Source organism: Pseudoalteromonas nanhaiensis (genome assembly GCF_051235485.1).
Classification (GTDB): Bacteria; Pseudomonadota; Gammaproteobacteria; order Enterobacterales; family Alteromonadaceae; genus Pseudoalteromonas; species Pseudoalteromonas lipolytica_C.
Map to the genome: position 1 here is coordinate 352,016 of NZ_JBPNYQ010000001.1, position 57,671 is coordinate 409,686.

Annotated in this window: 54 protein-coding genes and 1 riboswitch (2 of these 55 running past the window's edge); of the genes, 35 read left to right on the forward strand and 19 right to left on the reverse strand. The window is 41.8% G+C overall.

Annotation, left to right across the window (positions count from 1 at the left end; genetic code table 11):
* Positions 1–40 carry the beginning of a pantetheine-phosphate adenylyltransferase gene (gene coaD / locus ACSFVZ_RS01575; RefSeq protein WP_135926050.1) on the reverse strand. It extends 443 nt beyond the left edge of the window, so the window shows 40 of its 483 coding nt (coding positions 1–40); its start codon is at positions 38–40; its stop codon lies beyond the left edge, outside the window.
* Positions 41–266: 226 nt separating this feature from the next.
* On the opposite strand from coaD, the gene ACSFVZ_RS01580 reads away from it, so the two are divergent.
* Positions 267–920 carry a TetR/AcrR family transcriptional regulator gene (locus tag ACSFVZ_RS01580; RefSeq protein ID WP_135926049.1) on the forward strand — a complete coding sequence of 218 codons (654 nt, stop codon included), beginning with the start codon at positions 267–269 and terminating at the stop codon, positions 918–920.
* Positions 921–1,029: 109 nt separating this feature from the next.
* On the forward strand, positions 1,030–2,487 hold the full coding sequence (thiI, locus tag ACSFVZ_RS01585) for a tRNA uracil 4-sulfurtransferase ThiI (protein ID WP_135926048.1): 1,458 nt from the start codon (positions 1,030–1,032) through the stop codon (positions 2,485–2,487).
* Positions 2,488–2,577: 90 nt separating this feature from the next.
* On the opposite strand, the gene ACSFVZ_RS01590 is transcribed toward thiI, so the two are convergent.
* Complete coding sequence (locus tag ACSFVZ_RS01590; RefSeq protein ID WP_138557244.1) at positions 2,578–3,471, reverse strand: ketopantoate reductase family protein; 894 nt, start codon at positions 3,469–3,471, stop codon at positions 2,578–2,580.
* Positions 3,464–3,814, reverse strand: a complete 351-nt coding sequence (locus ACSFVZ_RS01595; protein ID WP_138557245.1) for a VanZ family protein — start codon at positions 3,812–3,814, stop codon at positions 3,464–3,466. Before ACSFVZ_RS01595 ends, ACSFVZ_RS01590 begins: the two co-directional genes overlap by 8 nt.
* Before the next feature lie 157 nt (positions 3,815–3,971).
* On the opposite strand from ACSFVZ_RS01595, the gene ACSFVZ_RS01600 reads away from it, so the two are divergent.
* The 3 genes from ACSFVZ_RS01600 (at position 3,972) to ACSFVZ_RS01610 (ending at position 7,038) form a co-directional block, all read left to right on the forward strand.
* Positions 3,972–4,454: a YajQ family cyclic di-GMP-binding protein gene (locus tag ACSFVZ_RS01600; RefSeq protein ID WP_063703177.1), complete on the forward strand. Its 483-nt coding sequence runs from the start codon at positions 3,972–3,974 to the stop codon at positions 4,452–4,454.
* Positions 4,455–4,590: 136 nt separating this feature from the next.
* Complete coding sequence (locus ACSFVZ_RS01605) at positions 4,591–4,830, forward strand: hypothetical protein (protein ID WP_135926045.1); 240 nt, start codon at positions 4,591–4,593, stop codon at positions 4,828–4,830.
* Positions 4,831–4,994: 164 nt separating this feature from the next.
* Positions 4,995–5,150: riboswitch (cobalamin riboswitch) on the forward strand.
* Between the two features lie 34 nt (positions 5,151–5,184).
* Positions 5,185–7,038: a TonB-dependent receptor domain-containing protein gene (locus ACSFVZ_RS01610; protein ID WP_435557961.1), complete on the forward strand. Its 1,854-nt coding sequence runs from the start codon at positions 5,185–5,187 to the stop codon at positions 7,036–7,038.
* 60 nt (positions 7,039–7,098) lie between these two features.
* On the opposite strand, the gene msrA is transcribed toward ACSFVZ_RS01610, so the two are convergent.
* From msrA to ACSFVZ_RS01625, 3 genes are all read right to left on the reverse strand, one after another.
* The gene (msrA, locus tag ACSFVZ_RS01615) at positions 7,099–7,632 is read right to left on the reverse strand and encodes a peptide-methionine (S)-S-oxide reductase MsrA (RefSeq protein ID WP_435557962.1); all 534 of its coding nucleotides are present in this window, start codon (positions 7,630–7,632) and stop codon (positions 7,099–7,101) included.
* 86 nt (positions 7,633–7,718) lie between these two features.
* On the reverse strand, positions 7,719–10,817 hold the full coding sequence (locus ACSFVZ_RS01620) for an efflux RND transporter permease subunit (protein ID WP_138557248.1): 3,099 nt from the start codon (positions 10,815–10,817) through the stop codon (positions 7,719–7,721).
* Between the two features lie 3 nt (positions 10,818–10,820).
* Positions 10,821–11,873: an efflux RND transporter periplasmic adaptor subunit gene (locus tag ACSFVZ_RS01625; protein WP_135926312.1), complete on the reverse strand. Its 1,053-nt coding sequence runs from the start codon at positions 11,871–11,873 to the stop codon at positions 10,821–10,823.
* A gap of 241 nt (positions 11,874–12,114) precedes the next feature.
* Here ACSFVZ_RS01625 and ACSFVZ_RS01630 point away from each other — a divergent pair, with 241 nt between their 5' ends.
* From ACSFVZ_RS01630 to ACSFVZ_RS01645, 4 genes are all read left to right on the forward strand, one after another.
* Positions 12,115–12,825 (forward strand): DUF2982 domain-containing protein, encoded by a 711-nt coding sequence (locus ACSFVZ_RS01630; protein ID WP_435557963.1) that lies wholly within the window; start codon positions 12,115–12,117, stop codon positions 12,823–12,825.
* Positions 12,826–12,848: 23 nt separating this feature from the next.
* Positions 12,849–13,181, forward strand: a complete 333-nt coding sequence (locus tag ACSFVZ_RS01635) for a hypothetical protein (RefSeq protein WP_135926040.1) — start codon at positions 12,849–12,851, stop codon at positions 13,179–13,181.
* A gap of 85 nt (positions 13,182–13,266) precedes the next feature.
* Positions 13,267–14,943: an Lcl C-terminal domain-containing protein gene (locus ACSFVZ_RS01640; RefSeq protein WP_435557964.1), complete on the forward strand. Its 1,677-nt coding sequence runs from the start codon at positions 13,267–13,269 to the stop codon at positions 14,941–14,943.
* 4 nt (positions 14,944–14,947) lie between these two features.
* Positions 14,948–15,463, forward strand: coding sequence for an Lcl C-terminal domain-containing protein (locus ACSFVZ_RS01645; protein WP_135926311.1), 516 nt, complete (start codon positions 14,948–14,950; stop codon positions 15,461–15,463).
* On the opposite strand, the gene ACSFVZ_RS01650 is transcribed toward ACSFVZ_RS01645, so the two are convergent.
* On the reverse strand, positions 15,451–16,560 hold the full coding sequence (locus ACSFVZ_RS01650) for a tRNA nucleotidyltransferase/poly(A) polymerase-related protein (RefSeq protein WP_435557965.1): 1,110 nt from the start codon (positions 16,558–16,560) through the stop codon (positions 15,451–15,453). The genes ACSFVZ_RS01645 and ACSFVZ_RS01650 overlap by 13 nt on opposite strands.
* A gap of 125 nt (positions 16,561–16,685) precedes the next feature.
* On the opposite strand from ACSFVZ_RS01650, the gene ACSFVZ_RS01655 reads away from it, so the two are divergent.
* Positions 16,686–17,606, forward strand: a complete 921-nt coding sequence (locus tag ACSFVZ_RS01655; RefSeq protein WP_135926037.1) for an ExeA family protein — start codon at positions 16,686–16,688, stop codon at positions 17,604–17,606.
* Positions 17,607–17,619: 13 nt separating this feature from the next.
* The gene (locus tag ACSFVZ_RS01660) at positions 17,620–18,654 is read left to right on the forward strand and encodes a general secretion pathway protein GspB (RefSeq protein WP_435557966.1); all 1,035 of its coding nucleotides are present in this window, start codon (positions 17,620–17,622) and stop codon (positions 18,652–18,654) included.
* Between the two features lie 20 nt (positions 18,655–18,674).
* On the opposite strand, the gene ACSFVZ_RS01665 is transcribed toward ACSFVZ_RS01660, so the two are convergent.
* Entirely contained in the window at positions 18,675–19,883 is a 1,209-nt protein-coding gene (locus tag ACSFVZ_RS01665) for a cyclic di-GMP phosphodiesterase (RefSeq protein ID WP_253038284.1), read from the reverse strand.
* A gap of 181 nt (positions 19,884–20,064) precedes the next feature.
* Positions 20,065–23,868 carry a bifunctional proline dehydrogenase/L-glutamate gamma-semialdehyde dehydrogenase PutA gene (putA, locus tag ACSFVZ_RS01670; protein WP_135926034.1) on the reverse strand — a complete coding sequence of 1,268 codons (3,804 nt, stop codon included), beginning with the start codon at positions 23,866–23,868 and terminating at the stop codon, positions 20,065–20,067.
* 166 nt (positions 23,869–24,034) lie between these two features.
* Between putA and ACSFVZ_RS01675 the strand changes: the two genes are divergently transcribed.
* The gene (locus tag ACSFVZ_RS01675) at positions 24,035–24,517 is read left to right on the forward strand and encodes a winged helix-turn-helix transcriptional regulator (RefSeq protein ID WP_135926033.1); all 483 of its coding nucleotides are present in this window, start codon (positions 24,035–24,037) and stop codon (positions 24,515–24,517) included.
* Positions 24,518–24,569: 52 nt separating this feature from the next.
* Here the strand turns inward: ACSFVZ_RS01675 and ACSFVZ_RS01680 are convergent, their stop codons facing one another.
* A complete protein-coding gene (locus tag ACSFVZ_RS01680; protein WP_135926032.1) occupies positions 24,570–25,166 on the reverse strand; it encodes a TIGR04211 family SH3 domain-containing protein in 597 nt (198 codons plus the stop codon).
* 214 nt (positions 25,167–25,380) lie between these two features.
* Here ACSFVZ_RS01680 and ACSFVZ_RS01685 point away from each other — a divergent pair, with 214 nt between their 5' ends.
* From ACSFVZ_RS01685 to ACSFVZ_RS01695, 3 genes are all read left to right on the forward strand, one after another.
* On the forward strand, positions 25,381–26,901 hold the full coding sequence (locus ACSFVZ_RS01685; RefSeq protein WP_281546411.1) for a CYTH and CHAD domain-containing protein: 1,521 nt from the start codon (positions 25,381–25,383) through the stop codon (positions 26,899–26,901).
* A 5-nt stretch (positions 26,902–26,906) separates the two neighbouring features.
* On the forward strand, positions 26,907–27,548 hold the full coding sequence (locus ACSFVZ_RS01690; RefSeq protein WP_281546410.1) for an START domain-containing protein: 642 nt from the start codon (positions 26,907–26,909) through the stop codon (positions 27,546–27,548).
* Positions 27,549–27,628: 80 nt separating this feature from the next.
* Positions 27,629–28,033 carry a diacylglycerol kinase gene (locus tag ACSFVZ_RS01695; protein WP_281546409.1) on the forward strand — a complete coding sequence of 135 codons (405 nt, stop codon included), beginning with the start codon at positions 27,629–27,631 and terminating at the stop codon, positions 28,031–28,033.
* A 52-nt stretch (positions 28,034–28,085) separates the two neighbouring features.
* Here ACSFVZ_RS01695 and metK read toward each other — a convergent pair whose 3' ends face one another.
* On the reverse strand, positions 28,086–29,237 hold the full coding sequence (gene metK / locus ACSFVZ_RS01700) for a methionine adenosyltransferase (protein ID WP_135926028.1): 1,152 nt from the start codon (positions 29,235–29,237) through the stop codon (positions 28,086–28,088).
* 266 nt (positions 29,238–29,503) lie between these two features.
* On the opposite strand from metK, the gene tkt reads away from it, so the two are divergent.
* Positions 29,504–31,495, forward strand: coding sequence for a transketolase (gene tkt / locus ACSFVZ_RS01705; RefSeq protein WP_281546408.1), 1,992 nt, complete (start codon positions 29,504–29,506; stop codon positions 31,493–31,495).
* 251 nt (positions 31,496–31,746) lie between these two features.
* Here tkt and ACSFVZ_RS01710 read toward each other — a convergent pair whose 3' ends face one another.
* Entirely contained in the window at positions 31,747–32,172 is a 426-nt protein-coding gene (locus ACSFVZ_RS01710) for a hypothetical protein (protein WP_281546407.1), read from the reverse strand.
* 344 nt (positions 32,173–32,516) lie between these two features.
* Here ACSFVZ_RS01710 and ppnP point away from each other — a divergent pair, with 344 nt between their 5' ends.
* The 3 genes from ppnP to ACSFVZ_RS01725 all read left to right on the forward strand — a co-directional run bounded on the left by ppnP (position 32,517) and on the right by ACSFVZ_RS01725 (position 34,840).
* On the forward strand, positions 32,517–32,828 hold the full coding sequence (gene ppnP, locus ACSFVZ_RS01715) for a pyrimidine/purine nucleoside phosphorylase (RefSeq protein ID WP_135926026.1): 312 nt from the start codon (positions 32,517–32,519) through the stop codon (positions 32,826–32,828).
* Between the two features lie 182 nt (positions 32,829–33,010).
* Positions 33,011–33,367 carry a ribosome hibernation-promoting factor, HPF/YfiA family gene (gene hpf / locus ACSFVZ_RS01720; protein WP_135926025.1) on the forward strand — a complete coding sequence of 119 codons (357 nt, stop codon included), beginning with the start codon at positions 33,011–33,013 and terminating at the stop codon, positions 33,365–33,367.
* 300 nt (positions 33,368–33,667) lie between these two features.
* Positions 33,668–34,840 carry an NRAMP family divalent metal transporter gene (locus ACSFVZ_RS01725; protein ID WP_435557991.1) on the forward strand — a complete coding sequence of 391 codons (1,173 nt, stop codon included), beginning with the start codon at positions 33,668–33,670 and terminating at the stop codon, positions 34,838–34,840.
* Between the two features lie 93 nt (positions 34,841–34,933).
* Here the strand turns inward: ACSFVZ_RS01725 and ACSFVZ_RS01730 are convergent, their stop codons facing one another.
* The 3 genes from ACSFVZ_RS01730 to ACSFVZ_RS01740 are packed head-to-tail and all read right to left on the reverse strand — an operon-like array spanning position 34,934 to position 37,257.
* Entirely contained in the window at positions 34,934–36,121 is a 1,188-nt protein-coding gene (locus ACSFVZ_RS01730) for a vWA domain-containing protein (RefSeq protein ID WP_281546405.1), read from the reverse strand.
* A gap of 1 nt (position 36,122) precedes the next feature.
* Entirely contained in the window at positions 36,123–36,971 is an 849-nt protein-coding gene (locus tag ACSFVZ_RS01735; RefSeq protein ID WP_135926022.1) for an AAA family ATPase, read from the reverse strand.
* Positions 36,972–37,023: 52 nt separating this feature from the next.
* Positions 37,024–37,257 carry a DUF1653 domain-containing protein gene (locus ACSFVZ_RS01740; protein WP_421966814.1) on the reverse strand — a complete coding sequence of 78 codons (234 nt, stop codon included), beginning with the start codon at positions 37,255–37,257 and terminating at the stop codon, positions 37,024–37,026.
* A gap of 63 nt (positions 37,258–37,320) precedes the next feature.
* Between ACSFVZ_RS01740 and ACSFVZ_RS01745 the strand changes: the two genes are divergently transcribed.
* From ACSFVZ_RS01745 to rpoS, 11 genes are read left to right on the forward strand one after another with little or no spacing between them, the layout of a single operon-like run.
* The gene (locus ACSFVZ_RS01745; protein WP_135926021.1) at positions 37,321–37,803 is read left to right on the forward strand and encodes a DUF2947 domain-containing protein; all 483 of its coding nucleotides are present in this window, start codon (positions 37,321–37,323) and stop codon (positions 37,801–37,803) included.
* Between the two features lie 59 nt (positions 37,804–37,862).
* On the forward strand, positions 37,863–38,495 hold the full coding sequence (locus ACSFVZ_RS01750; protein WP_435557967.1) for a hypothetical protein: 633 nt from the start codon (positions 37,863–37,865) through the stop codon (positions 38,493–38,495).
* Positions 38,496–38,517: 22 nt separating this feature from the next.
* Positions 38,518–38,808, forward strand: a complete 291-nt coding sequence (gene ftsB / locus ACSFVZ_RS01755) for a cell division protein FtsB (protein ID WP_135926019.1) — start codon at positions 38,518–38,520, stop codon at positions 38,806–38,808.
* The gene (gene ispD, locus ACSFVZ_RS01760; RefSeq protein WP_281546404.1) at positions 38,798–39,499 is read left to right on the forward strand and encodes a 2-C-methyl-D-erythritol 4-phosphate cytidylyltransferase; all 702 of its coding nucleotides are present in this window, start codon (positions 38,798–38,800) and stop codon (positions 39,497–39,499) included. The genes ftsB and ispD overlap by 11 nt, the downstream gene beginning before the upstream one ends.
* On the forward strand, positions 39,496–39,975 hold the full coding sequence (gene ispF / locus ACSFVZ_RS01765) for a 2-C-methyl-D-erythritol 2,4-cyclodiphosphate synthase (protein WP_135926017.1): 480 nt from the start codon (positions 39,496–39,498) through the stop codon (positions 39,973–39,975). The genes ispD and ispF overlap by 4 nt, the downstream gene beginning before the upstream one ends.
* The gene (gene truD, locus ACSFVZ_RS01770; RefSeq protein ID WP_135926016.1) at positions 39,975–41,003 is read left to right on the forward strand and encodes a tRNA pseudouridine(13) synthase TruD; all 1,029 of its coding nucleotides are present in this window, start codon (positions 39,975–39,977) and stop codon (positions 41,001–41,003) included. Before ispF ends, truD begins: the two co-directional genes overlap by 1 nt.
* Positions 41,004–41,768, forward strand: coding sequence for a 5'/3'-nucleotidase SurE (gene surE / locus ACSFVZ_RS01775; protein WP_199526305.1), 765 nt, complete (start codon positions 41,004–41,006; stop codon positions 41,766–41,768).
* The gene (locus ACSFVZ_RS01780; RefSeq protein WP_135926014.1) at positions 41,758–42,396 is read left to right on the forward strand and encodes a protein-L-isoaspartate(D-aspartate) O-methyltransferase; all 639 of its coding nucleotides are present in this window, start codon (positions 41,758–41,760) and stop codon (positions 42,394–42,396) included. Before surE ends, ACSFVZ_RS01780 begins: the two co-directional genes overlap by 11 nt.
* A gap of 11 nt (positions 42,397–42,407) precedes the next feature.
* Positions 42,408–42,986 carry a YqaA family protein gene (locus ACSFVZ_RS01785; RefSeq protein ID WP_281546403.1) on the forward strand — a complete coding sequence of 193 codons (579 nt, stop codon included), beginning with the start codon at positions 42,408–42,410 and terminating at the stop codon, positions 42,984–42,986.
* A 41-nt stretch (positions 42,987–43,027) separates the two neighbouring features.
* Complete coding sequence (locus ACSFVZ_RS01790) at positions 43,028–43,852, forward strand: peptidoglycan DD-metalloendopeptidase family protein (RefSeq protein WP_138558393.1); 825 nt, start codon at positions 43,028–43,030, stop codon at positions 43,850–43,852.
* A gap of 60 nt (positions 43,853–43,912) precedes the next feature.
* Positions 43,913–44,896: an RNA polymerase sigma factor RpoS gene (gene rpoS, locus ACSFVZ_RS01795; protein ID WP_435557968.1), complete on the forward strand. Its 984-nt coding sequence runs from the start codon at positions 43,913–43,915 to the stop codon at positions 44,894–44,896.
* Between the two features lie 95 nt (positions 44,897–44,991).
* Here the strand turns inward: rpoS and mutS are convergent, their stop codons facing one another.
* Positions 44,992–47,565 carry a DNA mismatch repair protein MutS gene (gene mutS, locus ACSFVZ_RS01800; protein ID WP_135926010.1) on the reverse strand — a complete coding sequence of 858 codons (2,574 nt, stop codon included), beginning with the start codon at positions 47,563–47,565 and terminating at the stop codon, positions 44,992–44,994.
* A gap of 21 nt (positions 47,566–47,586) precedes the next feature.
* Between mutS and ACSFVZ_RS01805 the strand changes: the two genes are divergently transcribed.
* Positions 47,587–48,084, forward strand: a complete 498-nt coding sequence (locus tag ACSFVZ_RS01805) for a CinA family protein (RefSeq protein ID WP_138558391.1) — start codon at positions 47,587–47,589, stop codon at positions 48,082–48,084.
* A 58-nt stretch (positions 48,085–48,142) separates the two neighbouring features.
* On the forward strand, positions 48,143–49,189 hold the full coding sequence (gene recA, locus ACSFVZ_RS01810) for a recombinase RecA (protein ID WP_135926008.1): 1,047 nt from the start codon (positions 48,143–48,145) through the stop codon (positions 49,187–49,189).
* 282 nt (positions 49,190–49,471) lie between these two features.
* Here recA and ACSFVZ_RS01815 read toward each other — a convergent pair whose 3' ends face one another.
* The gene (locus tag ACSFVZ_RS01815) at positions 49,472–51,595 is read right to left on the reverse strand and encodes a TonB-dependent siderophore receptor (RefSeq protein WP_281546401.1); all 2,124 of its coding nucleotides are present in this window, start codon (positions 51,593–51,595) and stop codon (positions 49,472–49,474) included.
* A gap of 181 nt (positions 51,596–51,776) precedes the next feature.
* A complete protein-coding gene (locus ACSFVZ_RS01820) occupies positions 51,777–52,943 on the reverse strand; it encodes a DcaP family trimeric outer membrane transporter (RefSeq protein ID WP_135926006.1) in 1,167 nt (388 codons plus the stop codon).
* Between the two features lie 282 nt (positions 52,944–53,225).
* Between ACSFVZ_RS01820 and acs the strand changes: the two genes are divergently transcribed.
* Positions 53,226–55,166 (forward strand): acetate--CoA ligase, encoded by a 1,941-nt coding sequence (gene acs, locus ACSFVZ_RS01825; RefSeq protein WP_435557969.1) that lies wholly within the window; start codon positions 53,226–53,228, stop codon positions 55,164–55,166.
* A gap of 96 nt (positions 55,167–55,262) precedes the next feature.
* Positions 55,263–55,913, forward strand: a complete 651-nt coding sequence (locus ACSFVZ_RS01830) for a response regulator transcription factor (RefSeq protein WP_135926004.1) — start codon at positions 55,263–55,265, stop codon at positions 55,911–55,913.
* 52 nt (positions 55,914–55,965) lie between these two features.
* Here ACSFVZ_RS01830 and purU read toward each other — a convergent pair whose 3' ends face one another.
* Positions 55,966–56,796, reverse strand: coding sequence for a formyltetrahydrofolate deformylase (gene purU, locus ACSFVZ_RS01835; RefSeq protein ID WP_055021009.1), 831 nt, complete (start codon positions 56,794–56,796; stop codon positions 55,966–55,968).
* A gap of 339 nt (positions 56,797–57,135) precedes the next feature.
* Between purU and ACSFVZ_RS01840 the strand changes: the two genes are divergently transcribed.
* On the forward strand, positions 57,136–57,671 hold the beginning of the coding sequence (locus tag ACSFVZ_RS01840; protein WP_138558388.1) for a hypothetical protein. Its footprint extends 826 nt past the window's final position; 536 of the gene's 1,362 nt are visible here — the first part of the coding sequence; its start codon is at positions 57,136–57,138; its stop codon lies off the right edge, out of view.

Genomic DNA, 57,671 nt, shown 5'->3' on the forward strand with positions numbered 1-57,671 from the left:
GTGGGTCAAATGTACCCGGGTATATTGCAGTAACGTTCATAACTATCAGCGATTTAGAAATTTGCCTGCTATATTAACAGTGTTTTAGCCTGTCTGCAGCTTAGAAAATACGCGTATCTTATTAGATTGTAAAACCCATCTAAGGTACTGCACCGATTGAGGTTATTATTTTTCAAGGTAGTATTTAATTGTCACGCATTTGTTTATACTGCTTGGCTTAGCAGGGCAATAGAATGCAATAACCACAACAACAGAGTAAACAGCATATGAGTACAAAGGATAAAATCATACACACCAGCATCGAGTTATTTAATCGCCACGGTGAGCGTGCTATTACAACCAACCATATTGCTGCACATATGGGCATTAGCCCTGGTAACTTGTATTACCATTTTAAAAATAAAGAAGACATTATCCGTCATATCTTTGCTTTGTATAGTGAACATTTACATACGCATTTTAAACCCTTGTCTCCTGATGATGATGCACTTGAAAACCTAGCAGGTTACCTTGATTCGCTGTTTGAACTGATGTGGCGTTATCAATTTTTTTATGACAATTTGGGTGATATTTTATCTCGCGATGAAGTATTAAAAAAAGATTACATTGATTTTCAAGCGGCGTTGCTAGAGCAAGTGAAAGAAGTTTTATTAGCACTTCGTGCTGGCGGTATCATCTGTATTGAAGATGATGATGTCACAGAGCTTGCACACATGTTAAAAATGACGGTTAGCTTTTGGACCCCGTATATAAAGGCGCGTCGCTTAAGTGGTGAGTTAGCAAGGGAAGATATCTACAATGGTATTTTAAAAGTGCTATTGCTGTTAAAAGCGCATTGCACAGAGCAGCATTTACCACAGGTAAATCAGCTAAGGGCAAAATATTTAGCGCTCAGCGAAGCCTCAGATCCTGAACAATAACCCCAGACAAGCAGTTTATTTCCTAGACGCTATAATTTTTGTTATAATCGCGCGCCCTTGAGGTTGGTATGCCTCGGGGCGTGTGAATCCCACAGTCTAAGAGTGAACTATGCTTAAATTTATCGTCAAATTACACCCTGAAATCGCTATCAAGAGTAAATCTGTTCGTAAGCGTTTTACCAAGTTATTAGAAAATAACATTAAGATCGTCTTACGTCGTGTTGACGAAAAAGTACAAGTTAGAAACAACTGGGATAATATTTCGGTTGTGAGCCTTTTAGATTCTGAGCAAGTTCGCCTAGATATCATCGATGGCTTAAAACGCATTCCGGGTATTGTGCAATTTATCGAAGTTACAGAAACAGACTTTGATTCGTTAGACGATATTTATCAAAAAGCCCTTGAGCTAATTGGCCACACTATCGAAGGTAAAACATTCTGTGTGCGCTGTAAGCGTTCGGGTAAACACGATTTCACTTCTAGCGATGTAGAGCGTTATGTTGGTGGTGGCTTAAACCAGCATGTTGCAGGTGCAAGCGTAAAACTATCCCATCCTGAAGTAACCATTCGTTTAGAAGTGCGAGATGATAAAGCGTATATCGTTACTGAAACTCACTTAGGTATGGCAGGCTTCCCGTTACCAACACAAGAAGATGTACTGTCACTTATGTCGGGTGGCTTTGACTCAGGTGTAGCAAGCTACCAGATGATCCGCAAAGGCGCGCGAACTCACTTCTTATTCTTTAACCTAGGTGGGGCAGCTCACGAAATCGGTGTTAAACAAGCCAGTTATTATATCTGGAAACAGTTTAGCTCTACCCATAAGGTAAAGTTTGTCACTGTAGATTTTGAACCTGTTGTAGCTGAAATCTTAGAAAATGTAGAAAACAGTCAAATGGGTGTGGTGCTTAAGCGTATGATGATGCGTGCAGGTAGCCAAGTTGCAGAAAAGTTAGGTGTGCAAGCATTAGTAACAGGTGAAAGTATTGGCCAAGTATCAAGCCAAACACTGGCTAATCTAAGCGTGATTGACCGTGTAACTGAAACTTTAATCATTCGCCCGTTAATCCAACACGACAAGCAAGATATTATTAATATTGCTCGTAAAATTGGTACCGCAGAAATGGCAGAAAGCATGCCTGAATACTGTGGTGTGATTTCTAAAAAGCCAACGGTTAAAGCCAAAATTAAAACGATTCTTGCCGAAGAAGCTAAATTTGATTTTGACGTGTTAAATACGGTTGTTGAAAATGCCCGTGTGATGGATATCCGCGATATCGACACCGAAGCTAAGCAAGAAGTAAAAGAAGCCGAGTCTGTATCTGATTTACCAAAGGGAGCGGTTGTTGTTGATATTCGCTCACCTGAAGAAGAAGACGCAAATCCACTTGAACTTGAAGGTATTGAAGTTGTGCATTTACCTTTCTTCCGCTTAGCGACTAAATTTGGTGACTTACCAAAAGATAAAGAATATTACTTATACTGTGCTAAAGGTGTGATGAGTCAGCTTCAAGCGCTGATCTTACACGAAGAAGGCTTCAGCAACGTAAAAGTGTATCGTCCGTAAGGGATGGTGATAAAAGCGCGACATGTTCGCGCTTTTTTAATGCCTGAAATAATTGTCAGAAGCTAGTAACTTTACTCTTTCCTCTAGTAGCTAGCTTTTTATTTTTATCATACTCAGCATGGCTTGGTTATACGGTGTTTTTACACCTAGCTTAGCGCCTTGTTCACACACATAACCACAAATTGCATCTATTTCTGATTGTCGGTTATGGCTTATATCTTGCTGCATAGAAGAAAAGTTTTCTGCAGTTGCAGTCATCACCGAGTAGGCTTGATCAAGTGCCTCACAAAGCTTTACATCAACACCTTGTTTATTGGCTACCAGACACGCTTCACTCAGTAAATTAATGATGCGAGTGCTAAATTGCGGTGCACGGAGTTGGCCATTTTTAACGTTATGGATTGCTGTTAACGGGTTAATGGCAATATTGACTAACAGTTTTTGCCAGCGCAATGAGTGAATATCATCACTCACTGAAAAGTGTGGCAGGCTGCTAAATAGATGGTCAAGTTCATTGAGCTTTTCAGTTGCTGCTGCATTACATGCGCCAAGCACACTTTCGCCATTTCCTGTGTGGTTTACACTATAGGGCGTTGCTTTAAAGCCAGCTAAACGAGTTGTTAGAAACGATAACCCTTGAGTGTCTAATAGTTGGGCATTAAGTTCATCGACATTACCCATACCATTGTGAGAAATAACAAGTTGGCAGTTTTTAGTAAGGTAAGGTTTTATTTGCTTAAAAGCAGCTTGCACCTGAAATGCTTTAACAGTAATTAACACCAAGTCAAAGGGTGGCGATTGATTTAATTCTGCATAATTAATAAGGCGCGCTTTAATAGGATGTGATTTGCCATTACTTGCTTGATAAAAACGCGTGGTCAGGGTTGGCTTACGAGTCAGTAATGTGATGTCATGTTGTGCAGATAAAAAATGGCTAAATAGCAGGCCTATTGCGCCATCACCCACTACTAATAAATTAGCCATTACGTTGCTTACTACCTAAATGAAAGCCAAGCTTTATAGCAAAATAGCTTACAGCACCAATAAAGTCAGCGATAAAGTCACCAACTGAGGCTTGGCGATAAGGCAGCATATCTTGCATAAATTCAATGGCGGCTCCGTAGCCCGCTAACAGTAAAATTTGTACCATTAGAGGTAACTTAAATGCCTTGTCCATCACCAAAGCGAGTATGAAGAAGATACCAAAGTGCGCTACTTTATCGACGTGAGGAAACAGGTTGCCAACCCCTTTAATTTCTTTGGCAAATAAAATCGTAAAGCCAATAATGCTGGCTAAAAAGATAACTTGGTAAACACGCCTTGTCACAATAACCCCTAAAAATGCCGAAATTGAATGGCCAGTATATCAAACAATTTTTGCATCGCACCTGAACAAATCGGATAAAAATAGAAAGAATCGACAAATAAGCGTTATAATTGCCAACCATAAACGAATTTAAAAAAGACTATGTTAGGAGAACCCCATGCCTTCATTTGATATTGTTTCTGAAGTAGAAATGAACGAAGCGCAGAATGCAGTAGATAATGCAAAGCGTGAACTAGAGACGCGTTTTGATTTTCGTGGTGTTGATGCATCAATCGAACTAAGTGACAAAGTAATTAAGTTAAAAGCTGAAGCACCACAGCAAGTGATGCAACTTTTTGACATTCTTGCAGCAAAAATTTCAAAGCGTGGTTTGGATGTATCTAGCCTTGAATTAAGAGACGAGTCACGTAGCGGCAAATACGTAATGCGTGACGTTGCACTTAAGCAAGGTATCGAAAAAGACGTAGCGAAGAAAATCGTTAAGTTAATTAAAGACTCAAAAATCAAAGTACAAGCCGCGATTCAAGGTGAAGAATTACGTGTAACTGGTAAAAAACGTGATGATTTACAAGAAGCAATGCAAGTTGTTCGTACTGCTGATTTAGGTCAACCATTCCAGTTCAAAAACTTCCGCGATTAAAACTTATAGCTTTAAGCTGTAAGTTTTAAGCTATAAGCCAGTAAGTTTCTGAGCTTTACAAGGAGCGTATCATGAGACGAATATTAGGTTACAGAGAAAAAGATATCTTCTAGCTATTTTCAGCTAGAGGATATTTATGTCAGTAAAAAACAAAACAATTGACCGTAATAAATACGGTAAAATAAACAGAAAATACACAGGTCCACACAGTACTTATTTTTATCAACAAACACCAAGTTGGTGGGTAAAAATGACGATGACTAAGCCAAGAAGACGCTTAAATAAAGCACTTTGCAAGCGTGTGATGAATGGTGCTGACCCAGAAGGAATTGTTTTTCCGTTAGGAAACTCAAAACCTCATGAGTATTTCTGGTAATTATTTGTTTGATAAAAGCCAATCACCGTGTGATTGGCTTTTTTACTTTCGGCTTACGGCTTACAGCTTAAAACTTGTCTTTAGCGGTATAGCCGTCCATTGACATTCTTTCCTAAAATCATCACAATAGCAGCCTATTTTCAAGGTGCTTGCTGTATCTACAAAGATACGTGTTATTTCAAAGGGTGAAATAGTCGCAAGATAATCGGGAAGTTGGTGCGTTTTCAGGGAGAAAACAATGCCAACACTGCCCCCGCAACGGTAATGTGTATGCCATACATACGCAGAGTCCGGAGACCGGCCTTGAAGTAACTTACTATTTGCGTGTGCGGTGGGCACAGGCTAGGGGATATCATGCTAAATAAATCTGCGTTAGGCGTAGCGATTGCTGCTGCGTTGTCTTTTTCTGTATCTGCTGACGAGCAATCAATCGAGCACATCACAGTTACTGCCAATAAATTCGAACAATCAATTAATGATGTATTAGCCAGTGTTACAGTTATTGACCGTGCTGATATTGAGGCAAGTTATGTTCGTGACTTACCAAGCTTACTGGCAACTCAAGCTGGCTTTCAAATTAATGCCAATGGTGGTTTTGGGCAAAGCTCAGGTGTTTCATTACGTGGTGCAAGCTCTCGTCATACGCTTATTTTAATTGATGGTGTACGTACAGGATCAGCAACACTTGGCTATAAAAGTATTAGCAATATTCCTTTAAACAGTATTGAACGTGTTGAAGTAGTAAAAGGCTCACGTGCTGCAGTATATGGTTCTGATGCGCTAGCGGGTGTGATCAATATCATTACGCGTAAAGCACAAAATACGACTTTAGATGTCACTTTTGGCTCAGATGCTTATCAAGAGTATCAAGTGGCGACAGGCGGTCAGTTTGCGGGCGTTGATGTTGCTGTTAATGCCGGCTATGAAAAAACAGATGGCTTTGATGTGCTGCAAGGTTTAGCGCCAGATGAAGACGGCTACGAGAACAAAAACCTTGGCTTTACTCTAGGTTATCAAAATGAGCAACTAGGTGAGTTTTTAGCGCAAGCACAATACTCAGAAGGCGAAGCACAATACGATAGTGCCTATAGCCCAGCAGACAGTACGGTAGAAAAAGGCGAGTTCGAAAATTACCAAGCTTCACTAGGTTGGAAAAAAGCTTTCGACAAACAAAGCCATGCCATTGATATTGCCATATCAAGTGATAGTTCAGATGACTCACGTATTGATTACACAGGCGCAACGGTGGTCGATAAGTTTGAAACTGAGCGTGAGCAAATTGATTACAATGGCCAATACTTTTTCAATCAAGCGCTGACTCTTAGTGGCGGTTTGAATTGGTATAAAGATGAAGTGAACACTAACTCTGGTACTTACTTAAAAGACAGCCGTGAAGTATTCGCTGCGTTTGTTGGCGCTTATTATGACGACGAACAAGTACTGGCAAACCTGACCGTTCGCCAAGATGATGATCAGCAGTTTGGTGATGAAACAACTTACACAGCCGCTGTTGGCTATCACTTAAATGACATCGCCACATTCCGTGTAAGTCAAAGTACTGGTTTTAAATCTCCAACTTTTAATGACCTATATTATCCAGGCTCGGGTAATCCAGAGTTAAACCCTGAAACATCAGATAACCAAGAGCTAGGCCTATCACTCAATGTGAATGATATTAGCCTTGATATTGCGATTTTCCGCAGCGAAATCGACAACAAAATCGCCTGGGCGCCAAATGCATCAGGGCAGTGGATCCCAACTAATATAAACGAAGCTCGCCACGAAGGTGTTGAGTTTAGCTTTAAAAACCAAGTGTTTGGCTTTGATCACAGTTTTAACTTTACCTACCTTTCAGCGGAAGATACTGAGACAGGTCAGTCTCTAACCTATGTGTCAAACCACACTGTGAATTGGTCATTAAACAAAGCATGGGGTGATTTTGATGCCGGTATTGATATGCAATACCGTGGTGACCGTGATGGCAAGCTAACTCACTTACCTTCGTATACGTTATGGAATTTAGTTGGTCACTACCAAGCGACTGACAACTTAACTGTGTCACTACGTGTAGAAAACCTATTCGATAAAGAGTACAACGCCGTTGACGCCTATGGCACTGACTTAGATGGTGACTTTATCAACGACGAGTTTTATTACTACAACACGGCCGAGCGCCGCTTGTTTGTAGGTGCCCGTTATCAGTTCTAATAATAAGGAAAATTATTAGTTCTGCGTCTAAAAGCTCGCTACCTACTTAGCGAGCTTTTTTCATTTTAGTTTATCAGCGAAGTATTGACCGAATTTCTCAAGTTTAGGCGCTATAAGGATACTGCAATAACCTTGATTCGGGTTTTCATTGTAATAGTCTTGGTGATATTGCTCTGCTGGGTAAAAGTTCGATATTGGGCTAAGCTCAGTGACAATTGGCTCACGAATTTGCTTCTGTAAAGCTGCTAACATCGTTTGCGCTTCAGCTTTTTGTTGCTCAGTATGATAATAAATAACACTACGATACTGTGTGCCTACATCGTTGCCTTGTCGATTTAATTGTGTGGCATCGTGTAAAGTAAAGAACATTTCAAGAAGGGTATTATAGCTCACAATACTGCTGTCAAAATCGAGCTGAACAACCTCAGCATGACCCGTTAAGCCAGTACATATTTGCTGATAACTTGGGTTTTCAATTTCACCGCCTGCATAGCCAGAGCTGACATTAAGCACGCCTTTCACTCGTCTAAATGCGGCATCAATACACCAAAAGCAGCCACCGCCAAAAGTAGCTATTTGTATGTTGTTATCCATCGTTTATTCCCTCACTGTTTTGCTGACTATAGCTGAAAAAACAAAACGCCGTAAAGACGGCGTTTTATTGTTGCTTAAAGACAGTTCTAAATTTCTTCCAACGGTTTGTCTTTAGCTTGTTGTTCTAACTTGCTTTGTAAATACTCAGGCGACTGAGTATTACGGGCTAGGGCAGTATATGCTGCTGGCACAACAAATAGAGTTAGTAAGGTTGCCACTATTACACCTGTAAATACCACCACACCAATTACCATACGGCTCTCTGCACCCGGGCCACTTGCAAGTACCAGTGGTACCGAGCTCATAACTGTGGTCAGTGAGGTCATAATAATCGGGCGTAAACGCTGCGTTGCCGCTTGGGTAATCGCTTCGTTAAATTCAACGCCTTTATCACGCAGTTGGTTGGCAAACTCAACGATTAAGATACCGTTTTTCGCACTTAAACCAATCAGCATTACGATACCAATTTGGCTGTAAATGTTCAGAGTGAGATCTGTGTACCAAAGGCCAAATAATGCGCCGACTAAGCCAAGCGGAACAGTCAACATAATCACAAATGGGTGAATAAAGCTTTCAAACTGTGCAGCAAGAACTAAGAAAGTTACTGTGAGCGCAAGAATAAACACATAGGTCATTGCTGATGCGCCTTCATAGAACAGTTGCGACTCACCTTTATAGTCAATTGCACCATCGATGTCGTTTTCTTCAGCGGCAACTTGATTTAAGAAATTAAGCGCTTCTTCTAGGGTATAACCATCGGCTAAGTTTGCACTTAACGTAATTGCGCGCATACGGTTATAACGATTTAAACGCGATGCGGTGGCTTCTTCTTTTAAACTAATTAAGCTATCTAGCGGCACTAATTCGCCACTGCGTGATTTTAAGTAGATATTTGAGATATCGGTCGGGTTCGCAAAGTCTTCTTTAGTACCTTTAAGTATCACATCGTATTCTTCACCACGGTCAATAAAGGTTGTTACGCGGCGCTGCCCCAACATGGTCTCGAGAGTGCGGCCTACATCAGACACCGAAACCCCTAAGTCCGCTGCTTTGTTTTTATCAATGTTGATTAAAAACTGCGGGAATGTTTCTTTATAATCATGGTCGATTCTTACCAAGCCTGGGTTTTTCTCTGCACGCTTAATAATGCGGTCTCGCCAATCGGCTAGTTGGTCGTAATCATTACCTTGCAGTACAAACTCAATAGGACGTGATGAGCCACCGCCGCCAATACCACGGCGCATAATTGCAAACGCACGCACATCAGTTACTTCGGTCATTTTACTGCTTATCTCGTCCATTACTTCCCAGGTTGAGCGCTTACGCTTATCCCAGTCAGCCATGCCAATGATAGCAACACCACCTTGACCACCCCAGCCAGGCACACGAACAAGCACTCGGCTTAATTCACCAGACTCAGAGTAAGGCATTAAACGTTCTTCAATTTTCGCCATGTTGGCTGCGTTATTTTCATAACTTGCACCCTCAGGCCCACTCATCATGATAAAGAAAGTACCCCGGTCTTCTTTTGGCGTAAGCTCTGATGGTACTTTTTGAAATAGCATAAAGCTGGCAACACCGGCCAAAATCATGGTTAGTAGTAAGCTCCACTTACGGCCCATATTAGAAGTAAGTGAGTTACGATAAGCATTTTCGATTTTGGCGAAGGTTTTATCCATCCACTGGCTAAATTTACTCTCTTTTTCAGAAGCCTTGAGTACTTTTGAACACAGTGCCGGAGAAAGTGTTAATGCCGTAATACTAGAAAAGAACACAGCAGCACTAACAGCCATCGCAAACTCGGTAAATAAAGCACCAATACGGCCATCCATAAACACCAGCGGTACGAACACAGAGATGAGGACGAGGGTAGTGGCAATAATCGCAAAACCAACTTCACGAGCACCACGAAACGCAGCCAATAAAGGTGGCTCGCCTAACTCAATGCGGCGGTGAATATTTTCTAGCATAACAATCGCGTCATCTACCACTAAACCGATAGCCAATACCAGTGCTAGCAGAGTTAATAAGTTGATTGAGTAGCCCATAGCAAGCAAGAACATAAAGCTACCCACTAACGCAACAGGTACTGTCACAGCAGGGATAAGCGTTGCGCGAATATTACCTAAAAATAAGTAGATAACTAACACTACCAGCGCCATTGAAATCGCAAGCGTTCTATATACTTCGTCAATTGATTCTTTGATGAAAATTGATGAGTCGTAGCTGTCTTGAATAGTGGTGCCTTCTGGCAAGTTACGCTTAATTTTTTCGAGCTCAGCGCGGGCGTTATCAACCACGGTAAGCGTGTTCGCTTTGGCTTGTTTTACAATACCCAAACCAATCATGTTACGGCCATTACCACGGAACAGGCTTTCGTCGTCAGCGGCTTCTAAATGAACATCAGCTACTTCACCTAAACGCACCAAATAGCCATCTTCACCACGTTTAATTACTAAATTTCTAAAATCTCGCTGATCTTTATAACTACGCGCGGTACGTACTGTAAAGTCACGGTCGATAGATTCAATTTCACCGGCGGGTAATTCAACGTTTTCTGTACGTAATGTATTTTCAATATCGCTACTGGTAATGCCGCGTGCAGCCATCGCTTTACGGTTTAGCCAGATTTTCATAGCGTATTTACGCTCACCACCAACGCGCACGTTAGAGACACCATCAACAACGGCTAATCGATCAACAATAAAGCGTTGTGCGTAATCAGATAACTGCAATGAATCCATGGTGGTACTGTTTAGTACGAACCACGCGATTGGGCTTTCATCACTGTTTGATTTAGAGACCTCAGGCGGGCGAACCTGCTCTGGTAAGCTATCAAGAGCACGGGCTACACGTTCGCGTACATCGTTAGATGCGGCATCAATGTCGCGGCTGATATTAAACTCAATGGTGATGTTAGAGCGACCATTACGGCTTGATGAGTTAATGCTTTTGATGCCCTCAATACCCGAAATGCGATTTTCGAGTACTTGGGTGATTTTAGTTTCGATAATTTCTGCACTGGCACCGGTATAGTCAGTGCTTACACTAACTATTGGCGTTTCAATATCAGGGTATTCACGCAGTGGTAGCATTGAAAATGCCACCAAACCAAAGGTGAGTAATAACAGGTTTATTACGATCGCAAAAACCGGGCGTTTAACGCTAGTATCTGTAATTTTCATGGTTTATCCCTTGATACTAACTTTACTGCCGGTACGAATTTTAATAATGCCCTCGGTCACAACTTGTTGACCATTTTCAAGACCTTTATCAATAGCAACCCAACCATCATGACGACCAGCAACATGTACTTCTACTTTGTTTGCTACACCGTCTTCAATTTGGAATACGTAGTGTTTGTCTTGTTGAGGGATTACGGCTTTTTCTGGCACCATTAATGCCTGACTTGAGCTTAGCTCCAATGCGGTGTTTAACAGCATACCAGGTCGTAATAAACCGCTTTCGTTAATAAAGCTTGCGGTGACTTCAACGCTGCGAGTAACAGAATCTATGCGCGAGCTGATGTGGGTCACTTTGCCTGTGAAGGTTTTATCAGGATAAGCATCATTTTGCGTCATCACTTTCATACCCAGTTGTAATTGCGCTAAGTACTTTTCAGGTACTTTAAAATCAACTTTAATGATGCTGATATCATCAAGGGTGGTGATGTTGGTAGTGTTGTTAACGTATGTACCGATAGAAATTTCTCGCTTGCCGAGTAATCCTGTGAAGGGCGCTTTGATGGTCATTTCAGCAAGCTTTGTTTTTGCACTTTCAAGTTGTGCTTCGGTTGCGTCTACGCGTGAAAGTTGCTCTTCTAATAACGATTTAGCGGTTGCTTGCGAGCGTGAAAGCTCGGTTAGACGGTCTAATTGGCGTTTTTCTTCGCGTAGGTTGATACTTAACTCTTTAACGGCGAGTTCTTCTTCTTGTGCTTGTAATTGTACGAGTTTTTGACCTTTACTTACTAAGTCGCCATCATTGAAAAAGATGTCAGTAACATAATCGTTTTGAGCGCTTCGTATGTAAATAGCCTGATTGGCACGTGCGCTACCTATTGCTTCAATAAGCACTGCGTTTTCTTCAGCGGTGACTGTGTGTGCTTTTACTTGCGTTGTGCGATCGCCAAAATTTGATTGCTCGCCTTGACTTGAAGGTAAGTACAAATAAATACATAACCCTAGCAATAGTGTGATAATAAAAGGAAAAAGAGCTTTACCGGATTGTGTAGAATACATCATCGTGTTACCAGAAAATTAGTTGAGAGTAGTGTACAAAATTAGTACGTGCCACGTATGTCAGATATCTCGTTTATTTGTGAATTTGGCGTAAAAGTTAAAAGTTCGGCAAATTTGTTCCTTTTATGAGATGAAAAGAGAGGTTTTGGTGTGAGTAAAGAACCAAAGTGTAATTATTGTTTAACGATCCGAAAGATAGTTTTGGTCACTATTGTTATGTTTATTTTTTATTTTTCGTTTTATGGATAAGCAAGCCCCTATTTTGCGAGTGCGAGCCCAAGCATCTCGACATGGTATTGAATGTTTACTTGTTGGGGGCATTGGGTTGGTGTTTATTATGTTGATTAACCTGCTTAGGCCTGGTGAGATCAGCATTATCGAAATATTTTTAGCAACAAGTTGTATTGCCGCTATTTTCATTGGCTTTTTAAAGACTCAAGAACCATATTATAGTTTTACTTTTTCTGGGAAATTACTTATTTTTCATCATAAAGCTGGCAATTGGCAGCTGAATCGCGATAATTTTTACCAAAGTGGTATACCAAAAGTGCATCTAGACCTCCAATACCTTGAGTTAAACGCAGTTGGTATTAAACTCAATAATATAGATGAATTTTTAACGCAGCTCCCTCCCAGAATTGCCGGGCGATTATTGATAGAGCAACGTCATTTATTTATGCAAGTTATTAAAAATCATTGCAAAAATGGCGATTGCCCATCAGAATGGCTTATAGAAGACACGGAATACACTGCCCCAAGTGGTCAGCTTTACAAAGGATTGATTGCTATGTTTGCTAATCGCACGCAGCATTTAAGGCAATTGACTGGATATGATTTATTATTGCCTGCCAATGTTCTTGATACTGACATTTGGCAATTTAGTGCAGATTTAAATCGTTGGAAGTTAAACCCAAACAAGTTTATTAATACTCGCTTAAATAATGAGCAGTAGGTGGTAGTAAGTAGGAACAGGCTATGAGTCAAGAACGTGCTTTTATTAAAAGCGGTCGCAACACGATTATTCATAAAGATAAGAAGCTCGACTTGGTGATCGTCAATGGCGAAACTCACCCACGAATTAAAGTGACCCAAAATGGCCTAGAGCCGTTCAAAGATGAACTGCCAAAAAACCGCCGTGAAGCCAAAGAACGTTATTTAGAAATGGTTTATATTTCAAGCACTGATGTGTTTGCAGAAGAAAAGCGACTACTGTTTATTCAAGCCCTTGATGGCAGAGAGTACAAAGTAGACTACAGTAAAGTCGGTACTAAATTGTTTGTCCGTATCCACCAAGAAAGTTACCTATAACCCTTAGCTTGGCACTTAATTTGCTTATTACTTCCTTATTTGTCAGTTCCTAATAAATTGGCGTGGTTAATTTAAGGTGGTAAATATGAGATTAGTGCTTCTTACCTTTGTTGCATTAACGGCACTATCGGCCTGTGGCGGAGGAGGTGGTTCAACTGAAACCCCACTTGCAGCGACTGTTAATGCAGGTCTTGATCAGCAAATTATCGAAAAAAGTGAGTTTACTGTTTCTGCGAAAGGCTCTCCCGCTGATGGTACGTTTACATGGCAACGCGTCAGTGGTCCTGTTATTGAAGGCTTTCCAGAACAAGGAGCTGAGCAAACACTGACTGCTCCTGATATTAAATTAGACTCAGAGCTTATTCTGAGAGTTAATTATCAAACGACGGATGGGCAACTGGTTTCTGACGAGGTGAGTATTTTTATCACCTCTAATAATCAATTGCCGGTCGCTGTAATCACTCAAATTGCCCCTGAAGAGCTGCCATCACAGTATAACGACACAATCGTACTCAGTGGTGCAGAGTCAATCGATATTGACGAAAATGGCTCCGTTGACAGCTATCTTTGGAATAAACTCGATGGCCCAGAGCTCATCGTTGATAGCTTTGAAAATCAAACAATCAGTTTTACCCACCCATTACTTGAATCAAATACGCCAATTACTTGGCGACTCACGGTGACTGATGACGAAGGCGGTTCAGCCAGTACCGAGCAAACATTTACCTTAAACAAAACTCTTGAAGTGATTATTGCCAATGCCGGTGAAGATCAACAAGTAATTGAGTTTGATACGGTCACTCTTGATGCCAGTGGTAGCGAAATTGTCACCGCAACGAAAGAGTGTTTTTGGCAGCAAATGAGTGGCGAAACGGTCACCCTTGCTAATCAAAATCAGTGTATTACCACTTTTGTTGCCCCTGATGTTGATACCGATACCGAGCTTAGCTTTGAAGTTACAGTAACAGACAGTAAATCGCGTAGTGACACCGACACGGTGACTATCGATATTAGCCCAAAACCGCTTGGTTTAATTAACGATACTGGCATGAGTGATTGCTATAACAATTCACAAAAAATAAACTGTAAGAGCGGTGATTTTCCAGATCAAGATGCGGATCTTGGTCGCGATAGCGTTGCAAACCAACTGGATAAAATTGGTCAGGGCGATTTAGCATTCGATTTCACAAAAATGAATGAATTTGCTGATGAACTACCTGATGATGCGACCACATTTAGTTGTGTTCGAGATAACGTTACAGGATTAATTTGGGAAGTAAAATCCCCAAGCACAGCACTGCCTCCAGCCACAACAACTCGCGCTGCGACTAACCACTATACTTGGTATTTAACGACTTCAAACGGCATTCAAGCAGGCAGTGTTCAAGGTGCTGCAAATTCAACTTGCCCAAGTGCAACATCGTGTGGTTTACAAACTTATGTAAATGAAGTGAATGCCACTGACTTCTGCGGCGGAACGAATTGGCGTGTTCCTACTTATACTGAGTTACTCGGGTTACTCGATTATGCTAAACAAGGTGGTACAAGTTTACTATCAACTGAATTTTTCCCCAATCAGCCAAATGCAATGCAATTAAGTACTGATGGCAGTGCATTCATGCCGTACTGGACTTCACAAACTGCAGCGGATGGTACCAGTTTGTCGCAAGCGTATATCATAAATATGAGTAACGCGAATGACTTAGCTTATCCAAAAGGCAACACGGCTTTTGTGCGTTTAGTAAGAACTCCGGGAGAGTAAAATGATGAAATATCTATCTGCAGCCGTTACTTTACTGGTTAGTGTACCGAGCATTGTCAGTGCTCAGGTCTGTTATGATGCAGCAACCGAAACAACCCCAACAAGCCGCTTTGTCACGCATATCGATGGTACTGTTAGCGATATTAAAACGGGTTTGATGTGGCAGCGTTGTACTTTTGGGCAAAGCTATAATAGCGATATTGATGCATGTGAAGGCACCAGCCAGCAATTAACATGGGGTGAAGCTCTACGTGGTGCTAAAAATGCTACATTCGCTGGTTATTCTGATTGGCATGTTCCTAATATTAAAGAACTTGCAAGCATCTTAGAGCATAGTTGTGTGCAGCCTAGCATTAACGAAACAGTATTTTTATCAACTAAGCTGCAAAACTACTGGAGTAGCACATCCGGTATAACTCGCAGTGATTTAGCTTGGGTGTATCAGTTTGATAAAGGTATCAACAGTTTACATGCTAAAACATCGGATATTTATTTACGCCTTGTACGTTACGAGAAGTAACGACTAATGGCGCTGAGCCGCGCTTGTTCGAGCGCGGTTTTTATATCGGCCCCTTTAATACCTTGTGCGATAAATTGCTGAGGGTTAACAGCCTTTGCTTGGTTTGCTGCAAGTGTTAACGACTCATGGCATGGTACGGGGTGCTGTAAACTGATTTCTAACACTTTAAGTACCTGTTGAAAACGCTCTGGGCGTCGCCATAAATCAAGCTGGTTAAAGCAGTTAAAAACCTCGTCGCAACTAGGCTGTTCGCTAGCTAAAACTGCTTGATGGGTTTGCGCGTTAATAGCCAGATCGCGTACTTCATTCGGTAAGCGAATTGTATTTGCGATACTGTTAATTTCCTGACTAGATAAACTTAGCGTTACTTGGCTGAATAAGAGTGCAGTATCATGCAACTGATGGTTATTAGCATACTCGAACCGAGCTTTGAGTGTTTTATAAGTATCCTCATTCCACTGTTTTTCAAGCTCTGCACTGATCACACTCAGGCCACCAATACTTGCAAGAACATTTAAAAAATCGCTAAATGCACCATCGCTTAATGACTTTTCACACTCTAACCACACTCGCTCTGCAGTGAGAGTTGTAAGCTCACCCGCTTTAACCATAGCAATGAGTAACTGTTTAGTTTCGGGGGCAATGGTAAAGCCCAAGTAATGATACCGAGCAGCAAAACGCGCTACACGCAATATCCGTAATGGGTCTTCGCTAAATGCATCGGATACATGACGCAATACACGCTTTTTGATGTCATCTTGACCACCGAATGGGTCAACTAAGCTGCCATCTTCGGCTTGAGCAATGGCATTGACGGTTAAATCACGGCGAATTAAATCTTGCTCTAGAGTTACGTCTGGAGTGAAATCACAGATGAACCCTGTATAGCCTTGCCCTTGTTTGCGCTCGGTGCGAGCAAGTGCATATTCTTCTTTGGTTTTTGGGTGCAAAAACACCGGAAAATCTTTGCCAACTTGTTGGAAACCTTGGTTTATTAGCTGTTCAGGTGTGGCGCCGACAACCACATAATCGCGTTCTTTAATTTCACGACCAAGTAGAGCGTCTCTGACTGCTCCACCGACTAAATAAACCTGCATAGATCACCTTCAATTTTGTGTTTTCAGTATTTTACGTTATTTGTTCAATAAAATGCGAACAAGGTTTTAAGTAGCGCTGTTTTTTGCCATTATAGGCGGTGATTTTAAACGCAAGGAATATCACGGTGTATTTAAGCTATTTCGGCTTGTCAGAAAAACCTTTTTCGATTGCCCCCAATCCTGAGTATTTATTTCTGAGTGAACGCCATAAAGAGGCGTTGGCACACCTTACTTATGGACTCGGTGAAGCGGGTGGCTTTGTGCTATTAACAGGTGAAGTCGGTACAGGTAAAACAACATTAATAAGAAGCCTGCACGAGCAGTTGCCTGAAAACACCCAAGTAGCGCAAATCCATAATCCAGCTTTGTCGCAGCTAGAGTTGCTTGCCAGTATTTGCGACGAACTGAAAATTGATTACGACAGTGACAATGCCACATTAAAAACCCTCACTGATGTGATTAAAAAGCACCTTGAGGCAAATAACCAAGCTGGTGGCCATACCATCTTAATTATTGATGAAGCGCAATTACTCGCACCAGATGTGCTTGAGCAGTTGCGCTTACTGACCAACATCGAAACCGATCACAAAAAGCTGCTGCAAATTGTATTAGTAGGGCAGCCAGAGCTACAGGAGCTTTTAAAACGTACTGAACTTCGACAACTTGCCCAGCGTATTACGGCACGTTACCACCTACTGCCACTGACTGAAGGGCAAGTATTTGCCTATGTAAAGCACCGCTTGTTTAAAGCGGGCACTGAGCAAGCCTTGTTCTCAGGTGATGCGTTAAAAGCGATTTATCAAGTTACTCAAGGCGTACCTAGATTAATCAATTTATTGTGTGAGCGTTGTTTGGTGGGGGCTTTTTCGCAGCAAAAACTTACCATAGACAGTGAGCTTGTGATGCGTTCAGCCGAAGAGGCATTGCCGCCGACGAGCACTGAGGTTATACCTAAAGGTGCTCGAGAGCCGAGCTATGTATGGCTTTATCCTGTTTCATTTTTAGCCGTATTAGGAATGGGTATTGGTTTATCCTACCTAATTTAACGAGTGATCAATTATGTCATTACTTTTAGATGCAATAAAACAATCGGCTCAACATGAGCAAACAGCCGTTGATCACGATCAGGCTGCTTTACAGCTTAAACAGCAGCAAGAGTTAACACGCTATAAGCGTTTAGCCTTTTCATTTGGGTTATTACTGGCTGCAATTTTAACGCTAATGGCTGGTTTTTCGATTGGTAAGTGGTTACAGCAAAGTAAGCCATTTGCTGAGCAGCCAGCACTTACAAATGAGAATGAAAAAGTACCCAGTGCGACAGCTGAAAATGTGTCGGGTTCTAAAGATCAAGAGCAACTTCAAACAGATAACTCTGTAGCTAAAGTACCGTCTGGTTCGCAACCTGTGGTGGCACAACAGCAAATGATGCAACAACCCCCTCAGCAACAAACCATGATGCAGCAAGTTCCTGTGCAAGGTGCTCAGCAGTACCAGTGGGTACAAGTACCTGTAAATACAGTGCCAGTTTATGCAAATCAAGCACAGCCGCAATATGCTCAGCCAGTGTATCAAAATCAAGCTGCTTATCAGCCGCAGCCACAGTTTTCGCAACCGATGCAAATGCAGCAAGCTGCACCACGGCCGACAAATAGTAATGGCATTGATTACAGTAAATACAAGGTACTTGGTAAGCCCCTTGATGAGAACGCCAATAATCAAACTAAGCAAGCTGAGCCAGATGATGAGTTAAACGAAGTGTCGGATTCGTTAAAAAAAGCTTTTGCGCAAGCGGTTCAGGATGTTGACCAACAACGTTCTTCGCAGGTAACGCATAGTACTAAAAATTCGTCTTATGCTGATCCGATAGAGCTGCTCCCTGAGTCTATTCAAAATGCAATCCCAACTCTGAAATACCAAGCGCACATCTACGCATCTGAGCCATCAAAGCGTTGGATAAAACTCAATGGTCGTGAGCTTTATGAAGGTGATAATATCGGTGTGTTATCGTTAATCGAAATCACGCCAGAGCAGAGTTTACTTAGCTATGATGGCTATGAATTCACTTTAAAAGCACTGCAAGACTGGCCTGAGTAGTCAGTCATGACGAGTCAAGCTTAAGGTAGAATAGAGCTTTTGAAAAAACGGATTAGATCGATGTTAAATTCACTCGGTCTGACCGCTGCTTCAAGGCTGTCGTGGCAGCGACTGTTTGCTAAATCGATATCTTGTACTTCTGTATATCGGGTATGTTTAGCGTGATAAAAGACTTTCACTTGTGGTTTAAGTGGGCTTGTTGGGTTACTGCGAGTAACCACACCAAGTTTTTGGCTTTCTAGCCTTACCAATGTGCCAACTGGGTGAATACCAATGCATTGAATAAATTTAGTGACCAAATCACCATCGAAACTATCTGGGCAGCCATCTTTTAATATTTTGAATGCTTTGATTGGTTCCATTCCTGCCTTGTAGACTCTTTCCGCGGTCAATGCATCATACACATCAACAATCGAGGCCATACGTACATACAGGCTTATTTCATCGCCACTTTTACCAAAAGGATACCCACTACCATCTAAGCGCTCATGGTGAAAGCCTGCAATATCAACGGCAATACCACTTAGGCCAGACTGCTCTAATATTTCTTTGCTAAAGCGCGCATGATTTTGAACGAGTTGGTACTCTTCATCAGTCAATTTACCCGGTTTATTGAGTATTTTATCGGGGATATTAATTTTGCCGATATCATGAAGTAATGCACCGGTGGCAAGTTCTTGAATAATCGATTTTTCGATACCTAAATGCTTTGCAAAAATGCTGATCAAAATAGACACGTTAATTGAATGCTCAAGTAAGTAAGCATCTTTTTCTCGCATGCGAGTGATACAGGTTAATGCATCTTGATTTCTAAACACAGAATCGATAAAACCGCTTGCTAGCTCTTGAAAAGGGGCAACATCAATTTTGTTTCCTTCTCGAATGTCTGCAAATGCTTTGCTTTGGAGTGATTTGGCTTCTGTATAAAGACTATTTGCTTTTGTCATCTCTGCCGACATACTGTGCGTAGTGTGCCATGGATCGAATGGCTCAGAAGAGACGGCTGGTGCTGCAGGTTTTGGTTTTTCAGTGATTTTATTGTCACTATCTAGATTTAGCGTTTTATCAGGATCGATTTCAATTTCTAAAATACCAGCTTGCTTAAGCTTATCAATACTGCCTTGTGTTTTTACCCAACCTTGGTTTTTTATACGGATCTTGCCTGTCTGTTTTGTCACGCCGTGAACAAACATGCCAGGTTTAAGTTGATTGATAGGGAGTGTTTTCAAGGCCTTTACTTCTGCTCAGATACAATACTATTAAACTAGCAGAAAATGTGTATTTCAGTAAATATTAATAGTACTTAATGGTGTTTTAAACTGCAGGGCAACCTTAAAAACGACTATAAAAAAAGCCCCCAGCTGACAAGCTGGAGGCCCTTAGAAGTGACAATAAGTTAGATAAACTTATTTACTCGTCGTCTTCAACCAATGTCATAAGTGATGTGTTACCACCTGACGCTGTCGTGTCGATACTGATTGTTTTCTCAGTTAGTAGACGTTTGATTAGCGTGTCATAGTACTCAGAGCTGATCACCGGCAGGATTGCACCTTTACGTTGTGCTAACTGCTGGCTGAAATAGCCTAAGCGAGATGAACGCGCAGCAACAACGGCACCAGCAAGGTGAGGATGCGCTAAAATAGCTTGTAACTGATTAGGTTTAGCTACTTGGAATACACCCTCTGCAATACCTGTTGAGATAAACTTATCTTTAAACGCCACAGCTTCGTCATAGAACAACTCTGAAGCAACAGTGATAACAGTATTACCAGCCGCAAGTGCAGTGATAATAGAAATTGCCCAGAAGTTAAATGACGTACTCTTATCTGCATAACATACTACGCAACCACGTGGTTCTAAGTGTAGCGTGTTTGACTCACCCGTAGGCCCAGGCAACACAGTGTGTTTACGCATGTGCTTTTCAAGACGGTTAAGCTGCGCACGTGCATCAGCAAGGGTTAATGCTAAGTCATCAGCAAGCTCATCAATGATTTCAACGGTTGCAACTTTAGCAAGTAATTGACGCACAGCCGAAACTCGGTCATTTAACGGTGTTGAACGCCAGATCTTCTCATCACGTAATGAGTTTTCCATTAACTTAGCAACTTGCTCAGCCGCACCTGAATAGTGGTGAGTATCTAGCTCATCAGGTGTTAGGTTTGTCATTTGCACGTTATCTGGTGATGCTTTCTCTTTCACTAGACGTTGTAAGTAGTTAGGGCCACCTGCTTTCGGACCAGTACCTGATAGACCACGACCACCAAAAGGTTGAACGCCAACAATCGCACCAATCATGTTACGGTTGATGTAAACGTTACCTGCACGCGACATTTTCGCTAAGTATTCACAACGCTCTTCGATACGTGAATGCACACCCATCGTTAAGCCAAAGCCAGTGCCATTGATTTGATCAATCACGTTATCAAGCTCTGTACCTTTGAAACGGATGATATGTACACACGGGCCAAATACTTCACGTTTAAGCACAGATAAGTCTTTGATCTCATATAGACGAGGAGCAAAGAAATAAGCGCCATTTTCGTTGTTATCAGGAATTTCACACTCATAATGAAGTGTTGCGTTACCTTTTAGGTATTCAACATGTTCATTTAAATTTTTCAGTGCTTTTTCGTCGATTACAGGACCAATGTCAGTCGAAAGTAACGAAGGATCGCCAACATGTAGCTCTTTTAATGCGCCTTTAAGCATTTCGATAATGCCATCAGCAACATCTTCTTGTAAGAACAACACACGAAGTGCAGAACAACGTTGACCGGCACTTTGGAAACCTGAGCTGATCACATCGTCAACAACTTGCTCTGGTAGAGCCGTTGAGTCAACGATCATACAGTTTTGACCACCGGTTTCAGCAATTAGTGGTACTTGAATATCGTTACGCGCAGCAAGTGTTTGCGAAATAAGCGTACCTGTTTCTGTTGAACCTGTGAACATAACAGCTTGAATTCGCTCATCAGGAACAATTGTTTTACCTACATCGCTACCACGTGCGATAACAGGTTGTACAACGTGCTCAGGTAAACCAACAGATAACATAAGCTCGATAGTACGTAAGGCAATTAAGCTTGTTTGCTCAGCTGGTTTTGCAATAACTGTGTTACCAGTCACGATTGCAGCAGCAACTTGGCCTAAGAAGATAGCTAATGGGAAGTTCCATGGGCTGATACATAAGATCACACCACGTGCTTCAAAACGCTCATCTTGTGCTAATTCTTCAGCTCGAGCTGCGTAATAGCGGCAGAAATCAACGGCTTCACGAACTTCATCAATACCATCTTTGGTAATTTTACCCGCTTCTTTAATACAGATAGCAACTAGCTCATCGTGATGACGTTCTAGAATATCAGCAATACGGCGTAGTAAGTTAGCACGCTCTTTAACCGGCGTTTGTGACCATGATTCAAATGCTTTTTCTGCATTTTCTAATAATGCTGTCATCTCTTCAGAAGAGTGAAGTTTTACATGACCAATCACTTCTTTGTGATTTGCTGGATTCTTCACTGCTAGAGAGCCTTCAGGCACATCATTTAAATCAATACGATGCTCTGCAAACCACGCATCTAGATTTTCTTTAAATGGAGTGATGACATTGATATCAGTTAAGTCCATGCCTTTTGAGTTAGCACGTTCTTCACCATATAAATCAATTGGCATTTTAATTTGCGTGTTGTACTTGTTACGTAAACCTTGCAGTGTTTCTACTGGGTCAGGTAAAAGTGATTCAACAGGCTTAGTGGTATCAACAATCGCATTTACGAATGATGAGTTAGCACCGTTTTCTAATAAACGACGAACTAAGTATGCAAGTAAGTCTTCGTGTTGACCAACAGGCGCATAAACGCGACATTGAATTTTTTCTTGGGTTACGATTTGGTCGAATAACGACTCACCCATACCGTGTAGGCGTTGGAATTCAAAGCCTTCGTGGTCGCCTTTAGCAACTTCTAAAATAGTTGCTGCAGTGTAAGCATTGTGCGTTGCAAATTGCGGGTAAAGCACATCACGCGCTTCAAGTAGCTTGATAGCACAGGCTTTGTAAGAAACGTCAGTTGTCGCTTTACGAGTAAATACAGGGTAGTGATCTAAACCATCTTGCTGAGTAGTTTTGATTTCTGTATCCCAGTATGCACCTTTAACAAGGCGAACCATTAATTTACGGCCAACGCGACGAGCAAGATCAGCAACCCACTCAACCACAAAAATAGCGCGTTTTTGGTATGCTTGAACAGCTAAACCAAAACCATTCCAGTTACCTAAATCGTCATCACTAAATACAGCTTCAATAACATCTAGTGAGATATCTAAACGATCAGCTTCTTCAGCATCAACAGTGAAGCCGATGTCGTAGCTTTTCGCTGCAAGGGCAAGTTCTTTTAACTTAGGTACGATTTCAGCAATTACGCGCTCGCGATGAGTGAATTCATAGCGCGGGTGAATTGCAGAAATCTTAACTGAGATACCTGGGCTCTTGATAGGACCACGGCCATTTGCCGCTTTACCAATTGCATGGATAGCCGTCATGTAGCTGTTGAAGTAACGCTCTGCATCTTTCATTGTGCGAGCGCCTTCACCTAGCATATCGTATGAGTAAACGTAGCCTTTTTGTTCTTTATCTGCCGCACGTTCAATCGCTTCGTCAATGGTACGACCCATAACGAATTGCTTACCCATGATCTTCATCGCGAAGTTCACAGATTTACGAATAACAGGCTCACCTAAGCGACCAATGGTCTTTTTCAGCACACCAAATTGTTGTTCTTTAGACTTGTCGCTGTAGTTAACCATTTTACCAGTTACTAACAGACCCCAAGATGATGCATTTACAAATAATGAGTCACTGCTACCTAAGTGCGAACTCCAGTCACCTTTAGCAAGCTTGTCACGAATTAGCGACTCTTGCGTTGCTTTATCTGGTACGCGTAGTAGTGCTTCAGCAAGACACATTAAAACAACGCCTTCTTCACTTGATAGTGAAAATTCGTTAAGTAGTGCATCTACACCGCTTTGACCATCCTGATCGCGACGGATATTTAAAACCATTTGACGAGCACGTTCCCACGCTCGGCTACGCGCTTTCACGCCTACTTCAGCCAAAGGCAAAATATGATCAATTACCGCGTTTTCATCAATACGGTAAAAATCACGGATTTTTTGTCTTATTGGACATTCAGTTGTCAAATCGCCATTAAATAGCATATGTAACCCTCTGGTGTGTGGAGTCGAGAAATACAATTAACGCATTTCTTGCCATTGATATATTTCGTGCATTCTAATTAAAATCCAGCAGAATATGCTGGTTATATTTTTCGATTTACGATAATTTACAGGGCATACCGTTAACTTAGCCGCATAAAATTCTGTTATGACTAGTCCGAATAGATTACGCATGTTAGATCGCATCGATTTAGCAATTTTAGACGCTCTGCAAAAAAATGGCAGAATATCTAATGTGAACCTGGCAAAACAGGTAAATTTAAGCCCAAGTCCATGTCTTGACCGTGTAAAGCGTCTTGAACAAGAGGGCTATATTGAAGGCTATTATGCCAAGCTAAGTGAAGCAAAACTAAATCAAAGTTTATTAGCGCATGTACAGGTATCACTTGTCACATCGAATACATCGGTGTTTAAAGTATTTCGCGAATATATTTTAAATATTCCACAAGTTGTTGAGTGCGATATGGTCGCAGGTGGCTACGATTACTTATTAAAAGTACGAGTTTCAGATATGGATGAATATCGTCAGGTATTGGGTGATTTAGTTGATATACCGGGGGTAGGCACCCATCACACTTATATGGTGATTGAGAAAATCAAGCAAGACAGTGGTTTGCTCTTTGATATCTAAATTAAACAGACAATAAAAAAGCACCTAACGGTGCTTTTTTATTGTTGATAGATTATGCCCAGCCATCATATCGCTTACGGCGCGACAACATAATGGTAAGGATAATACCTAACAATAAACCAATAAATGCAATTGCGCCGCCATAGGTAAGTAGCTGACGTTTTTCTTTTGCACTTGCTGTTTGTTTAGCGTTGCGCTCAGATTCAATTGTGTTTTTAAGCGCTTGGATTTGCTCACTTAGTGCTTGGTTTTGCTCTGTGAGGGTTTTATTTTGCTCTTGTAACTGAGGCAGTTCAATTTCTGCTTGGCGTAGTTGCTCTTGCATTAAAGTCATATCATTACTCAATGCTTGAAACTGCTGTTGAATACCTGCATTTTCAGTCACAAATTTTGCTTCTACCCAGCCTTCACGATCTTTGTCGTCACGGATTTTAAAATAACCATTATCTTCAGCTGACAGTAAAGTAACTTGAGTACCTGCATCAACCGAACCTAAAATACGGTAGTTTTTACTCGGACCAGAGTGCATAAAGGTGTAGAGGTTATCGACTATGTATGCGGTGTTTTCGTTACTGCTTGGCGCTTCTTCTGCGTAACTAATAAAAGAGGTGGCCGCTAGGAGCAACCCAAAAATACACTGTTTTAACATCAATCTACCTTGTTAACGTAACCATTGCCTAGAAATGGCCAAATTTATAATTTCTTTATGTATAGAGATAGTAGGGATTTCAACTATTAATAGCAAGGAAGATATTGTAATCCATAGCCAAGCTCAAGATTAAAATTCAGGAAAAAGTTTGCATTAAGTAGCTGCTTTGTTTATTTTGATCACTTAATTATTTTAAATGTACTCCGCAAAGCGAATGGATACTGAGATAGAACTGAAGTTTTTGGTGTCAGATGCCGTTGTTCCACTGATCCCCGCATTAATTACTCAATTTGCAAAAACCGTTACAAACAAGCCCTCACGTAGCTTACAAAATGCTTATTACGATACACCAAGCCGAGAATTGCGCGCATTAGATATTGGTTTACGTACGCGTTGCTGCGATAACCAATGTGAGCAAACCATTAAGCTTGCAGGCGAAGTGGTTGGTGGTTTACATCAACGCCCTGAATACAACTTACCGCTTGAGGGTACGCGCCCTGATTTACTTGCTTTTGATGCTGCAATTTGGCCGCATGGTATGCAAGTTGGGTCAATAGCCGATAACCTATACCCAATTTTTAGTACTAATTTTATTCGCCGTACATGGTTAATAGAAACTGACAGCGGTGCAAAGATTGAAGTCGTGCTTGATAAAGGTGAGATTTCTGCGTCGGGCAAAGTTGAACTCATTTCTGAACTAGAAGTTGAGCTAGTAGAAGGTAGTCGCCAAGAGTTATTTGCTTTAGCCGATAAGCTAGTGCGCGAAAGTAATGTGCGTTTAGGCTTATACTCAAAAGCAGCTCGTGGTTATCGCCTTGCTGATGACAATCCGTTAAAAGCAAGCAAATCAATTGGTTTTGTGCCGTTAAAGCGTGATGCAACGCAAGAGCAAGCGCTTATAGAAAGCATCAACTATGCAATTCGCTTTGTGCAAAAACATGAAGCTTGTTACTTCATCAAGCCAAGCCTAAAAACCCTTAAACGTGTGACCGATGGAATTCGTTTGATTCGCCACACCTTCTGGTTGTTTGATGACATAGTAAGTAAAGATGACACTGATTTATTACGTACAGAGCTAAAATGGCTGCTAAGTGAACTAGCGTGGGTAGAAAATGCAATTCAGTTAAAAACCTACACGTCTAAACGCCACGCTTATTATAAAAAAATTAATAGTGCGCCAGAACTCACGCAAGTTATCAACGACTTAAAACAGTTACAACCAAGCATCGAAGATGTACAAGAGCTGTTTCATAGTACTCGCTATAATCGTTTATTGTTACAACTAACTACATGGTTGATAGAAAAACAGTGGCGTAAATCATGGGGACAAGCTGAGTTTAAAGCGGCTGAAGAGCCCGTTGCTGATATTGCAAAGCGATTATTTGCAAAAGATTGGCACGATATGCATGAGCTCATTCCAGAGCAAAAAGTGTTTACAGACAAAGATTACTTAGCACTGCGCACGCGCCTAGAAAACTCTCTGCTTAGTGGAAATTGTTTAGGAGCGCTATTTAACAAAGACGACCGTAGTGAGTTTCGTATTCCATGGTTAGATATCTCTCATGGTATTTATGAACTAAGTACACTTGAGTATCTAAAACAGCTGTGTGCTGGTCATGAAGATTTAGAACTTGCAAAAATACAGTCTTGGTTGGATCAAAAATCTGAATTTTTAGTAAGTGCAATGGAGCAAAGCCGTCACGCTACATTCGACACAGACCCTTACTGGCTATAAATAAAGTGCGTTTTTGCTTAATAGTTGGGTTAGCTTGGCTGAGTTTATCTGCCTGTGCTAACCCAATTGAATGGCAAGTCTACAAGCAACAAGACGACATCAAGGTTAGTTATAAAAAGCATGATACCGGCATAATAGAAATTAATGCTTCTGTGCTGGTTAAAAACGCCAAAGCGAGTGACTTTATGGCGTTATTAAGTGATACAGAAAACGCGCCTAATTGGCTCGAAAACGTGAAAAGCGTAACCTTAATGGAGCGCTTAAGTCCCTCAGAAACTCTTGTTTATACCCACTTTAATTCGCCTTGGCCGGTATCAGATCGAGACTTGGTGAGTTACTCTTGTTATCGCGCTTTAGGTGAGCATAAAACTGAGCTACAAATTAAAAGCCAGCCCTATGCAAAAGCAGAAGTGGCAGGGGTTGTACGAATTAAAAACCTCACTGCATATTGGCGCTTAGAACAGCAACAAACTAATTTATTAGTGAGCCATCAAGCTTATGCAGATCCGAGTGGCTCTATCCCTTATTGGTTAAGTAACAAAGTGTCATTAAAAAGTGTTTATAAAACACTACAATCGCTCAGAGAGCAGTTAACTAATAATCAGTTTTCGCGCACCAAAACCAGCAGCATCCCCGGTAATTGCTAGCAATTAAAACAAGGGTCTTATGGTGACAGTGTAAGAGTTTATTATTATGATCAGGTTAATTCTGAGGCAGTAGGTAAAAAATGAAAGAACCAAAAATCCCCCTGGTCAATAAGCCAAATGGCCTTGGTGTTGGACGCATTTTAAAAGCAACTAAATGCTCGATTAAAGGCTTTAAAGCGGCGTTTAAAGAAGAGTCTGCATTTCGTTCTGAAATTTATTTAGGACTGTGTTTGTTACCCTTGTCGGTCGTATTGGCGCAGTCACTTAATCACTGGTTAGTGTTGTTTATTCCCTATTTATTATTATTAATCGTCGAGTTACTTAACTCATCAATAGAAGCGCTGACTGACCGAGTTGGCATTGAGTATCATGTATTATCAGGGCGAGCCAAAGATATGGCCTCTGCGGCGGTGACATTGTCGCTGGTGGTTTTAGCCTTGGTATGGGGTGTGGCTGTTTACGAAAAAATAGTTTCCTACTTTTAAATCAAACACAAAAAAAGCGCCAAATGGCGCTTTTTTCATTTTATTTAACCTATTACAGGCCAGCAGCTGCGCGAAGTGCGTCTGCTTTGTCTGTGCTTTCCCAAGGGAACTCATTACGACCGAAGTGACCATAAGCCGCAGTCGGTTGATAGATAGGACGCTCAAGATCAAGCATTTGGATTAAGCCGTAAGGGCGTAGGTCGAAGTGCTCACGCACTAATTCGATTAGACGTGCTTCATCTAATTTACCTGTACCAAATGTTTCGATGCTGATAGATGTTGGCTCTGCAACACCGATAGCGTAAGAAACTTGTAGCTCACACTTGTCAGCAAGACCAGCAGCAACCACGTTTTTAGCAACGTAACGTGCAGCATATGCAGCTGAGCGGTCAACTTTTGATGGATCTTTACCAGAGAAAGCACCACCACCGTGACGAGCCATACCACCGTATGTATCTACGATGATTTTACGGCCTGTAAGACCACAGTCACCCATAGGGCCACCGATTACGAAACGGCCAGTTGGGTTGATGAAGAACTTAGTCGCGCTTGAGATAAGCTCAGCAGGAAGAACCGGCTTAATGATAGTTTCCATTACCGCTTCAACTAAGTCGTTTTGTGAGATTGAATCACAGTGTTGAGTTGAAAGAACAACTGCATCAATACCAACAGGCTTGCCATTTTCGTATGCAAACGTTACTTGAGATTTTGCATCTGGACGTAACCAGTTAAGCTCACCGCTCTTACGAACTTCAGCTTGACGCTGAACTAGACGGTGTGAATAAGTGATTGGTGCAGGCATTAAAACGTCAGTTTCATTACATGCATAACCGAACATTAAACCTTGGTCACCAGCGCCTTGGTCTTCTGGACGAGCACGGTCAACACCTTGGTTAATATCTGGAGATTGTTTACCGATAGTGTTTAGGATTGCACACGAGTCAGCATCGAAGCCCATGTCTGAGTGCGTGTAACCGATTTCACGTACAGTTTTACGTGTAATTTCTTCGATATCTACCCAAGCGCTAGTAGTGATTTCACCACCAACCATAACCATACCAGTCTTTACGTATGTCTCACATGCAACACGGGCATGAGAATCTTGCTCTAAGATAGCATCTAGAACCGCGTCAGAGATTTGGTCCGCGATTTTATCCGGATGACCTTCAGAAACAGATTCAGAAGTAAATAAATGTTTTGCCATTGTATTTCTGCTCACAAATATTGCGCTCCACAAACGTCGGTAATAGCGCTAAAAAAATAAGGGGCGTATTTTATCTAAAACAAATATGTTTGCATAGTAATTTTACGCCTAGACGTCCATTTAAAATTACTAATAACGTATTGTTCTTAACAAACGCCCATAAACGGTGCATTTAATGCGGATTTTTAATTGCACTGTACCCTTACAATAAGTAAGAATGGAGCTTCATAAACAACCAGCGCAAATACATAAAGGTAGGAGAATTCATGCCATCACGCAAAGAACTTGCAAATGCTATTCGCGTCTTATCAATGGACGCAGTACAACAGGCCAAATCTGGCCACCCTGGCGCCCCTATGGGCATGGCAGATATCGCAGAAGTACTATGGCGCGATTATCTAAAGCACAACCCTACGAATCCAGAGTGGGCAGACCGCGATCGATTTATTCTTTCGAATGGTCACGGTTCAATGCTGATCTATTCTCTACTGCACTTAAGTGGCTATGACTTACCACTCGAAGAAATTAAAAACTTCCGCCAAATGCACTCAAAAACACCGGGCCACCCAGAATATGGTTATGCGCCTGGTATTGAGACCACTACGGGTCCATTAGGTCAAGGGATCACAAATGCTGTGGGTATGGCAATTGCTGAGAAAGCACTTGCTGCACAGTTTAACCGTGAAGGCCACGATATTGTTGATCACTACACCTATGCATTTATGGGTGATGGCTGTTTAATGGAAGGTATTTCTCACGAAGCCTGTTCATTAGCCGGTACATTAGGCCTAGGTAAACTAGTTGCGTTTTGGGATGACAACGGCATCTCAATTGATGGTGAAGTAGAAGGGTGGTTCAGTGACGATACACCAGCGCGCTTCAAAGCATACGGTTGGCACGTAGTAAGCGATGTAGACGGTCATAACCCTGATGCAATTCGCGCCGCTATCGAAGAAGCACGTAGCATTACTGATAAACCATCACTAATTTGCTGTAAAACAATCATTGGTTACGGTTCACCTAATAAATCAGGTAGCCACGACTGTCACGGTGCACCACTAGGTGAAGACGAAATCAAAGCATCTCGTGAGTTCCTAGGTTGGACAGGTGATGCATTTGAAATTCCAGCTGAAATCTACAGCGAGTGGGATGGCAAAGAAAAAGGTAAGCAACTAGAAGCTAGCTGGGATGAAAAATTTGCCGCTTATGCAAGTGCATACCCAGAGCTTGCAGCTGAGTTTAAACGCCGTACAAACGGTGAGCTACCAGCTAATTGGGCTGAAAAGTCACAAGCTTACATCGAAGAGCTACAAGCAAACCCTGCAAACCCAGCAACACGTAAAGCATCACAAAATGCACTAAACGCGTTTGGTCCGTTACTACCAGAATTCATGGGCGGTTCTGCTGACCTAGCTGGCTCTAACTTAACACTTTGGGATGGCTCAAAAGGCTTAGAAGCAAACGATGCAAGTGGTAACTACATTTTCTACGGCGTACGTGAATTTGGTATGTCAGCGATTATGAATGGTATTGCACTGCATAAAGGTTTTATTCCTTACGGTGCTACATTCTTAATGTTCATGGAATACGCACGTAACGCAGTACGTATGGCTGCACTAATGAAGCAACCAAGTATCTTCGTATACACGCACGATTCAATTGGTCTAGGTGAAGATGGTCCGACGCACCAACCAGTAGAGCAAATTGCAAGCATGCGTTTAACGCCTAACCTAGTGAACTGGCGTCCATGTGACCAAGTAGAGTCTGCGATTGCATGGCAACAAGCTATCGAGCGTAAAGATGGCCCAACGTCACTTATTTTCACTCGTCAAGGCCTTGAGCAACAAGCGCGTACTGCACAGCAGTTAGCTGATGTGAAAAAAGGTGGTTACGTACTTAGCTGTGACGGTGAGCCAGAGCTTATCCTTATCGCAACAGGTTCTGAAGTACAGCTTGCACAAGATGCAGCTGCAGAGCTTCGTTCACAAGGTAAAAAAGTACGTGTGGTATCTATGCCTTCAACAGACTTATTTGATGAGCAAGACGCTGCATATAAAGAAAGCGTACTACCAGCAAGCGTAACACGCCGCGTAGCAATCGAAGCGGGTATCGCAGACTACTGGTACAAGTATGTAGGCCTAAATGGCGCAGTAGTAGGTATGACGACCTTCGGTGAGTCAGCACCTGCAGGCGAGCTATTCAAGCACTTTGGTTTCACTGTTGAAAACATCGTAAATAAAGCAAACGCTTTGTTCTAAGCTTAAGCCACTAAAATTTAAAAGCCCGCCCTGTATGCCACGGTGCGGGTTTTTTTATACCCCGTAGGTTGGGTAGAACGGAGTGAAACCCAACACATTCGCAGCTTTCAGCCGTCAGCCATCAGTTTTAACCCCCCTCACCGTAGGCGTGAAATTTATTTCGCGTGAAAAGTTATGCTTTTTGGTTGAATACTTGAAGTCAAATTTGTTTAAGATGAAGTGAGATACAAACGAGCGATAATGCTTTTGTGTTACTTTTTATTAAGCCAGTAGTTTAAGCGTGTTTCAGGATTTTCAAGAACGGATTTACATATCAAACCATATTTCTCGATTAGAATTGCAGAATTGGAAAAGTTACTGCCTGTTTCTTCTACGAATTGTTGATAACTTAACTTTACACGAGACTTTGTGACTTTTTTATTTGAAAGCATTACTGCACCCTCAAAGGCTAATATTCCCATTCTAGTCAGCTGAGAACTATCAGAGTCACTGGCTTCAAGGCCTTTGGCCATGAATAGATAATATGCTGCACAAGTGGCATAGTCTGATGATAAATTTGCTATGGCTCTTTCTGAAGAATAAGCGTGTGACAATACGCTGAATGTGCACAAACAGATTGTAAGCAATTTTTTCATTACTTCACCAATTATTATGATAGCTTGTCTAGCAAAATTCACAGTTTTCTGCTTGATTGAAAATTTATCGATAAAAGATTTATTTTCAGAAAGTTAGTCCATTTTGTATTAAAATCAACGTCTAACACTTAAAATATCTTAAGAGTGACCCCTTTTAATTTGTTAAGAGGGAAACAAGTGTTATTCAAATGAACCTATTGCGATTGAAGAGCCAGTAAACCATTACCACACTCTGTCGCGCTAAAGCACGACCTACCACAATTGCACGATCGGCTTAAAACTGACAGCTAACCCGACTTGATTATTTCTCACCCAGCCACTCTTGAATGCTAAACCGACAACTGGCAATGTTTATACGTTAATAATAAAACATAACAGGAGTAAGTATGACTCAGTTTGACAGTGTAAGTGTTGTAAAAAAAGCGAATGTCTATTTTGATGGTAAAGTTTCGAGCCGTGTTGTGCTATTCGCCGATGGCAGCACTAAAACATTGGGCTTTATGCAGCCGGGAGAATTTGAGTTTGGTACAAATCAGAAAGAGCATATGGAGTTACTAGCAGGAGAGTGGCAAGTATTACTGCCTGGCGAAACTGAGTGGCAAGCCATGAAAGCTGGAGATTCATTTAACGTAGACGCACACGTGACATTCCGCGTGAAGGTATCAGACTTTGCTGACTACTGTTGCTCGTACACTTAATGAACTGTTGTTAACCTTTATAAAAAGCCCGTGTGATGCGGGCTTTTGCATATTTTATCCGCAACGCATGATCTAAATCATCTGTGGTTACAATCAATTACTAATTATCTGCAATTTTCGCTTGTGTTAATTCAATTCGCCCCCAATACTAACTGTGAGGTAACAAGAAAAAAGGATACCCTATGAAGATTAATATTTCTGGTCATCATGTTGACGTTACTGAGGCTGTTAGAGCTCATATCAACGAGAAGTTCTCGAAAATTGCTAGCCATTTTCCATCATTAATATCTCTCGATATTATTCTTTCAAAAGAGCATCACAAATACCAAGCTGAGATAAGCACGACCTATGAAGGCGCACGCTTATCAGTAAAAGGTGAAGACGAGGTGATGTACCCAGCAATTGCAAATGCTGCAAAAAAACTAGATGCATCATTGAAACATCGTAAAGGGCAAATGAAAGCCAAACTACACGAAAAGCCGGTCAGTACAACTCCGGAAATTGCCCACGAAATTATTCAGGAAATGGATTTAACTTAATTTTACTTAATAAAGTGCCGCGCTAGGTTTAGCTAGAATCTAGCGTTTACAATCAAACTAAGAAAGCCAACCGTTGTGAAACGTTTGGCTTTTTTGGTTTTAATATTCAGCCGTCAGATTGAAGTTCCAAAAGTTAGCGAGTTACTTGATTCGTTAGCTAACTTGCTAACGTGCTCTGCTTCCAATCTCACCTAAAACGCTGTAAGTTGCTTGTTACTAAGAATAAAACACACAAAGCATATGCAATCAGCAGTATCAAATTGGCAATCTAAATTAAATGCATTAGGGCCGGGTATTTTAATGGCCACAGCTGCCATTGGTGGCTCACACTTAGTGGCATCAACACAAGCCGGGTCGTTATTCGGTTGGCAATTATTTTGGCTAATCATAGTAGTTAATGTATTGAAGTACCCATTCTTTCGATTTGGCATGGAGTACACGCTTGCGACCAAACAAAGTTTAGTTGAGGGCTACAAGCAAAAAGGGCCGGGGTATTTCTATAGTTTTATTGCGCTTAATATTGTTGCCGCTGTGGTGAACACCGCTGGGGTTTTGTTATTAACGGCCAGCCTGCTGCACTACGCATTGCCTGTTACGGTTTCTGTAACGCTATTATGCTGGCTGATTTTAGCTGTGTGTTTGCTTATTTTATTGTTGGGGCATTTTAAGGCGCTCGATAATGTTTCAAAGCTAATTATGGGGCTGTTAACGGTTACCACCTTAGCTGCGTTAGTTGTCGCTATTAATAATGGTCCTATGGCTCCTGTTGACTACGTGGGCCCGTCGCCTTATGAGCTTGCCATGCTTGGCTTTATGGTGGCGCTTATGGGCTGGATGCCTGCTCCTATCGAAATATCAGCAATTAGCTCACTGTGGCTAAAAGAAAAGCAGCACCAACAAGCGCTGACAAAACAACAAGGCTTGTTTGATTTTAATTTGGGTTACTGGCTTACCGCAGCACTTGCATTAGTATTTTTCTCACTAGGTGTATTAGTGCAATACGGTCAAGCCCAGGCTGTGCAATTAGGTGGCGTTGCCTTTGCAAAGCAGCTAATTGATATGTACGCCCTCACTATGGGCGAGTGGGCAAGGCCACTGGTTTCAGGTATCGCTTTTTTATGTATGTTTGGCACCACGCTAACAGTGCTTGATGGCTACGCCAGAACATTAAATGAGTCGCATAAACTGCTACCGATTAAACAGTCTAAACACAGTTTAAATATGTGGTTATTATTGCAAGCATTTGCTGGCATGGCTGTGATTTTATTCTTTAAATCGGCCCTAGGCCCAATGCTTACTTTTGCAATGACCCTCGCTTTTGTCACGACCCCTGTCTTTGCGTGGCTGAACTTTAGCTTAGTGCGCTCAGAAGCCAGTATTCATCACTCACCTTTATTACGCACCCTAAGCTGGCTAGGCTTGGTTTATTTAGTAGGCTTTGCGCTGGTGTTTTTGGTTTGGAAGATAATGTAGGTTGGTTTGAGCGAAGCGAAACCCAACGGTGAAACTGTCGTAAGCCTTAAGTTATTAGTAAAGTTTGCGCGATGTAAAATCGCGCCTACAATCTTAACTCAACTCCCTAATTGCATTACTAATCCCATCTAGCGTGAGTGGGTACATGCGGTTATCCATTAACTGCTTTATCAAATCAATTGATTGATAATAGCGCCAGTGTTCAACGGGTTGCGGGTTGAGCCAAGCGACTTTATCAAAGTGATTAGTTATGCGGTTTAGCCAAGCGCTGCCGGGTTCTTCATTCCAATGCTCAACGCTGCCACCGGGGTAGGCGATTTCGTAGGGGCCCATGGTGGCATCGCCAACAAAGATCACCTTGTAGTCGCTGGTGAACTTGTTAATCAAGGTCATGGTATCAATTACGTTTGAGTGACGACGCTGATTATCTTGCCAAACATGCTCATATAAACAGTTATGAAAATAGTAAAACTCTAGGTGCTTAAATTCGCTATGAGCGGCGCTAAATAGCTCTTCGCAGGTATGAATGTAATCATCCATTGAACCGCCGATATCAAACAGCATCAATACTTTTACTGCATTGTGGCGCTCAGGTGCCATTTTTACATCGAGCATGCCGCCTTGCTTTGCAGTTGCGCGGATGGTTTCGGTTAAATCGAGGGTATCGCTGGCACCAGTACGGGCAAATTTACGCAGTTTTTTTAGGGCAAGCTTAATTGTGCGTGAGCCAATTTCACGGTCGCTATCAAGGTTACGGTAGCTGCGCTTATCCCATACTTTAACGGCACGGCGATGTCGGTTACCGTCTTGACCAATGCGCACACCTTCAGGGTTATAACCATAGGCGCCAAATGGTGAAGTGCCACTGGTACCGACCCATTTATTCCCCCCCGCATGGCGCTTTTGCTGCTCTTCAAGGCGCAGCTTGAGGGTTTCCATGAGTTTATCAAGGCCGCCCATGGCTTGTAATTGCGCTTTTTCTTCTTCGCTTAAGTGCTTTTCAAACTCTTTACGCAGCCAATCATCAGGCAAGGCATGTTGCTGTTTTAAGCTTTCGAGCAGATCAAGGTCGGCCACGCCACTAAAGTAATCAGCAAAGGCTTTATCAAAGCGATCAAAGTGGGTTTCATCTTTAACCATGATGGTACGCGCTAAGTAATAAAACGCGTCAACGTCGGCAAAAATAACCCCTTGCTTGAGCGCATTGATCAAATCAAGTAGTTCTCGCAAACTAACAGGTAAGCGGTATTCGCGAAGCTTAAAGAAAAACGCAATTAACATCTTAACGGCGGCTCATAAACGCAAGTTTTTCGATTAAGCTAATGTCTTGCTCGTTCTTTAATAACGCGCCAAACATTGGCATTAAACCGCCTTTTTGGCTTTTATCATGCAGTGTTTTAGCGTCTATATCTTCAGCCATCAGTAGCTTTAACCAATCGAGTAATTCACTGGTAGATGGTTTTTTCTTAATGCCATTAACTTCACGTAGATTAAAGAACACCTCAAGTGCTTGGCGTACTAGATCTTGTTTAACATGCGGGTGATGCACATCGATAATTTGCGCCATTTCTTCACTACTAGGAAAATCAATGTAATGGAAAAAACAACGACGTAAAAAGGCATCTGGCAGCTCTTTTTCGTTATTTGACGTGATGATCACAATAGGACGTTGCTTAGCAACAACGCGCTCACCGGTTTCATAAACATGAAACTCCATTTTATCGAGCTCTAATAGCAAGTCGTTGGGAAATTCAATATCGGCTTTGTCAATTTCATCAATCAATAATACAGGGCGTTTGTTATGTTGCTCACCATAAGTAAAGGCTTGCCATAATTTCCCTTTTACAATGTAGTTGCTGATATCGTGCACACGCTCATCACCTAATTGGCTGTCGCGAAGACGAGATACTGCATCATATTCATACAGGCCTTGCTGCGCTTTAGTGGTTGATTTGATGTGCCATTGAATTAGCGTGGTGTCTAAGCTTTTGGCAAGCTCTTCGGCCAGCATGGTTTTACCTGTGCCGGGTTCACCTTTTATAAGCAGGGGCTTTTCGAGCAAGATAGCTGCGTTAACCGCTTGTTTTAATGAATTACTGGCAATGTAGTTATCGGTTGAATTAAAAAGCACGATGTCACCTTATCTGGTCTGAGCAGTGATTAATAACGTCATGATGCCACAGTTAGTCGGCGTCTGAAAGGTATGCAAAGCGTGGTACGGTTTTACCCTCTACTGTGACCGTTTCTGTAAACATACTAAGCGGGCGTGCCCACATACCAAATTCTCCGTATAGCGCTTGGTAAATAACAAGTGGCTCATTGCTTTCGCTGTGTGTGGCAACATACTCTACTTTGTATTTTGGGCCTTTATAGTGTTGGTAAATGCCGGGTTTGATTGTCATGTGTTTATCTCGCATCTTGGAGTCATTTGGGTATAATTGCAGTTTGCACATTTTACCCTGAAACAAACTGCCTAAACTATGAATTATATTTCGTTAGATGAATACAAAAAAGCCTGGGTTTTTCGTCATAAAGATATGCCGATAAGCGCAGAAGATGCCGCACAAATAAAACCAATGACAGCTGAGCGCGCAGCGGTTTTATGGACCACTATGGTAAGCCGTGAGCATGATCACCCTGACTTTTTTGATAAAACAGATTGGTGCGGTAAAGATGACAGTTTTTCTGAAACTGTTAACTGGGAAAATGCATGGGAAGCAGGTGATGAGCAACTACCTGAAGAAATCCTTAACCATTTAGAGTGGGAAGCCAATACGACCGTGTATTTTTGTATGGCGCGCGACAATATTATCGAAACCAGCTTTGCCGTATTTAAGCGTTGTTGGCAAAACTTTATGTTTTTAGCCGATGGTAGTTTATTACTAGGTAAAAAGCGTGATGCTGTGGTGCAGTTTTTAGAATCTGGTAATGCAAAACTGGGTAAAAAAGGTGCAGTAAAGTAGCGCTCAATAAACGCTCTATGCTATAAAACAGTCAAGCAATTGTTTTATAAGAGCGCGCATTGTCTATTTCTCATTCACAAAGTGAAACGTCACAACAAGCTGAAATTTGGCAAACAGATGCCGAACGAGCATTGTATGCAAAGTTATGTAACGCGTTTTATGCTCGTGAGATCCCACGGTTAGTTGATGAACCAGATGCAGCAAGGCTAAAACGCTTATTAGCAAGTTTGCCTTACTACATAGAGCGTTTAGCGATGCGTATCGTAAGCGGTGATGCACCATTACAACTTGATTCGCAAAATGGTAGTTGGCTCGAGAAACAAAAGGCATCGCCTCCGGTCTACAGTAAAGAAGACTCAAAAAATTTTTACACTAAATATGCTAAGCGCGGGTTAATTGTTCCTGTGTTAATTAATGATGAGCAATGTACAAGGGTGCGCATAGACAGCTTAGATCAAGTAAGCGACAATAAGGTACATTGTAATGAGCTAGGTTGGTTTGATGTGTCGGGAGAGTCACTAGAACACATACCAGCGCAAATATTAAAGCCATCAAAATTGGTTATGACAGCTGCATGCTGTGGTCATCAGTGGCAATACAATAAGCGCATAACACCTAAGCGTTTGTCATTAAGAGAAATGCTACTAGCAAGTAATATAAATTGGCGTAATCTAAAACGCCCTTTGACTTAATTTAACCGCGAAGGAGTGTTCAATGCGGGTTTTTCAATTCGCCTTGTTATGTTTGGCATTATTTATTCAGTACCGTTTGTGGTTTGGCCATAATGGAGTGCAAGATTACACTCGTTTAAAACAAGCCGTAGCATCACATCAAGATACGAATGCTAAATTATTAAAACGTAATACGGTACTAAAAGCCGACATTAAAGATTTAAAGCTTGGTCAAGAGGGTATTGAAGAACGAGCGCGTAACGAATTAGGAATGATTAAACCTGGTGAAACCTTTATTCGAGTATTACCAGGTCAGCAGTATAATGAACAATAAACAAATTATTACCGCAATTGTTCCCGCTGCGGGAGTAGGGAGTCGAATGCAACATTCGGCGCCTAAACAATATATCGAGCTTGCGGGTAAAACTATTTTAGAGCATACCTTAAGCAAGCTTGCTGAGCTTGAATGCCTTAATACCATAAAAGTCGCTATTAGTGATGATGATGGCTATTTTGCCGATTTACCGTATATAGATGCGCGAATTGAACGTGTGAGTGGTGGTAAAGAACGCGCCGATTCAGTGCTAAACGCCTTGCTATCACTTGCTGACAACCCACCTGACTGGGTACTTGTTCACGATGCGGCAAGGCCGTTAGTGTGCTTGGCAGATATTCAGCGTTTAATCGCTGAATGTACTGCTGCCAATGAAGGCGGTATTTTGGCATCAAAAGTAAAAGACACCATAAAGCGCGGCTATACCCACAGTGAGCAAACAGTGCCACGTGACGATTTATGGCAGGCGCTAACCCCTCAGTTTTTCCCTTACAAATTGCTGACCGATGCGCTATCAAATGCCCTTCAAAGTGGTGTGACTATTACTGATGAGGCATCTGCAATTGAATGGGCCAAACAGCCTGTTAAGCTGGTTGCTGGTCGCAGTGATAATATTAAAATCACCACCCCTGAAGATTTAGATTTAGCAGCATTTTTATTGCAAAAACAACAAAACGAGAGTACCTCATGATTCGAATTGGCCATGGCTTTGATGTACACAAATTTGGTGGCGAAGGGCCACTGGTGATTTGTGGTGAAAAAATTGATTATCCACAAGGCTTTTTAGCGCATTCTGATGGTGATGTGGCAATTCATGCTTTATGCGATGCAATATTAGGTGCACTTGCAATGGGCGATATTGGCAAGCACTTCCCTGATACTGCGAGCGAATACGAAAATATTGATAGCCGAATTTTGCTACGCCACGTGGTTGGGCTTGCTAAAGAGCAAGGTTACGTTCTTGGCAATGCCGATGTCACGATTGTTGCTCAAGCCCCCAAAATGTTGCCACATATTCAAGCAATGCGTGAAAACTTATGCCAAGACCTTGAAGCAGATATTTCACAAGTGAATGTAAAAGCAACAACTACAGAGAAGTTGGGCTTTGAAGGTCGTAAAGAAGGTATCTCAAGCCATGCTGTTGTAATTATGAGAAAACAAGATTGATGAGTGAACTAAATTACCTTTACGGCAAACCTCTTTCGAAAGCTGATTTTAAAACCACTGCCGAAGATTTTATGGTTGATGAAGACTTGGGCATTGAGTTTACAGGCTCTGGTGAGCATGTCTGCTTACAAGTGGTAAAAAAAGGTGAAAACACTCAGTTTGTTGCTAAACGTATTGCTGAAAAAGCCGGTGTTTCCCCGCGTGATGTGAGTTATGCGGGCTTAAAAGACCGTCATGGTGTATGTACACAATGGTTTAGTGTGCCAGTGCCAATTAAAAAGCATATTGAATTTAGTGAACTGAATAACGAGCAGTTTTTTGTTATTTCGCAACAGCGCCACAATCGCAAACTCAGAACCGGCTGCCATAAAGGCAACCGCTTCACCATCACTTTACGTAATGTGACTGAACCACTGGATATTTTATGCCGTATTAACGCGGTGCGTGCCGGTGTGCCTAATTACTTTGGTGAACAACGCTTTGGTCATGGTGGGCACAACCTTGAAATGGCAAAACGCATGTTTGCCGGAGAGCGTATTCGCGACAAAAAATTACGAGGTTTAGTGATCTCTGCAGCGCGCTCTTATGTGTTTAATGAAATTGTGAGCTTGCGCGTTGCTGAACATGGCCTTGCGAAAACCATGCACCGCGAAGTATTTATGTTAAGTGGCAGCAATGCCTTTTTTGAAGATAACATTAGCGACGATAATATTGCCCGCTTAGCGTCTGGCGATATCGTGATGTCGGCCCCTATGGTTGGTAAAGGTGAAAAAGGCCTTACCGAGGCCGAAAAAACGTGGCTCGAACCTTATCAGTCTTGGATAGCTGGCCTTAGCGAACTTGGTCTTAAAAACGAGCGTAGAATGTTACGCTTGATCCCAGATTCATTAGCGGTTGAAACCCTAGACGAGACAACATTAAAGCTGAGCTTTGGGTTACCAAAAGGGTGTTTTGCCACAGCCTTGTTGCGTGAGCTGGTGGACTATCAAGATGCCAGCCCAAAAGAACAAAAACAAAAGGATGCGTAGATGAAAATTTTATTAAGTAATGATGATGGTGTAAATGCAAAAGGGATCGCAGTTTTATATCAAGCCCTGACCCAAATTGCTGATGTGACACTTGTTGCACCTGATCGTAATTGCAGTGGTGCAAGTAATTCATTGACCTTAATGAATCCACTGCGTGCAACAACCTTAGAAAATGGTTTTATTTCCATTAATGGCACGCCAACTGATTGTGTGCACCTTGGTGTCAATGAGTTAATGGATGAGCAGCCGGATCTTGTGGTTGCAGGCATTAATCATGGTGCCAACCTAGGTGATGATACTTTGTATTCAGGCACTGTTGCTGCTGCAACCGAGGGCCGCCATTTAGGGCTTCCGGCTATCGCCGTATCTTTGTGTTCTAAAGAAGGGGATCATTTTGAAACCGCCGCCGCTGTTGCTGTGAGTATCATTAAAGAATTAGCTTCGCACCCGTTACCAAAAGATCAAATTATCAATCTAAACGTACCTGACGTGCCACTTGTTGAATTAAAAGGCGTGAAAGTAACACGCTTAGGAGCACGCCATAAAGCCGAAACCATGACTAAACAGCAAGATCCATGGGGTCGCGATATATACTGGTATGGTACCTTGGGTGCTGAAAGTGATGCAGGGGAAGGCACTGATTTTTATGCCATTAATAATGGCTACGCATCAGTCACACCACTTAGTGTTGATATGACGGCTAAAGAAAGCCTACAAGCCGTTGATAGCTGGTTAGCAAATATGGAGATTAATGGTGCTGACTAATTATAATCGCAGTGCACTTGCATTAGCTGAATTATTAAAGCGCGAGGGTGTCGAAGACAGTGTCGTGCTAGAGGCAATTGCAACAACGCCTCGCCATATCTTTGTTGATGATGTTTTACAGCATAAAGCCTATCAAAATACCGCATTACCAATTGGTCAAGGGCAAACTATTTCGCAGCCTTACATTGTTGCACGTATGACAGAGTTACTTCGTTTAGCTGGGGTTCGCGATAAAGTGCTTGAGATAGGCACTGGGTCTGGCTACCAAACAGCGATTTTAGCTAAAACCTTCACCAAAGTGTGCTCAGTTGAGCGCATTAAAGCACTACAGTGGCAAGCGAAGCGCCGCTTACATAAGCTTGATTTATACAATGTCACCATGAAGCATGGCGATGGCTGGCAAGGATGGCAGTCACAAGCGCCCTTTGAGGGGATCATTGTCACTGCTGCGGCAGCAACAATGCCGCACGGATTACTTGAACAACTTGCTGATGGTGGCGTGATGATTGCACCCATTGGTGAGCAAGATCAGCAATTAATGATGGTTGTTAGAAATGGCGACACATTTACAGAACATAAAGTTGCACCAGTGAGATTTGTACCTTTGGTGCCTGGTGATATTGAATAGGACCTAATACTTTGAAGTTGTTTACTAAGTTATATGATATGGCGCTTGTATGGGCTAAACACCGACATGCTGAGCGTTATTTAGCAGGGATGAGTTTTGCTGAATCTGTTTTTTTTCCGGTGCCGCCTGATGTCATGCTAGCACCGATGTCGCTTGCACAGCCAGATAAAGCATGGCGCTTTGCCAGTTTTACCACCACTGCTTCTGTGGTTGGTGGTATTTTAGGTTATTTACTTGGCTTTTGGTTATTCGAACCAGTCGTTGAACCTCTTATTGCGCAAATGGGTTGGCAAGCTAAATTTGATACAGCCCTAAGCTGGTTTGAGAATTACGGTGTTTGGGTGGTTTTCTTAGCTGGATTTTCGCCTATCCCCTATAAGGTATTTACCATAGGCGCAGGTCTAATGCAGATGGCATTTTTGCCATTTTTACTTGCTTCTGCTGTTGGTCGTGGGGCACGTTTCTTTCTTGTTTCGGCACTAATGAAATGGGGTGGAGTTAAAATGGAGCAAAAATTACGTCAATATGTTGAAGCCCTTGGCTGGGGATTGGTTGTTTTAGTGGTGGTTGCGTACTTTTTACTACGATAAGCCATAAAACCATTAGTTAGTACGATAAGGAGCATTTTACGATGAGCAGGCAGATAACAGTCTATGTTACTTTGTTTACTAGTATTTTGCTCTTTGGCTGTACGTCTCGCGAAGCACCCGCTCCGGTCAGTAGTTTAGATAATCATGTAAAGCCGACGACGCGCAAAGTAAATATCACAGGCTCAAAATACACAGTGAAAAAGGGTGATACTTTATATTCAATTGCCTTTAGTTCTCAACGAGATTTTCGAACCCTCGCAAAAATAAACAATATTCCAGCACCTTACACTATCTTTCCCGGCCAACGTATCTTGATTACAAAGCAGGAACAAAAACACAAAAAGGCGAAAAAATATACGAATTCGAGTAAAAAGTCTACTTTTTCCACACAAAAAAATAACAAAAAATTAAAGAAAGAGCTTGATCAGCCAAAACAACGAGAGTATGTTCAGAAACAGGCCAACAAAATAATTAGTGACAAAAACGGTAATTCTAATTCTAAAGTTGTATGGAGCTGGCCGGCTAAGGGCAAGGTCACGCGACGCTTTTCTAATAAAGAAAACGGCTTTAAAGGGTTACAGATCACTAACAAAGAGGGGGCTTCTGTTTTAGCTGCTGCACACGGAACTGTGGTATACGCGGGTAACGCGTTGCGAGGTTACGGTAATTTAATTATTTTGAAACATAATGATGATTACCTAAGTGCTTACGCGCATAATTCAACGTTGCTTGTAAAGGAAAAACAGGAAGTAAAGGCAGGGCAGAAAATAGCAGAAATGGGCAGTTCAGACTCTTCGGTTACGGCTTTGAGATTTGAAATTCGTTATCGGGGTCAAGCAGTCAATCCTGCTAAGTATCTACCTTAGCCATTAGGGTATTGATAAAAGTGATTTAGCTCAATCACATATTTGCTCGGGAGGACGCTTATGGGTCACACAGCAAAACTAGAGAAAACAACTGACGCGATTGACGATAAATTTGATGACACGGTAGTCGAAGATGATGCTTCTGAACTATTAGAAGAAGTTGATAACGAAGAAGATATATTTGCAAAAGACGAAGTTGCTAAAAACTTAGATGCAACCCAGCTGTATTTAGGTGAAATTGGTTTTTCTCCACTATTAAGTGCAGAAGAAGAAGTATTTTTTGCTCGCAAAGCATTGAAAGGCTGTGAAGCCTCTCTCAAGCGAATGATTGAAAGTAATTTACGTCTAGTAGTGAAAATTGCCCGCCGTTATAACAATCGTGGCCTTGCACTACTTGACCTTATTGAAGAAGGTAATCTAGGCCTTATCCGAGCTGTTGAAAAATTTGACCCAGAACGTGGTTTTCGCTTTTCAACCTATGCAACATGGTGGATCCGTCAAACCATTGAACGCGCCATCATGAACCAAACACGTACAATTCGTTTACCAATTCACGTAATTAAAGAACTAAATGTGTATTTAAGAACTGCACGTGAACTAACCCAGAAGTTAGACCACGAACCAACCGCAGAAGAAATTGCAGAGTGCTTAGATAAGCCGGTTGAAGACGTGACTAAAATGCTGCGTTTAAATGAAAAGATAACTTCAGTTGACACTCCTATTGGTGGTGAAAACGATAAAGCTCTGCTTGATATCATAGCCGATGAAAAAGGCTCTGGTCCTGAGGGAGAAGTACAAAATAACGACATTAACAAACACATTGTTGATTGGTTAGGTGAGTTAAACCCTAAACAACGCGAAGTACTCGCTCGACGTTTTGGTTTACTCGGTTATGAGCCATCAACTTTAGAAGATGTTGGTCGTGAAATTGGCTTAACACGTGAGCGTGTAAGACAAATTCAGGTGGAAGCACTACGTCGCTTAAAAGACATATTGCAACATGAAGGTTTAAGCACTGATAGCTTATTTGACCAATTCACCTGATATATAGCAAATTAGACAACAATACATAGGCTTTAGGGTCTAGAACACACAAAAAAGCTGACATTGCGTCAGCTTTTTTTATATCTATGTTATACCTACAGTAAATCTTTTAATTGATACAGTAGTTGGTGTGCTTGTCTTGGCGTTAGGCTGTCTGGATCAAGCTGTTTTAAGGTTAATTCAAGCTCAGACGGTTCATCATCAAAACTTAATGTTTGCTGTTGCTGCTCAATGGGGGCCGTGACAGGTTGGTGGTTTTCGAGCATTTTTAGCTTTTGTTTGGCTTGTTGGATCACCGCTTTTGGAACACCGGCCAAGGCAGCAACTTGTAGGCCAAAGCTTTTGCTTGCTGCGCCTTCAAGCACAGTATGCATAAAGGCAATGGTGTCGTTATGCTCAATGGCATCTAAATGCACATTTACCAACCCTGTTTTTTGTTCGGCCAGCTCTGTTAACTCAAAATAGTGAGTTGCAAATAAGGTTTTAGCGGCAATTTTTGAAGCTAAATAGTCAGCTGTTGCATAGGCTAGTGATAAACCATCATAGGTCGAAGTACCGCGACCAATTTCATCCATTAGCACCAGTGATTGTGCTGTGGCGTTATTTAAAATAGTTGCCGTTTCTGTCATCTCAACCATGAAAGTTGAACGCCCTGATGCTAAATCATCGCTTGCCCCAATACGTGTAAAGATACGGTCAATATTTCCGATTTCAGCACTATCTGCAGGCACATAAGAGCCAATGTGTGCCATTAGCACGATAAGTGCAGTTTGACGCATATAGGTTGATTTACCACCCATATTTGGACCTGTGATAATCAACATTTTACGGTCGTTATTAAGCTCCACTGGGTTGGCAATAAACGGGTCTTTCATTACCTGTTCAACCACCGGGTGGCGACCTTGTTTAATACTGATGTTATCGTTATCGCACAGTGTTGGCTTAGCATAATTAAGCGCTTGTGCTCGTTCTGCCAAATTGTTTAAAACATCTAAATCAGCCAGTACGGCAGCCATAGTTTGTAACTGTTCAATGTGCGGAGCAATAAATTCGAACAGTTGCTCGTAAAGCTGTTTTTCAAGCGCAAGTGCTTTTGATTGGCTACCAAGTACTTTATCTTCATGCTCTTTTAGCTCAGGGATAATATAACGCTCATTGTTTTTTAGCGTTTGGCGACGAATATAATCTGCAGGCACTAAATGAGAATTGGCGCGGCTTACTTCAATAAAAAAGCCATGCACTTTGTTGTAGCCAATTTTTAAAGTGCTAATGCCAGTGCGCTCTCGCTCACGCTCTTCAAGCTTTTCAAGAATATCGGTTGCACCTTGGCTTAGTGCACGCCATTCATCAAGCTCACTATTATAGCCCGGTGCAATAACGCCACCATCACGGATAAGTACTGGTGGGGTTTCGATTACAGCACGTTCGAGTAAATCTTGTAGTTCAGGTAACTGTTGCGACTGAGCAATGATTTGGCTAATACGTGGGTCATTAGCATCCATCAGTAATTCGTGTAGTGGTGCTAGTGCTTGCAGTGCACTACGCAGGCGCGTTAAATCACGTGGTCTTGCGGTACAAAGTGCTAAACGGGCGATGACACGTTCAATGTCACCAATTTGTTTTAACGACTCTTGCAGTTCACCACATAATTGCGCATCAATAATGGCGCTAATAGCGTTGAGTCGAGAGTTGAGCTCTGTTTTACTGCGCACCGGTGTATGAATACGGCGTTTTAATAAGCGAGAACCCATCGCTGTCGCCGTTTTATCAAGTACTTGCGCAAGGGTATTTTCATAACCACCCGATAAGTTAACGGTAAGTTCAAGATTTTTACGGGTGGCTGCATCTAAGATCACTGCATGTTCGTTTTGCTCAAGGGTAATGGCACGAATATGCGGCAGGGCAATGCGCTGCGTATCTTTTACGTATTGCATTAAACAGCCCGCAGCCACTAAAGCGGCATGTGCTTTGTCTACACCAAAACCAACCAGATCTTTAGTGCCAAATTGGTCGCACAGTAAATGCTGCGCAGTATCTAGATCGAATTCCCATTCAGGGCGACGACGTGCACCTTTAATGTGCTCAATTAAGTGCACATTCGCAAAGGTTTCACTATAAAGTAACTCTGCCGGTGCTAAACGCTGTAATGTTGAGCTAAATGCTTCATCAGTATTAACTTCTAATACATTGAATCGACCAGAGTTTATATCAAGATAGGCAACTCCATATAAGCCTTGCTTGTTTTGCCAAACACTGGTCAGAAGGTTGTCTTGGCGCTCTTGTAGTAACGCTTCGTCAGAAATTGTGCCAGGGGTAACAATACGCACAACTTTACGTTCCACAGGGCCTTTGCTGGTGGCGGGGTCGCCAATTTGCTCGCAAATAGCTACTGATTCACCCATTTGTACAAGGCGAGCTAGGTAGTTTTCAACGGCATGATAAGGCACACCTGCCATTGGTATTGGATCACCACCGGCTTTACCGCGATGAGTTTGAGAAATATCAAGAAGTTGCGCTGCACGTTTAGCGTCATCAAAGAAAAGTTCGTAAAAATCGCCCATACGATAAAACAATAGAATATCCCGATGCTCGGCTTTTATTTTTAGATACTGCTGCATCATAGGGGTTTGTTGTTTTATAGTGTGCGGTGCATAAAGATCAAACGACATGTATTTACCCAAAGGCTGAATATGGAATTACATCAAGAGATTAAAACACTTGCTGCGAAATTAGGAGCTATTTTAACGGATAAACGCTTATGGATCACTACCGCAGAATCATGCACTGGTGGTGGCGTTAGTTATGCGTTAACTGATACCCCCGGCAGTTCGAATTATATTGACCGTGCGTTTGTTACTTATAGCAATCAAGCAAAACAGCAATTAATAGGTGTTAGTGAGCAAACATTAAACAATTTTGGTGCTGTCAGTGAGCAAACCGTGCTTGAAATGGCATCGGGTGCTGCAAAAGCTGCAAACGCAGATATTGCAATTGCTATCTCAGGGATTGCAGGCCCCGGTGGTGGAACACTGGATAAACCTGTAGGGCTGGTATGGTTTTGTATTCATTTTGCCGGAAAAAACTACCCAAGCGAACAGGTTTTCTCAGGAGATAGAGCTGAAGTTAGACTGCAAGCTATTGTTTATTCATTAAAAACTGTAATTGAATTGATAAAATCAGAAAATTAGCTTGATACTGTGATTTCATACAGTATACTGTCTGCATTAGCCGGATTTGGAGAACAGAATGAACGATAACAAACAAAAAGCCTTAGATGCTGCTTTATCACAAATTGAGCGTCAATTTGGTAAAGGCTCAATTATGAAACTGGGCGACAACAAAGCCCTAGACATTGAAGCTATCTCAACAGGTTCACTAGGTATCGATATCGCATTAGGTATTGGTGGTTTACCTACGGGCCGTATTGTTGAAGTGTATGGTCCTGAATCATCAGGTAAAACAACGCTTACTTTACAAGTTATCGCTGAAGCTCAAAAGCAAGGTAAAACCTGTGCATTCGTAGATGCTGAGCACGCTCTGGATCCTGTATACGCTCAAAAACTGGGTGTAAACATTGACGAATTACTTGTTTCTCAACCAGATACTGGTGAGCAAGCATTAGAAATTTGTGACATGTTAGTTCGTTCAAGTGCTGTTGATGTTGTGATTGTCGACTCGGTAGCTGCTTTAACACCTAAAGCTGAAATCGAAGGCGACATGGGTGATTCACACATGGGCTTACAAGCTCGCTTAATGTCACAAGCACTACGTAAGCTTACAGGTAACATCAAGCGTTCAAATACGCTGTGTATTTTCATCAACCAAATCCGTATGAAAATTGGTGTTATGTTTGGTAACCCAGAAACAACAACCGGTGGTAACGCGCTTAAATTCTACGCTTCAGTACGTATTGATATTCGTCGTATTGGTTCAGTAAAAGAAGGCGACGAGGTTGTTGGTAACGAAACCCGCGTGAAAGTTGTTAAGAACAAGGTTGCGCCGCCGTTTAAACAAGCTGAATTTATCATCATGTATGGTGAAGGTATTTCTAAGCAAGGTGAGCTAATCGACTTAGGTGTTAAGCATAAGATTGTTGAAAAATCAGGTGCTTGGTACAGCTACAATGGCAATAAAGTTGGTCAAGGTAAGGCAAACTCAATTAAGTTCTTAAAAGATAACCCTGAGATCGCAGATGAGATCGAAGGTAAGTTACGTGAGATGCTATTACTACAGGCAACTGTACAACCAGAAGATGGTGAAGATGCAGGCCTAATAGCTGAAGACGAGCTATAAACACTACTAAAGAGTACAGTTAAGCGTGATTTGACCCGCACTTAACACAAAAAAGACCGCTACATTGTTAGCGGTTTTTTTATGGGTGCTTATATTTTATATCGCGTTTAATCACTAGATTGTTGGCGGTATTCTGTGGTTGCGTGTAGCTTTCAGCTGTCAGAACACGCGATAGTGACTGTAACTTTCCCTTTTCTAACTTTACTCTTGCAACTCTTTCATGAAAAAGCCGCAGATGATGCGGCTTTTCAGTACTTAAGCTTTAAACTTCTAGCTCAAAGCTTATAACTGCCAGTTGAAAGACACTGAGTAGTTACGTGGTGCGCCGTAATAGCCTTGTGCCCAGAACAGGCTATGAAGATATTTTTCATTAGTGACGTTGTTGATATTAAGGTTAACACTTACATTATCATTGATGTCATAAGTCGCCATTAGATTTAATAAGCCATAAGCATCTTGCGTTGTGGTAATGAGAGGGGCATTAGTATCAGCATCACGAATTTGTACACGCTTGGTGTCGTCTTGCCATTGATAATTTAAGCCAAAAGTTAAGCCATCAACTTCAGGTACTTTGTGTGTTACAGCAAGTTTGAATTGATTTTCTGGTGTGTAGTCTTTAACTAGGTCATCACCATCAATATTTAAATTACTGTAACTGAAACTCGCACTCAAGGTATCGTTAATTTGACCGCTTAATTCTACCTCAAAACCATCACTGTTTATGCCATCAGCACCATAATAACGTGTATCATCAGGAAGTGAACCTGGCACGGCAACAGCAAGACCTTCCTGTTTAGCATCAAAATAGGCAAGAGTAACAAATAAGTTATCATCAAGTAGCTGTGCTTTTACACCAATCTCGCTGCTTTTACCTGTGATTGGGTCTAAGTAATCGCCATTGATGTCACGTTCAGTTTGTGGCACAAAGGTTTCAGTGTAGCTTGCGTAAGTTGATAAGCTTTCGTTGATATCGTACACAGCACCGAAGTAAGGCACAGTTTGCTCACTGTCTTTATCTTTTGCTTTACCATATGACTCGCCCTCTGTTTCCCAGTTTACTTGGCTTACACCAGCTAAAATACTGAAAGCATCTGTGGCACGGATACGTGTTGAAATATACGCAGAACGTTGACGGCTGGTGATATCAGCACCTGTTAAACCATCAGTAAGTGTTGGCACTGGCGCAACACCATTCCACCCACCTAGCTCCGGCATTGCAGGGAAGCCATTACCAGTCGTGTAGTCATACAGTGATTTATCTTTGTAATCAATATCTGCTTGGTTTACGCCAAAAGATAGGTCATGTTCCATACCAAATAAATCAAATTTACCCGTTGCGTAAATATCTAAAATGTCGTGCTTATCTTTGTGGTCATATTCACTTGCGTAACCTGTTAAGCCAAGACCTGTTTCTCTGTCTGGGGTACCGTAAACATAGAAAAGTTCTGAGTCTTGCTCATTTTCTAAGTGTGCGTAGCTTGCTTTTAAGAACCAAGTATTGGTAATTGCTTGCTCAATTGATAAGAACAACTGCTCTGTTGTGTTATTCCAATATGACCAATCAGACGCTGTGCTAGTTGAGGTATCAAAGTTTGTTGCAGTACCATCGCTATAATAAAGCGGTAGCGCGCCCCAAAGTGGGCTGTCGGCATCTTTCTTTTGATTTACATAGTTAGCAGTTACAACTGTGCTATCAGTAAGCTGACCTTCGTAGGCTAGGTAATAAATTGTTTTATCTTGCTCGTAACGGTCAAGGTATGACTCTGTTTTGTGCTTGGTGAATACAGCACGCACTGCATGGTTTTCGTTGAGAGCAGTTGATGCATCAAGCTCTAGACGTTTGTTATCCCATGAACCATACGATACAGATGCATTTACTTGTGTTTGGTAAGTAGGGCGCTTTAGAACCATGTTGACGGTTGCAGATGGGTTACCAGCACCTGTCATTAAACCGTTGGCACCACGTACAATTTCAACACTATCAAAAATAGAGGTATCTAGAGTACCTTGTATTGAACCGTTATCTTGTGGCATACCCATGCCATTAACTTGGAAGTTGGTGATCTCAAAACCACGGGCTTTAAAATAAGTACGGTCAGTTTCGATTTGTTCAACAGTCACACCAGGAGTGCTTTCTAATACGGCATTTAGGTTATCGAGGGAGAAATCATCCATTAATGCACGTGAAACAACAGAGATTGACTGTGGTGTTTCTTTAATTGTTAGTCCTAACTTAGTTGCTGACTGTGCTTCTTCGGTGATGTAATTTTTATGATGCTGGCCATAAACAGCTATTTTTTCAATAGCTTGTTCTTCTTTTTGTTGTTCAGCTAAAGCGTGTCCACTAAGTAGTGCTGAGGTCACTAGGCTTAACTGCGATAAGCGCAAAAATTTTGTTGATGACATGCAAAGTTCCAATTAGTTCAATTAATAATGAAATTAACGCGTAATCTAAACTAAATGAGAACGATTTGCAATTAAGTTTTTGTAGGGCTTGAAATGTTTTTAAAAATGCAACGCAGGAGAATCCAAACGCTTGATAAAAAAAAAGCGGCCGAAGCCGCTTCAGGAAGTAAAACTTTTAACTTTAAAACACGTATTTTGCAGAAAATTGCAGACGATCCATATCGCCATCAGTACCACTTTCAAGCTCACGTTCTGCATGTTTGAATTCAACCCCAAAAGTCAATTTTTTAACTGGTGAATACAATAGGTTAGCGCTAAAGCTTTGGCTTGTCTTTGTTGGGTCTATAGACATAGCTAATAAGTCAGTATTGTTATCAGCAGAGAAGAATGAATACAGGAAGGTTGAGCGCCATTGGCTGCTCCAGTTTTGTTGATAAGCAATAAAGCCAGATGTTGAATCAATCGCATCAAGATCATCGCCATCAAGTACTGCACCATGAGCAACATTTAAACCAACATAGCGGCCTAAACCAGAACCTTGTGTAAGCATAAATTTAAGATTATTTTCACCAAAATTTACTTTACCTGATGCGCTGATACCAAACGATGATGTATCCGCATCAATGCCATTTTGTTTATAAGTAAGCTGGCGTGCCAGACCTGTTACAACAAGCTCACCCCAATCAGCCTTATGGGCATAACGTGCTGTAAAGTCAGGCATTGAGGCATCATCAGTCGCCACACGAGCACCACCTACAGTGACTGTGCTTTCAGGGTTTTCAACAGAGAATGACCAGTTACCTGTTGTGTAGCGAATTTGTGCTTGGCGAGCAAACACTGTACCTTCTGCTGGGCCAACAAAGTCTAAGGTTTCAGGAAGGGCGCCAACGTTTTGGAAGTTTGACCAAGCTTGACCAAATAACCATCCATCATAAGTTACAAATGCTTGGCGTATACGCGGTGCATATGAGTTTGTAACACGCTCATTTCCACCTGGTGCAGAAGCAAGGAAATCGATTTCTATTTTGGTTTTAATTGTTTTCCCATCATCTAATTTAGTTGCTGTGCCTAGGCTAAATCGAGACTGGCGAGCATGCATATCAAAGACAGCATCACTGTCGCTGTCTGCGCCCACGGGTGTTGTACTTGGGACATAGAAGTCACGGCCAATGCTGCCACCGGCTGGTACACCTGCAGAGTAATCACTCCACATCGCATCTAGTTTTACATAGCCACCATAAGAAACGTCGGTGTTACCAATGGTTGCAGCGTTAGCGGTACCTGCAAGTGCACATAAAACAGCCGAAGCTGTCAGTGTTTTTAATGCGGTTACTTTTGTTGTTGTCATAATGTGTATTCCTGTCGAAGCTACTTGTTGATTGCATTAATGTTGTTGTATCACTGTTGTTTAAGAAATGACTTCTCTCAATTATCTATTGGTCTATTAGACTAAGGTGGTAAGCGACTCAAAATCGCTTACCTGCGAACATTGAACTAGATTATAGAAGGCGATTTCGAAGTTTTTTGTGAAATGACAAGATATACAACTAAGGTCTAATACTTTCAGGGGCTTTGCTGAGTGATCCTTGAGGCAGGCCGAAGGCAAGTAATTAAAATGGAGACGACAACAATGTCAGAAAGTATCTATCCAGTACCAGCGCATATCAAGAATGCAGCATTAGTTGATAACGATAAATATAATACAATGTATAAGCAATCTATCGATGACCCTGAAGGATTTTGGCGAGAGCACGGTAAACGCCTTGATTGGTCAACTCCTTATAATAAAGTAAAAAACATCTCATTCGACAAAGGCCACATCAGCATCCGCTGGTATGAAGACGGCCAACTTAACGCTTCATATAACTGTATTGACCGCCACCTTGCTACTAAAGCAGATAAAACAGCCCTTATTTGGGAAGGTGACAACCCTGAACACAGCGAAAATATCAGCTACCAACAACTTCACGACGAAGTAGCAAAATTGGCAAATGGCCTTAAAAAGTTAGGCGTATCAAAAGGTGATCGCGTTGCTATTTACATGCCTATGACACCGCAAGCTATTTACGCTATGCAAGCATGTGCGCGTATTGGCGCGATTCATTCTGTGGTATTTGGTGGTTTCTCTCCATCAGCGATTGCTGACCGAATTAATGACTCAGGCGCTAAAGTGGTAATTACTTCAGACGAAGGTCGCCGTGCTGGCAACTGTGTACCACTTAAAGCAAATGTTGATGAAGCGGTATCACAAGACTCAGTAACTACGGTTGAACACGTTATTGTGCATCAGTTAACCGGTGGCGAAGTTGAGTGGAATAGCCACGATATTTGGTGGCATGAACTTGTCGCTGACCTACCTGCTGAGTGTGAACCAGAGCCAATGAATGCAGAAGATCCGCTTTTCATTCTTTATACCTCTGGCTCAACAGGTCAACCAAAAGGGGTGGTTCATACTACCGGTGGTTACCTCGTTTATGCATCAATGACACATGAATACGTGTTTGACCTAAAAGAAGACGATATCTTCTGGTGTAGCGCTGATGTGGGCTGGATCACAGGTCACAGCTATATTGCCTATGGGCCATTAGTAAACGGCTGTACGCAAGTGGTTTTTGAAGGTGTACCAACGTATCCAACGGCGGGTCGTATGGGTGAAGTGATTGATAAGCACAACGTGACTATCCTTTACACTGCACCAACAGCTATCCGTGCTTTAATGGCGAAAGGTGATGAGCCAACAGCTACCTCAACACGCAATAGTTTACGTATCATGGGTTCAGTGGGTGAGCCGATTAACCCTGAAGCGTGGGCTTGGTATTACGAGCACATTGGTAACGAAAACTGCCCAATTGTAGATACGTGGTGGCAAACAGAAACTGGTGGCATCATGATCACACCGTTACCAGGTGCGACAGATATGAAACCAGGCTCTGCAACTCGTCCTTTCTTTGGTATTGCACCGGCACTTTTTGATGCTGAAGGTAATACACTCGAAGGCGCGGTTGATGGCAACCTTGTTATTTTAGATAGCTGGCCGTCACAAGCTCGTACAGTTTATGGTGACCATGAACGCTTTGAACAAACTTATTTCTCAGCTTACCCTGGTGTGTATTTCACCGGTGATGGTTGTCGCCGTGATGAAGATGGTTACTACTGGATCACTGGCCGTGTGGACGATGTACTTAATGTATCAGGCCACCGCCTAGGTACGGCAGAAATTGAAAGTGCATTGGTTGCTCACGAAGCTGTAGCAGAAGCTGCTGTAGTTGGTTATCCGCATGACATTAAGGGTCAGGGCATTTATGTTTACATCACACCAAATGAGGGTGTTGTAGTGAGCGATGAACTAACAAAAGAAGTGCGTAACTGGGTTCGTAAAGAACTAAGCCCAATTGCTTCACCAGATATGATCCAATGGTCTCCGGGTCTACCGAAAACACGTTCTGGTAAGATCATGCGTCGAATTTTACGTAAAATTGCGGCAAATGAGCATCAACAGCTAGGTGATACATCAACTCTTGCCGATCCAAGTGTGGTAGATGAACTAATCGAAAACCGATTAAATCGTTAAAATCACGTTAAAAACTTGATTAGAAGTTGATTCTAAACGTAGTATATCGGCTGTCACTTAGAAATAGGTGTCAGCCGAATTTATTAGGAGTGAACCATGAGTCAGTTTTTAATAGCGGACGATCATCCGTTATTTCGTGAAGCGCTGAAAGGGGCATTAAGTGCTAAGTTCGCTGATTTAGAAGTGTTTGAATCGGAAAACTTTGAGACCACTTTACAGGTGTTAAACGAACAAGAAGATCTTGATATCTTACTACTAGACCTTCACATGCCAGGCAATGGCGATTTATACGGCCTTATTCGCATTCGCGAAGATTATCCTAGCTTACCAATTGCTGTTGTTTCTGGCAGCGAAGATATTAACGTTGTCTCTAAAGTAATGGCCTATGGTGCAATGGGATTCATTCCAAAATCATCATCGTCAGATGATATTGCCATGGCAATCAACCACATTCTTGAGGGTGATGTGTGGCTACCATCAGAATTAAAAGATAAAGTCTCTGATGTTGATGGCGAAGATAAAGAAATTGCCGCTCAAGTTGCATCGCTTACGCCACAGCAATATAAAGTTTTACAATACTTACACGAAGGCTTGTTAAACAAACAGATTGCTTACGAGTTACATATTTCTGAAGCGACAGTGAAAGCACACATTACTGCAATTTTTAGAAAGCTAGGTGTGTATAACCGTACTCAAGCGGTATTAATTGCCTCTAAATTACAACTAGAGCCTATTGAGTCGGCATAACAAAAGATAATAACAACAATAAAGAGGCCATACAGCCTCTTCATTTTATTGCTTAAGCGAACACCACGGTTCGATTTCCATTGATAAACAGTTTATGTTCAGACGCGAGTTGCAGCGCTTTGCAAAACACCGTTTTCTCAACATCTTTCCCCATTTTTGCCATCATCTCAGCGGTATCCGCATGGCTAACATGTGTCACATCTTGTAAAATAATCGGCCCTTCATCAAGCTCGTTATTAACAAAGTGAGCGGTCGCACCAATTATTTTTACACCGCGCTCAAATGCCTGATGGTAAGGCTTCGCACCAATAAAGGCAGGCAAAAACGAATGGTGAATATTAATAATCTTACCTTCAAAGCGCGCCACAAATTCAGGGCTTAAAATACGCATATATTTAGCAAGGCCGATAATGTCAGGCTGATAGCTGGCAATTAAATCACCCACTTGTTGATCATGCTCAGCACGGCTTAAACCTTCGTGCGATACTACATGAAACGGCACGCCAAAGCCTGCAGCCAGAGGAGCTAAGTCTGCATAGTTGGCAATCACAGCCAGTACTTCGATGTTTAATGCTTTTTCGAATTGCTTAAGTAATACACCACCTAAACAATGTGCTTCTTTGGTGGCAAGCAATACCACTTTGGTTTTTTCACTGCTATGCAGCGCAAGCTCTGCGCCATCAGGAAGTAGCTCAGCAAGGCTTGGTAAAAAATCATCTGAAATAACGCCGCTTAACTCTGTACGCATAAAAAAGCGTTTAGCGTCTTTATCTACAAATTCGTTATTACGTGTAATGTTTAAATTATGCTGATGACAAAGACCGGTGATCTTGGCAATTAGACCAACATCATCATCGCATTGTGTGGTTAAAATCGTGTTCATAGTCCTCATTCTAATCCCGTTTGTGTGAGCCTCATTATTTGCTAATTTTTTAGCGCTGCATAGCGCAAATTGAACTATCTAATAATTTATCTGACTTCATTGTCTAACCTTACAAAATGTAATCATTATTTACTTTTCGTGTAAAAGTAAGCTGCTTTCACTATAAATGTGATTTTCTGTCCATAATTATGATTAATGAGTGCCTTTCTATACCTTTTTCTACACTTTTTAACCTTAACGTAAGTAACTGTAAGTGAAGGTAATCGTTTGTAAAACATAGAATTTTATTGCTTTAGTTGAGTCAAAGTAGATTATTACAAACAATAAGGAATAAACTCCATGAAAAGTACTCTGCTTAAAACAATTGTTGCCACAAGTTTGCTTTCGTTGCTGGCTGCCTGTTCTAGTGACGACAGCAGCAATAGCAACAGCGGCTATGTGCAACTGTACAATGGCTCTTATAATAGCCCCTATACACGTTTATTTGTTGATGACACTGAACGTTCGGGCGCAGATTTTGGTGATGTATCAACCCGCCATAATTACAGCTCGGGTGAGTATGAGCTGAGTTTTCAGTATGTTGATGTCAACGATAGCTATATCACTATTGATGAAGAAACCATTAAAATTAAAGACGATCAAACCCAGTTGCTAGTAATGAATGGTGATTTTGCTGAGCCAACATTCACTGAGCTAAGTGTGCCATCTTCAAGCGATGAAGATGAGTTTAATGTTGGCTTTTTTAATATCGTCGGAGAAGACAATATTTACGATGTTTACATTGCCACTGATGACGGGTTATTTGATACCGCAGAGTTACTGATGACTTCGCAGTACCTGGTAGAGCCAGAACTATCTACGCTTGAGGAGGGTTA

What these genes read in the sequence shown, in the direction of transcription:
- ACSFVZ_RS01675 (WP_135926033.1), top strand. Translation starts at nt 24,035, where the DNA reads ATGACTAGTCCGAATAGATTACGCATGTTAGATCGCATCGATTTAGCA.
- ACSFVZ_RS01600 (WP_063703177.1), top strand. Translation starts at nt 3,972, where the DNA reads ATGCCTTCATTTGATATTGTTTCTGAAGTAGAAATGAACGAAGCGCAG.
- ACSFVZ_RS01820 (WP_135926006.1), bottom strand. Translation starts at nt 52,943, where the DNA reads ATGACAACAACAAAAGTAACCGCATTAAAAACACTGACAGCTTCGGCT.
- ACSFVZ_RS01730 (WP_281546405.1), bottom strand. Translation starts at nt 36,121, where the DNA reads ATGTTAATTGCGTTTTTCTTTAAGCTTCGCGAATACCGCTTACCTGTT.
- surE (WP_199526305.1), top strand. Translation starts at nt 41,004, where the DNA reads ATGAAAATTTTATTAAGTAATGATGATGGTGTAAATGCAAAAGGGATC.
- ftsB (WP_135926019.1), top strand. Translation starts at nt 38,518, where the DNA reads ATGCGGGTTTTTCAATTCGCCTTGTTATGTTTGGCATTATTTATTCAG.
- mutS (WP_135926010.1), bottom strand. Translation starts at nt 47,565, where the DNA reads ATGTCGTTTGATCTTTATGCACCGCACACTATAAAACAACAAACCCCT.
- ispF (WP_135926017.1), top strand. Translation starts at nt 39,496, where the DNA reads ATGATTCGAATTGGCCATGGCTTTGATGTACACAAATTTGGTGGCGAA.
- ACSFVZ_RS01650 (WP_435557965.1), bottom strand. Translation starts at nt 16,560, where the DNA reads ATGCAGGTTTATTTAGTCGGTGGAGCAGTCAGAGACGCTCTACTTGGT.
- ACSFVZ_RS01815 (WP_281546401.1), bottom strand. Translation starts at nt 51,595, where the DNA reads ATGTCATCAACAAAATTTTTGCGCTTATCGCAGTTAAGCCTAGTGACC.
- msrA (WP_435557962.1), bottom strand. Translation starts at nt 7,632, where the DNA reads ATGGATAACAACATACAAATAGCTACTTTTGGCGGTGGCTGCTTTTGG.
- ACSFVZ_RS01685 (WP_281546411.1), top strand. Translation starts at nt 25,381, where the DNA reads ATGGATACTGAGATAGAACTGAAGTTTTTGGTGTCAGATGCCGTTGTT.
- rpoS (WP_435557968.1), top strand. Translation starts at nt 43,913, where the DNA reads ATGGGTCACACAGCAAAACTAGAGAAAACAACTGACGCGATTGACGAT.
- tkt (WP_281546408.1), top strand. Translation starts at nt 29,504, where the DNA reads ATGCCATCACGCAAAGAACTTGCAAATGCTATTCGCGTCTTATCAATG.
- ACSFVZ_RS01645 (WP_135926311.1), top strand. Translation starts at nt 14,948, where the DNA reads ATGAAATATCTATCTGCAGCCGTTACTTTACTGGTTAGTGTACCGAGC.
- ACSFVZ_RS01745 (WP_135926021.1), top strand. Translation starts at nt 37,321, where the DNA reads ATGAATTATATTTCGTTAGATGAATACAAAAAAGCCTGGGTTTTTCGT.
- acs (WP_435557969.1), top strand. Translation starts at nt 53,226, where the DNA reads ATGTCAGAAAGTATCTATCCAGTACCAGCGCATATCAAGAATGCAGCA.
- putA (WP_135926034.1), bottom strand. Translation starts at nt 23,868, where the DNA reads ATGCTATTTAATGGCGATTTGACAACTGAATGTCCAATAAGACAAAAA.
- ACSFVZ_RS01695 (WP_281546409.1), top strand. Translation starts at nt 27,629, where the DNA reads ATGAAAGAACCAAAAATCCCCCTGGTCAATAAGCCAAATGGCCTTGGT.
- ACSFVZ_RS01805 (WP_138558391.1), top strand. Translation starts at nt 47,587, where the DNA reads ATGGAATTACATCAAGAGATTAAAACACTTGCTGCGAAATTAGGAGCT.
- recA (WP_135926008.1), top strand. Translation starts at nt 48,143, where the DNA reads ATGAACGATAACAAACAAAAAGCCTTAGATGCTGCTTTATCACAAATT.
- truD (WP_135926016.1), top strand. Translation starts at nt 39,975, where the DNA reads ATGAGTGAACTAAATTACCTTTACGGCAAACCTCTTTCGAAAGCTGAT.
- ispD (WP_281546404.1), top strand. Translation starts at nt 38,798, where the DNA reads ATGAACAATAAACAAATTATTACCGCAATTGTTCCCGCTGCGGGAGTA.
- purU (WP_055021009.1), bottom strand. Translation starts at nt 56,796, where the DNA reads ATGAACACGATTTTAACCACACAATGCGATGATGATGTTGGTCTAATT.
- hpf (WP_135926025.1), top strand. Translation starts at nt 33,011, where the DNA reads ATGAAGATTAATATTTCTGGTCATCATGTTGACGTTACTGAGGCTGTT.
- ppnP (WP_135926026.1), top strand. Translation starts at nt 32,517, where the DNA reads ATGACTCAGTTTGACAGTGTAAGTGTTGTAAAAAAAGCGAATGTCTAT.
- thiI (WP_135926048.1), top strand. Translation starts at nt 1,030, where the DNA reads ATGCTTAAATTTATCGTCAAATTACACCCTGAAATCGCTATCAAGAGT.
- ACSFVZ_RS01640 (WP_435557964.1), top strand. Translation starts at nt 13,267, where the DNA reads ATGAGATTAGTGCTTCTTACCTTTGTTGCATTAACGGCACTATCGGCC.
- ACSFVZ_RS01740 (WP_421966814.1), bottom strand. Translation starts at nt 37,257, where the DNA reads ATGCGAGATAAACACATGACAATCAAACCCGGCATTTACCAACACTAT.
- ACSFVZ_RS01620 (WP_138557248.1), bottom strand. Translation starts at nt 10,817, where the DNA reads ATGAAAATTACAGATACTAGCGTTAAACGCCCGGTTTTTGCGATCGTA.
- ACSFVZ_RS01630 (WP_435557963.1), top strand. Translation starts at nt 12,115, where the DNA reads ATGGATAAGCAAGCCCCTATTTTGCGAGTGCGAGCCCAAGCATCTCGA.
- ACSFVZ_RS01635 (WP_135926040.1), top strand. Translation starts at nt 12,849, where the DNA reads ATGAGTCAAGAACGTGCTTTTATTAAAAGCGGTCGCAACACGATTATT.
- ACSFVZ_RS01660 (WP_435557966.1), top strand. Translation starts at nt 17,620, where the DNA reads ATGTCATTACTTTTAGATGCAATAAAACAATCGGCTCAACATGAGCAA.
- ACSFVZ_RS01590 (WP_138557244.1), bottom strand. Translation starts at nt 3,471, where the DNA reads ATGGCTAATTTATTAGTAGTGGGTGATGGCGCAATAGGCCTGCTATTT.
- ACSFVZ_RS01605 (WP_135926045.1), top strand. Translation starts at nt 4,591, where the DNA reads ATGTCAGTAAAAAACAAAACAATTGACCGTAATAAATACGGTAAAATA.
- ACSFVZ_RS01625 (WP_135926312.1), bottom strand. Translation starts at nt 11,873, where the DNA reads ATGTATTCTACACAATCCGGTAAAGCTCTTTTTCCTTTTATTATCACA.
- ACSFVZ_RS01725 (WP_435557991.1), top strand. Translation starts at nt 33,668, where the DNA reads ATGGCCACAGCTGCCATTGGTGGCTCACACTTAGTGGCATCAACACAA.
- ACSFVZ_RS01610 (WP_435557961.1), top strand. Translation starts at nt 5,185, where the DNA reads ATGCTAAATAAATCTGCGTTAGGCGTAGCGATTGCTGCTGCGTTGTCT.
- ACSFVZ_RS01830 (WP_135926004.1), top strand. Translation starts at nt 55,263, where the DNA reads ATGAGTCAGTTTTTAATAGCGGACGATCATCCGTTATTTCGTGAAGCG.
- ACSFVZ_RS01790 (WP_138558393.1), top strand. Translation starts at nt 43,028, where the DNA reads ATGAGCAGGCAGATAACAGTCTATGTTACTTTGTTTACTAGTATTTTG.
- ACSFVZ_RS01580 (WP_135926049.1), top strand. Translation starts at nt 267, where the DNA reads ATGAGTACAAAGGATAAAATCATACACACCAGCATCGAGTTATTTAAT.
- ACSFVZ_RS01680 (WP_135926032.1), bottom strand. Translation starts at nt 25,166, where the DNA reads ATGTTAAAACAGTGTATTTTTGGGTTGCTCCTAGCGGCCACCTCTTTT.
- metK (WP_135926028.1), bottom strand. Translation starts at nt 29,237, where the DNA reads ATGGCAAAACATTTATTTACTTCTGAATCTGTTTCTGAAGGTCATCCG.